Here is a 48,921-nt window from a genome sequence, read left to right as displayed (position 1 = left end):
GACGAAAAGCGGGTCGAGTTGACACCCCTGCCTGGTTGCAGCAAGTGCTGAGGCACGACTCGTGACGGGGACCCGCCCGGCACGCTGTTACAAGCCAAGGACGCCTCGGCTTCGCCATCGGGTCGCCTCGCCTGCGGCATCGGCGTGGAGGCTGGGGTGCATTGGGTTTGGTGTTGGGTGAAATACTTGGGTGAACTTGTTGTGGTGAGAGGTGGGTTCAGTGCTGCGTGGAGATGTCGGGCTTGAGCTGGGCCAGCGGGTCGCGCTTGCGTTGCGCGACGCGTTGGACGTGGACATCACCGCCGAGGAAGCGCTGATCCGACCGTCCAACCGCGACGGTGTCGACTATCAGTGCAATGTGGCGATGAGTCTTGCGAAGAAGGTTGGGAAGAACCCTCGTGAGGTTGCGTCGCTGATCGTTGAGCACCTGGATGCGGCCGATGTTGTGGAGGCATCGGAGATCGCGGGGCCTGGGTTCATCAACCTTCGGTTGAAGCGGGAGTGGCTGGAGGTCGAGGCCGCGAAGCTGCTCGGGGATGAGCGGGTCGGGGTGCCTGTTGTCGAGAAGCCTCAGCGGATCGCGATTGACTACAGCAGTCCCAACGTGGCCAAGGAGATGCATGTTGGGCATCTTCGGTCGACGATCATCGGTGACGCGTTCTGCAAGTTGCTGACGTTTGCCGGGCATGAGGTCATTCCGCACAACCATCTTGGTGACTGGGGTACGCCGTTCGGGATGCTGATCGAGCATCTGACGGATGAAGGTCACGGGGCCGAGCATCAGATCGGTGACCTCAACGCGTTCTACCAGCAGGCTCGGGCCAAGTTCGACGCTGATCCGGAGTTCGCGGACCGGGCTCGGCGGCGGGTTGTGTTGTTGCAGGGTGGGGACGAGACCACGCTCAAGTTGTGGCATGAGCTGGTGGGGGAGTCGCAGCGGCACTTCAACCAGGTGTACGAGCTGTTGGGGATCGGGCTGACGGCTGAAGACAATTACGGGGAGAGCTTTTACAACCCGTATCTGGCGGACACGATCACCGAGTTGCAGCAGAAGGGGCTGGTCGAGACCAGCGACGGCGCGCTCTGTGTGTTTCCGCCCGGGTTCACGAACCGGGAAGGGGATCGGCTGCCGCTCATCATTCGGAAGAGTGATGGTGGGTACGGGTACGCCACGACGGACTTTGCGACGGCTCGGTACTGGGTGCGGGAGCGCAAGGTCGATCGGCTGATTTATGTGGTCGGGTCGCCTCAGGCTCAGCACTTCCAGATGATTTTCGCGACGTCCAAGCAGGCCGGGTGGCTGGATGACGCGCACACGGCGGTGCACACCGGGTTCGGCACGATTCTGGGGTCTGACGGCAAGACGATTCGGACGCGGGCCGGCGGGACGATCAAGTTGATCGACCTGTTGAACGAGGCCGTGGAGAACTCGTACAAGGTGATGCCCGAAACGTCCGAAGTGGAGGGTGCGGAGAAGGACGCGCTCGCCAGGACGATCGGGCTGGGTGCGGTCAAGTACGCGGATCTTTCCAACGACCGGGAGAAGGACTACGTCTTCACCTGGGAGAAGATGCTCGCGACCACTGGTGACACGTCGGTGTACATCCAGTACGCGAATGCCCGGATCCTGTCCATCGGGCGCAAGGTGGGGCGTGAGGCTCCCGCTGACGCGCCGTTGGTGTTGCAGGAGGCGGCTGAGCGGGACCTGGCGTTGAAGCTGCTGCAGCTGCCTGTGGCCGTTCAGGCGGCCATCGACGAGCTGGCGCCGCACAAGCTCACGAACTACCTGTTCGAGACGGCCACGGCGTTCTCGACGTTCTACAACAACTGCCCGGTGGCCACGGCGGAGAGCCAGGAGTTGCAGGACTCGCGGTTGCACCTGCTCACGCTCACGTCGCGGGTGCTCACGCTGGGGTTGTCCCTGCTGGGTATTGGGGCACCCGAACGGCTCTAACAGGTTTACCCCTGGTCAGACCACGGGTACGCAGTGATCGCAACTCTTCCGCCCAGCCATAGGGAGTCGCGATGACCTGCACCACCCGTTTGCCCAGGCCGGTGACCGAGGTATGGGACTGGCAGATGGAAGGGCTGTGCCGCGGCCAGAACAGCGCGGTCTTCTTCCACCCCGACAACGAGCGCGGTTACGCGCGAGCTGCTCGGGAGGAGAAGGCCAAGGCGATCTGTGCGACCTGCCCCGTGCTGGCGCAGTGCCGCGAGCACGCCCTCGACGCTCAGGAACCGTACGGCGTGTGGGGCGGCATGGGAGAGGACGAACGGCGTCAGATCATCGCCGCCACCCGGCGCCGGGTGCGGGTCGCGTCCTAGCGGCGTGATCCCAGCAGCGTGATCAGGTTGGGCGACGTGAGTGGTTTTGGCCGCATCGGCGACGAGCGCGGCGACCAAAACCACTCACGAAATCACTCCTCCAGCACGTCTCTCAGCTGACGCAGCGTCTTCGCGAGCAGCCGCGAGACGTGCATCTGCGAGATCCCCACCTTCTGCGCGATCTGCGTCTGCGTCATGTTGCCGAAGAACCGCATGATGACGATCTTCCGCTCCCGCTCGGGGAGCTTCTGCAGCAACGGGTGGAGAGCCTCCCGCTGCTCGATCATCGCGATCTCGGGGTCTTCCTCGCCGATGGTCGAACCCAGCGAGATCGACGAGTCCTCCGACATCAGCATGTCGTCCAAAGACGCGCTCTGGTAAGCGTTTCCGGCCGCGAGTCCTTCGTGGACCTCTTCGCGCGACAGTCCCAGGTGCTCGGCCAGCTCCGACGGTGTCGGTGCTCTGCCGAGGGACTGCGACAGCCGCGAGGTGCCCGCGTTGATCGCCAGGTGCAGCTCCTTGAGCCGCCTCGGCATCCGCACCGACCAGCTCGAGTCACGGAAGTACTTCCGGACCTCGCCCATGATCGTCGGCACCGCGAACGACAGGAAGTCGGAGCCGCGGTCCGGGTCGAAGCGGTCGACCGCGTTGATCAGGCCGACCGTCGCGACCTGCACCAGGTCCTCGTGCGGTTCGCCGCGGTGGCCGAACCGGCGGGCGATGTGCTGGGCGACCGGGAGGTGCTCGGTGACGAGCCGGTCCCGCAGCGTCTCCCGCAGCGGCCCCGCCGGGGTCGCCGCGAGCTCCGCGAACAGCGGGGCCAGGTGGTCGTAGTCACCGCCGGAGCGCTTGGGGGTCTCTTCGCGTTTCGGCGTCTCCTCCGGGGAGGTTTTGGTCGCCTCCTCCGAGCTCGTCACGCATCCACCGCCCCTGCCGAAGACTTCACGAGGCCGATGTGGACCACGAACCCTTCGGACTCCTCGACACTGGTCTCCACGGAGTCCACGAGCGCGGTCAGCACGCGCCAGCCGAAGCTGCCCTCGTCGGGCCCGGCAGCGGACTTGCCCGCGGTCTTCGCTCTCACGTGCACGGCGCCCTTGCCGTCCACCGCGAAGTGGCAGCTCAGGACCGCGTCATCGGCGGCCATCGTGATCAGCGTCGAGCACGTCTCGTCCACCGCGAGCTTCAGGTCCTCGATCGAGTCGAGGTCGAAGTCCTGTCGCATCGCGATGTCCGCGGCAACCGCGCGCACGATGGACAGCTGCGTGGGATCCGCGGCCATCCGCAGTTCGACCCCTGACAATTGCGTCACACCCACCTCGTAGTCCGTTCTGCTGAAGGCCGGCACGTCATTGCCGTACCCGAATCGATTTCGTTTCACACGTGTATTGGCATCGCGCCCAGGGAAGCCACCTGAGGCAAGGACCAACGGGAGGAGAGCTGTGCTGGCGCACGAGGACTTCCTGGCTCTCCGATTTCCCGCCGAAGCGCACGAGGTGGCGCCGGTGCGGCACCAGTTGCGCGAATGGCTGGAGGACAGCGAACTGTCCGAGGACGAGGCGGTGGATCTCGTTCTCGCGGTGAGCGAAGCGGTCAACAACTCCGTCGAACACGCCTACCCGGGCCCTGCCGAGGGCACCATCGAGGTCATGGCGCACATCGACCGGTACGGCGCCGTCCACGTCGACGTCACCGACCACGGCCAGTGGCGCGTCCCGCCACCCGCGCTCACCACGCGCGGCCGGGGTCTCCTGCTCATGAGGGAGAGCGTGGACGAAGTCGAGATCGACCGCACGGCGAGCGGCACGACCGTGCGACTCACCAGAGCGCGTGCGCCCGCGCCCGTTCCACGAGCAGCTCCGCCGGAATGTGAGGTGCACGTGTACGAGACCTCCTCCGGTGTCGTGGCCGTCGTGCGCGGGAACGTGCCGGTGTCGTCTGGGCCGTCACTGCGCCGGACACTCATCACGGCCGCGCGTGGCGGCAGCGTGCCGTTGACCGTCGACCTCAGCCGGCTCGGCGAAGACACAGGCGGTGTCGAGCATGCTCTGATCGCCGTCACCGAAGCACTGGAAGCGGCGGGGAACCGCCTCGCGGTCTGCTAGCCCAAGACTCCGGCTAGCTCAGTGCGGCGTCCACGGACTCGTGGATGCTGAACACCTCACCGAGACCGGTGGCCTCCAGCGGACGCGTCACGGCACGCGCCTTGGCCACGACCTTGAGAGCCGCCTCGTGTTGCGGCGCGAGCCTCGCGGCCTCCACGAGCACCGCCAAGCCGGCGGAACCGAGGAAGGTCACTCCGGTCATGTCCACCACGAAGGTGCCGCCGTCGGCCAGGCCGTTCACCAGGGCGTCGCGCAACGTCGGCGCGGACACCATGTCGACCTCACCGGAAACGGCGAGGACCGAGACACCGGCCGCCGGCTGTCGCACCGACAGCTCGATGGTCTGCTCCGCACGCGGGTCCTGCACAGTCACCGATGTACTCCCTCTCAGAACGCGGGGAGCCGCCACTGCAGCGGCCCCGATGCGGCTGCTGGCTCAACCGCTGCGGCCCCACCGTACGGGAGTGGCCGCTCTACAGGACAGATCGAGAAGTCCTTACCCAAACCGAGACATGCTCAAACGTTTTCGGTCACATCTTGATGGCGGTCCACAGTTTGTGCGCGGTGTCGAACGCGGCCTCCGGCGGTTCGACGACCCCGACCTCTTCGGCGCCGTCCTCCAGCGTCCCGCCGACGACGAGCACCAGTGCGGCGGCCAGGTGCCGCAGCTTCACGTTGGCGTTCTGACTGGTCCGCACGAGCAGCTCGAACGCGTCGCCCGGCGCGCACTGCCGTGCTCCCATCACCAGGCCCTTCGCCTGCTCGATGTAGCGGCGGTGCTGGACCATCCGGACCATCTGGTCGGCACGCAGGACCTCGCCCGCGCAGAACTCGATCACCGCCGCCGCGGTCGCGACGAGCGGCTCGATCTCCTCGATGGCCTGCAGATCGCTGACACGTGGCGAGTGGTCGAGGTAGACGGTCAGCACCACCGGCCCGCTGTCGCCCCAGCTGCCGGGCACCGCGACGACGTCCACGCCGCCGACCTGACCGGACACCTGCCGTTCGTGGCGGGAAGCCTCGACCAGCGGTCCCTCGCCACCGTCCAGCTGCGCCTGGTCCAGTTCGCCTGCCCGGCCCGCGGCTCGCAGCAGCTTGCCGTCCGGCCACACGCTGAGGCCCACGCCCACGCAGCCCTTGAGCTGCGAGCTGAGGTGGTCCATCAACCGCGAGATGAGCTCCGCACCGAATTTCACCTGCTCCACGCTGTGAGATTAGGCCCTGCCGATAGCGGGCGGACGCCGTGCGGTCATCGGTGTACGACGAACGGTTGCGTAGGCAAGCAACCCGCCATCTGTCGAGCTTCGGGTCCGAACAGCTCGGCGCGCCGATTGATCCAGTTAACGCTAAGGACCCAAACAGGACACGTGTTCTGAACCACAGTCCGACAGAATTCGTTTCCAGGGATAACGCCGGAGCCCCGGTGCGCGACATCCCTGATGTCACGGAGGGACTGAAATGAGAACCGCCATGGAGACCCAGCCGCAGCAGGCCGCAGAGATGCAGACCGGGCTGCCCACCACGCCGTGCAGCGTGGTGTGGAGCCGGGGTCACGCCTACGTGCTCGAGGGTTTCCGCGCTCGCTGGGTGGGGCGCGACGACCGGGGCCGTCCGCACGCCATCACCGGTGCCGAGATGCAGCGCCGGGGCTGGACGCTCTTCAAGACAGCCTGAGCCCGACCCGCAAAGAAACGAACGCCCGCACCACCCGCAACCAGTCGCACCGCGTGCCGTGACGCCATCCGGCAGCCCCTGCGCAGTCACTCGTTTAGAGTGCGGGTGTGCGTGATCCGGCTGATCGCCTGCTGACGATTCCGAACCTGCTCAGCGTGTTGCGGCTGGCCGGTGTTCCGCTCTTCCTGTACCTGTTGCTCGGACCCCGCGAAGACGGCTGGGCGCTGCTCATTCTCGTGTTCGCGGGATTCTCCGACTGGCTCGACGGCAAGCTCGCCCGCTGGCTCAACCAGATGAGCAACCTGGGCGCGCTGCTCGATCCCGCAGCCGACCGCCTCTACGTGTTCTGCACGCTGCTGGCGTTCGTGATCAGGGACATCGTGCCGCTCTGGATCGCCCTCGTCCTGGTCGGGCGAGAGGTCGTCGTCGGCATCTGCCTGCTGGTGCTGCGGCAACGGGGCTGGGGCCCGTTCGAGGTCACGTACCTGGGCAAGGCCGCGACCTTCAACCTGCTGTACGCCTTCCCCCTGCTGCTGCTCGCGCAGGGCGATTCGGCGTGGGCGCAGGTCGCCCAGCCGATCGCCTACGCGTTCACCGTCTGGGGCGGAGCGCTCTACCTGTGGTCGGCGCTTCAGTACGTCTACCAGTTCTTCCTGGCCCTGCGGGTCACTCCCGACAGGGCCGCGTGAAAAGATCACCCCATACAGGTTCAGCACGAGGAGCGCAGTCAGTTGATTCCCGAGGAGCTTCGCTACACCGAGGAACACGAGTGGGTCGCCAGCACGGGCGAGAACACCGTGCGGGTCGGCATCACCGACTACGCCCAGGAACAGCTCGGTGACGTCGTCTTCGTCCAGCTGCCCGAGGTCGGTCACACGGTCGCGGCCGGCGACACGTTCGGCGAGGTCGAGTCGACCAAGAGCGTGTCCGACCTCTACTCGCCGCTCGACGGTGAGGTCGTCGCCATCAACGACGCGTTGGTGCAGACGCCGGACTCGGTCAACACCGATCCGTACGGCGAGGGCTGGATGGTGGAGATCCGTCTGAACGACGCGGACGCGCTGGAAGGCCTGCTGGACGCGGAGGGCTACAAGGCCTTGGTGGAGAAGGAGTGACGTCGATCTTTCGCCGCCTCTTCGGCCGGAAGGGGAGCCGCGCTGAGGGTGGCGACCCGAACGCGATAGGTTTTACCGGAAGTGACGGATCCAGCAGCAGGAGGAGAGCTCAGGTGAGCACGAACGACGGCCCAGGCGTTCCGCCGGAGCAGTCCCCGGAGCGGACCTCCGTCTTCCGGGCGGACTTCCTCCAGGAGATGGAGGGCGGCGCCGAGGCGCCCGCCCAGGAGCCGGCCGTTGCCGGTGTAGACGCACTTCCCGCCGGTTCCGCGCTGCTCGTGGTGAAGCGCGGCCCGAACGCCGGTTCCCGGTTCTTGCTGGACCGCGACACGACGAGCGCGGGGCGCCACCCCGACAGCGACATCTTCCTGGACGACGTGACGGTCTCGCGCCGCCACGCCGAGTTCCGCCGGGAGAGCGGCGAGTTCGTCGTCATCGACGTGGGCAGCCTCAACGGCACCTACGTCAACCGCGAGCCGGTCGACCAGGCCGTCCTCGCGAACGGTGACGAGGTCCAGATCGGCAAGTTCCGTCTCGTCTTCCTGACGGGCCCAGGCTCCGCGGGAGCCTGACGCGTGACGGCCGGGCGGCCACAACGCGGGGTGCTCAGCATCGGGGCGGTGCTCTCACAGCTTCGTCCCGAGTTCCCCGACGTCACCATCTCCAAGATCCGCTTCCTGGAAGCGGAGGGGCTGGTCCGCCCGGCACGCACGGCCTCCGGCTACCGCCAGTTCTCCGTGGCGGACGTCGAGAGGCTGCGGTTCGTGCTGTCCGCACAACGTGACAGATACCTGCCGCTCAAGGTGATCCGCGAACAGCTCGACACCGCTCCCGCGGACTCCATTTCGGTGTCGCGGATCGATCTGCTTGCCCAGGCCGGAATCAGCGCGGAACAGCTGTCCCAGCTGGAACGCGACGGCCTGCTGCGCACCGGCCCCGGTGGCCGTTTCACCGTCGACGACCTCGCGACGCTCCGCACGATCCGGACGATGACCGGACTCGGCGTCGAGCGCGAGCAACTGCGCGCGGTCCGCGCGGCAGCGGATCACGAGGTGGTTGTGCTGAAGTCCTTCTCAGATCCCGAGACGGTTCGGGAATTGGCTGACCTGTTCACCTCGTTGCACACGTTGTTGGTGAGAGCGGGCCTGCGGCAATCATCTTGATCACGTTCTGCCCGCAACAATTGAGCACACGGCCCGCTTGGCGGGTAGCGTCGAACGCATACGCCGGGGGATGCTCGGAGGCGAAACCGGGTACTCCCCAACGAGTCAGAGGGAGGCGAGACCCGATGAGTGAGATGCGCGTCGTGGGCGTCCGGGTAGAGCTGCCCCAGAACCAGCCGATCCTTCTGCTGCGCGAAACCGAGGGCGAGCGGTACCTGCCGATCTGGATCGGGTCCGTCGAAGCCACGGCCATCGCACTCGAGCAACAGGGCGTCCGCCCGGCTCGGCCTCTCACCCACGACCTGCTGAAGGACGTCATCGGGGCGCTGGGACGCAACCTCGAACAGGTGCGGATCACCGACCTGCAGGAGGGCACGTTCTTCGCGGAACTCGTGTTCGACGGCGACGTGCGGGTGTCCGCGCGCCCCTCGGACTCGGTGGCGCTGGCGTTGCGCGTGGGGGTGCCGATCCACGCGGAGGAGTCCGTGCTGGCGGAGGCCGGCCTCATCATCCCGGACGAGCAGGAGGACGAGGTCGAGAAGTTCCGCGAGTTCCTCGACTCGGTGTCTCCGGAGGACTTCAGGGGCGCGGACACATAGGCGTGTCGCTGTCCGTCTCGTTTGGAACCGGCGTAACCCACGGGTGTGTCGCTCGGCTGGGCTACTTTCCGCTGGCATTGCTCGCTAAACGATCACTAAACGTCACCTGAACGTCCCACATCGGGTGACGCTGTGACTCTCCACCTCAGGTTGAGGGTCGATCCTCCCCGCGCGTCGCGTTGACCTGCCCTCCGGCCGGTCTTACCGTCGAACTCGAGTGGACGTCACCCGGTTCGTGAGAGCTGACGTGGTGGCTTGACGGCCTCGACTTTCGTGGCCGTTGGCGAGGGGAGGCAGGCGTGGCCGAGGAAGCGCCCGTGAGGGCCGAATCCGGGCAGCAGGGTGAGCTGTTCCCGGACTCCTCGCTGCCGGACGAGCTCGTCGGCTACCGGGGTCCCGCGGCGTGTCAGATCGCGGGAATCACGTACCGGCAGCTCGACTACTGGGCCAGGACCGGACTCGTCGCTCCGACGATAAGGATGGCCCACGGTTCCGGGAGTCAACGGCTCTACTCCTTCAAGGACATCCTGGTCCTGAAGGTGGTGAAGAGACTGCTGGACACCGGCGTCTCGTTGCAGAACATCAGGGTCGCCGTGGACCACCTGCGCCGCCGTGGCGTGCAGGACCTGGCGAAGATCACCCTCTTCTCGGACGGCACGACCGTCTACGAGTGCACCTCACCGGAAGAGGTCGTCGATCTGCTGCAGGGCGGTCAGGGCGTGTTCGGCATCGCGGTGAGCGGTGCGATGCGGGAGATCTCCGGGACGATCCACGAGTTCCCGGCCGAACGTGCGGACGGCATGGAGATCGCTCCCATGACGGAGGACGAGCTGACGCGCCGCCGGCGGGAGCGCGCGACCGGCTGATCGGTGCTGATCGGTGAGACGTAGGTCGCGTCCCTGGGGACTACCTGGGCTGCCTGCGGGTATTCTTCACGGGTAGTCGCTGAACTCAGGCGGGAGAGACCGGGGTTTCGAAACCCGGCGCCGAAGGAGCAAGTCCCTCCCCGGGAACCTCTCAGGCATCCAGGACCGCGTGAGCGAGACGCCTCTGGAAAGTGGACCGCTGAAGAGTGTGCTGAAGACTTTTCTGCGGTCCCGCCGACGGTGAAAGCCCCGCCTCACAACGGGGTGAACCTCTCAGGCGCCCGTCACGGGTACGGACAGAGCGGGGAGGGCACAGGACACGTGTGCCCGCAGCCACCCCCGGAGGCGTTTGATGACGCAGGACCGCATTCCGCTCGCCGCTCTCGAGCACGGCATCCCGTTCGCCGACCGCCACGTCGGTCCGCGCCCCGCCGAACTCGCGCGCATCCTCGACGTCATCGGCGTCGGATCGCTGGAGGAGCTGGCGCAGCGCGCGGTGCCTTCGTCGATCCACGAGCGCGACCTCGTGCTCGACCTGCCGGCGCCGGCCACCGAGACCGAGGCGCTGGCCGAGCTGCGTGAGCTCGCGTCGCAGAACCGCCCGATGACGCAGATGATCGGCCTCGGCTACTACGACACCGTCACGCCGGGCGTCATCCTGCGCAACGTGCTGGAGTCGCCCGCCTGGTACACCGCGTACACGCCGTACCAGCCGGAGATCTCGCAGGGCCGGCTCGAGGCGCTGCTGAACTTCCAGACCATGGTCGGCGACCTGACCGGCCTGCCGGTCGCGAACGCGTCCATGCTGGACGAGTCGACCGCCGCCGCCGAGGCCATGACCCTGGTGCGCCGCGCGGGTCGCTCGAAGTCGAACAAGTTCGTCGTCGACGCCGACACGCTGCCGCAGACGCTGGCCGTCATCGAGACGCGCGCCGAGCCGCTGGGCATCGAGATCGTCGTCGCGGACCTGTCGCAGGGCATCGAGGGCCTCGGCCTGGGCGGCGACTTCTACGGCGTGCTGCTGTCGTACCCCGGTGCGTCCGGTGTGGTGCGCGACCAGGCCGCGCTGATCGAGGAGATCCACGCGGCGGGCGCGCAGGCCGTCGTCGTCGCCGACCTGCTGGCGCTGACGCTGCTGCGCGCGCCGGGCGAGATCGGCGCGGACGTCGTCGTCGGCACCACGCAGCGCTTCGGCGTGCCGATCGGCTTCGGTGGCCCGCACGCCGGGTACATGGCCGTCCGGTCCGGACTGGAGCGCCAGCTGCCCGGCCGTCTCGTCGGTGTCTCCGTCGACTCCGACGGGTCGCTGGCCTACCGCTTGGCGTTGCAGACGCGTGAGCAGCACATCCGCCGCGAGAAGGCCACGTCGAACATCTGCACCGCGCAGGTGCTGCTGGCCGTGATCGCCTCCATGTACGCGGTCTACCACGGTCCCGAGGGCCTGCGGTCGATCGCGACCCGCGTGCACCGCCTGGCCACCGTGCTCGCCACGGGCCTGTGCGAGGCCGGTCTCGACGTCGTGCACGGCGAGTTCTTCGACACCGTCCAGGTGCGCGTTCCCGGTGAGGCCGCCGCGGTCGTCGCCAAGGCGCGTGAGGCCGGCATCAACCTGCGTCAGGTCGACGCCGACGTCGTGGCGATCGCGTGCGACGAGAAGACCACGCGCGCGCACCTCGTCGCGGTGTGGGAAGCCTTCGGTGTCACCGGGTCCGATGTGGACGCGATCGACGCCGACACCGCGGACGGCATCCCGGCCGACCTGCGCCGCACGTCCGACTACCTGACCCACCCGGTGTTCCACGCGCACCGCTCGGAGACCGCGCTGCTGCGGTACCTGCGTGCGTTGTCGGACAAGGACGTCGCGCTCGACCGCAGCATGATCCCGCTCGGTTCCTGCACGATGAAGCTGAACGCCACCGCGGAGATGGAGTCCATCACCTGGCCGGAGTTCTCGACGCTGCACCCGTTCGCGCCCGTCGAGGACGCCAAGGGGCTGCTGCGGATCGTTTCCGACCTCGAGGCCTGGCTGGCAGAGGTCACCGGCTACGACGCGGTGTCGTTGCAGCCCAACGCCGGTTCGCAGGGCGAGTTCGCCGGTCTGCTGGCGATCCGCGCGTACCACCGCGCGAACGGCAACGCCGACCGCGACGTCTGCCTGATCCCGTCGTCCGCCCACGGCACCAACGCCGCTTCCGCTGTCATGGCGGGCATGCGCGTCGTCGTCGTGAAGTGCGACGACAAGGGCAACATCGACATGGGTCACCTGCGCGAGACCGTCGCGGAGCACGCCGACGACCTCGCCGCGATCATGATCACCTACCCGTCTACCCACGGCGTGTACGAGGACACCGTCAGCGAGGTCTGCGGCCTGGTCCACGACGCGGGCGGCCAGGTGTACGTCGACGGCGCGAACCTCAACGCGTTGATCGGCCTGGCGCGCTACGGCAAGTTCGGCTCGGACGTCTCCCACCTGAACCTGCACAAGACGTTCTGCATCCCGCACGGCGGCGGTGGCCCCGGCGTCGGCCCGATCGGTGTGAAGTCCCACCTCGCACCGTTCCTGCCGAACCACCCGCTGCAGCCCACCGCAGGCCCGGCGACCGGCGTCGGCCCGATCTCCGGCGCCCCGTGGGGTTCCGCGTCGATCCTGCCGATCTCGTGGGCGTACGTGCGCATGATGGGCGGCGACGGCCTGCGCCGCGCGACCCTGACCGCCGTGGCCGCCGCGAACTACGTGGCCCGCCGCCTCGACGAGCACTACCCGGTCCTCTACACCGGCGAGGGCGGCTTCGTGGCCCACGAGTGCATCCTCGACCTGCGCCCGATCACCAAGGCCACCGGCGTGACGGTGGACGACGTCGCCAAGCGCCTCGCCGACTACGGCCTGCACGCCCCGACGATGTCGTTCCCGGTCGCCGGCACGCTGATGGTCGAGCCGACCGAGTCCGAGGACCTGGCCGAGATCGACAGGTTCATCGACGCCATGATCGCCATCAAGCACGAGATCGACCGCGTGGCCGTCGGCGAGTGGACCGTGGAGGACAACCCGCTGCGCAACGCCCCGCACACCGCGGCCTGCGTGACCGTCGGCGAGTGGAACCACCCGTACACCCGCGAGGAGGCCGTCTACCCGGCCGGTACCGGTGCTCCGAAGATCTGGCCGCCGGTCCGCCGCATCGACGGCGCGAAGGGCGACCGCAACCTGGTCTGCTCCTGCCCGCCGCTCTCGGCGTACGGCAGCTGATCTAGGTAGAAAGGAAACGGGCGCACTCGGGGGTGCGCCCGTTTCTCATACCGCAGAAGGGCAGGCGTCGTCGCCGCAGTTCTCGTCGACGCCGATGCCCGGCTTGTTCAGGTCGTGCTCGAACGCGTAGTGGAAGCACTCGGGGTGCATCCGCTCGAACAGCTCGAAGTCTTCCTGGTCCAGCTCGACGGCCTCGCCGCACCGCTGACACGTTTGCTCTTCCGACACGGGCAAATGGTCTCACCCGCGCCGTGCGAACAGGATCGCCCCGTCCGTGCCCAGCAACCACTGGGCCTCGACGGTGAACCCCGCCTCGCTCAGCCACCCGGCCACTCGCTCCGGCCGCCGCAGGTGGACGTGCACCCGCATCGGATGCCCGCCGTACCCCTGCGTCTTCATCCGCGTCTCGTCCCCGACGTGGAAGCCGATCATCAGCAACCCGTTGGGGCGCAACGCTTCGCGGAAGTGCTCGAAGACCGTGGGCACCTCGTGGTCCAGGATGTGGATCAACGACCAGAACGCGAGGATCCCGGCCACGGTGTCGCCGAGCGGTTCCGTCATCGACCCGACCTCGAACCGCAGCCCCGGATGGTCGCGCCGGGCCAGTTCGATCATCCCCGGCGACAGGTCCACTCCGAACACGTCCGCACCGAGCGCGTGCAGGTGCGCGGTGACCAGGCCGGGACCGCAGCCGACGTCCGCCACCGGTCCGTCGACCTCTTCGGCGAACAACCTGAGCGCGGCCCGCACGTGCGGCAGCCGGTCCAGCAGTTCACGTGTGTGCTCGGTGTAGCTGACCGCGACCGTGTCGTAGGAGTCGCGCGTGTCGGTGAGCCAATCACTCACTGAACGGCTCCGGGCGGTGCCGTCCGAACAACGCCAGCGCGGCGATCCAGACGTCCGGATCGCCGTCCCAGTCCAGTGCCTTGATCTGGTCGACCGACCGCCGCCCGCCGATCGCCCGCATCAGTTCGAACGACGTGGTCCGCAACGTCCCGACCGGATCCCCGTGCCCGAGCACCCGGTCGCCGTGCTCCAGCGTGATCCGCAGCGCCGGCACCTCGTTGTCCCGCATCCGCTGATCCAGCTGCTGCAACGGTTTCGTGAGTGCCGCCCGCACCGCCACGCCGTCCCGGTCGCCGGGAACTCCCAGCGCCGCGCGGAGATCGTGCTCGTGCGCCACCACCTCGGAGATCAGCACGGACCCCATGGGGGTGTCGAACAGCGGCTCGGCGAGCTCCCGGTTCGCCTCCCACTCGGCGAAGGCGTCGGCCAGCGAGTTGTCCTTGCGGTCGCGCACCTGCCGTTCGCCCCACTCGCCGGACTCGACACCGTCGAACCGGCGGTCCACGAAGTCGCGCAGACCGCCGGCGAGGTGCGCCACCACGTCCTTGACGGACCAGCCGGGCGTCGCCGCGACCGGTGTCTGTGGATCCTGGCCCTCGACCAGCGAGGTGATCCGCTGCTTGGCCGCGTCGTAGATGGGGGCATTGGTCATGTCAGACCTCGTACTCCAGGGTGTAGGTGCCGCTGCCATCCTCCGCCCACTCGATCGTCGCCGCACCTCGCGCCCCGGCGTAGGCGCCGGTGCCGTCCAGGATCTCGATCGTGCCCTCGACGGCGGTGCGGTAGGCACCGACGTGCCGCAGCACCAGCGTGCCGTTGTCCGCGGTGATCTCCTCGAGAGCGGTCGTCCACGCCACGTCGTCGCCGTAGGACATGAGGTACCGGCAGTTCCCGATCCCGGTGACGTCACCCGCGTAGGTGAACTGGACGTGCGCCTCGGTCAGCTTGCGTCCCTCGACCTCCTTGTAGGGGCGGCCGTCCCAGGTGTTCTCGTCCCAGCTCTTCACTTCGATGGTTCCGGTTGCCTTCATGCGGACCACTCTGCTGGCAATTCCTGACAGTTCGTGTCAGGTTTGGTGGATGAAGTCCAGCCGGCTCATCCAGGTCCTCCTGCTCCTGCAGTCGCGGGGCCGGATGACGGCGGACGAACTGGCCGAGGAGCTCGAGGTCTCGCCGCGCACGATCTACCGCGACATCGAGTCGCTGGGAGCCGCGGGCATCCCCGTCTACGCCGACCGCGGCCCGACCGGCGGCTATCAGCTGATCGACGGCTACCGCACCCGGCTGACCGGCCTGACCAGCGCGGAAGCCCAGTCGTTGTTCCTGGCAGGGCTGCCAGGGCCCGCCGAGGAGCTCGGGTTGAAGGAGGTCGCCGCCGCGGCCCAGCTCAAGCTGCTGGCCGCGCTCCCGACCGAGCTGCGGACCCGAGCGGAGCAGATCCGGCAGCGGTTCCACCTCGACATCCCGACGTGGTTCCGCGGCGACGACCCCACCGAGCACCTCGCCACGATCGCCGACGCCGTCTGGGAGCAGCGCCGCGTGCGGATGACCTACCAGCGCTGGGGCAACCAGACCGTCGAACGCGAGGTCGACCCGTACGGCCTCGTGCTGAAGGCGGGCACCTGGTACTTCGTCGGCAGCGGCCGCACCTACCGCGTGTCACGCGTGCTGGCCCTCGACGCTCTTCCCGACACCTTCGAACGACCCCGCGACTTCGACCTCGCGCGGTACTGGGCCGAGTGGTCCGAGCAGTTCGAGGCCCGCATGTACGGCGAGCGCATCACCGTCCGCATGACGCGAGCAGGCCTCGACAAGACCCAGTACCTGCTCAGCGGCTACCAGGCGCGGGTCATCAGGGAGGCCGCGCCGGAGCCGGGGGAGGAGTTCGGATTTCCGACCGAATCCACCCGGCACGCTGTCGCTGACCTGCTCAAATTCGGCGCGGAGGTGGAGGTGCTCGCCCCTGCCGAACTGAGACGCGAACTGATCGGCACGATCAAGGCGATGCAGGACGTCTACAACGATGCGAAGCTACCCGCATGGTTCCGCTGATCTCTTTGAACAACGGAGTTCGGATACCGCAACTCGGCTTCGGCGTCTTCCAGGTGCCGGAGGAGCAGGTGGCCGGAGCGGTCACGACCGCGATCGAAGCCGGCTACCGCAGCATTGACACGGCCGCCGCCTACCACAACGAGTCCGGCGTCGGCGACGCGATCGCCGGCGTCCCCGACCTGTTCATCACGACCAAGCTGTGGAACGCCGACCAGGGCTACGACCCGACGCTGCGCGCGTTCGACGAGAGCATGCGGCGCCTGCGCCGGGACGTGCTCGACCTGTACCTCATCCACTGGCCCGTCCCGTCCCGCGACCAGTACGCGGACACCTGGCGCGCCCTGGAGCAGCTCTACGCCGACGGCCGCGTCCGCGCGATCGGCGTCTCCAACTTCCACACGCGACACCTGCAGCGCCTGCTCGACGAGTTCCCGACGGTCCCCGCGGTGAACCAGATCGAGCTGCATCCGTTGCTGCAGCAGGAAGAGATGCGCAAGGTCCACAGTGCACACCGCATCGTCACCGAGGCGTGGTCACCGCTGGCCCAGGGCGCACTGCTGCGTGAGCCCGACCTCACCGGCCTGGCCGACAAGTACGGCAAGACGCCGGCCCAGATCGTGCTGCGCTGGCACGTTCAGCTCGGCAACGTCGTGATCCCGAAGTCCGTCACGCCCTACCGGATCAAGGAGAACATCGACATCTTCGACTTCGAACTGGCCCAGGACGACATGACGGTGATCGCCGAACTCGACAACGGCACCCGCACCGGCCCTGACCCCGACCGCTTCAACGCTGCTTGATTCAACGCTGCTTGATTCGAGCCTGCCCGAGCCGTTCCTCGACCAAGTCCGCCGCCTTGGCCGCGCCACCGGCCGCCGTGATCTGTTTTCCCAGCTCACGGGCGCGCTCCCGGTGGCCCGGCCGGGCCAGCACCTGATCCACGGCTTCCCCGAGCCTCCTGGGCTTCCTCCGAACGATGCCGGCGCCCGCCAGCTCGACCCGGCGCGCCACCTGGGCCTTGTCGAGTTCCCCCGGCACCACGACCATCGGCACCCCGGCCTCCACCGCCGCCAGCACCCCACCCCACCCGCCGTTGGTGACCATCACGTCGGTCTGCGGCAGCAACAGGTCGTGCGGGATGAACGGCGCCGCACGCACGTTGTCCGGCAACGCTCCGAGGGTTTCCACCGGCGCACCGCCGGTCGTGGCCACCACCAGCACGTCATGCCCCCGGAGCTGCTCGATCGCGGGCTTCAACAGGTCCTCCGCGCCGGTCTCCAGCGTCCCCTGCGTCACGTGCACGACGGTCCGGCCGTCGAGATCTCCCCACCACTCGGGCAGTTCGCTCGCCCTGGGCGGCGTGATCAACCGCCCGACGAACCGCACCTGCCGCGGCACCCGCACGGTCTCCAAGTCGTGCACCCCTTGTGCCAGCACGAGTTCCGAGGAGTAAAAGGCCTCCAGCGAGCCGGACTTCGGCTCGAGACCAGCCTCGGCGCGCATCCGGTTGAACATCCCGTCGACGATCAGCCGGGACACCACTCGAGCGAGCGGGCGACTGGTGACCAGCGGCGTCACCGCGACCGTCACCCACGGCACGCCCCGGATCTCCGCGCCCATCGCGGCCCCGAACGCCAGATGATCCGTGACGACCAGATCGAACTCGGCCTCCAGCACGTCCCTCGCCTGCGCCGCCCCGGTGCCGACCAGCACGTCCCGGACGTTGGCGAAGTTCGCCCGCATGCCCTTGCCGTCGCCCACACTCGGAAACGTTCGCGCGAGCTCCGCATCGTCGAAGTCCGGCGCCTGCGTCCACGGCAACCACTCCGCACCCTCGAACTTGTGCCGGTACTTCGCCCCCGTGTGCACCACGACGTCGTGCCCGCGCCCAACCAGCTCGTTCGACACCGCCGCCAGCGCGCCGACATGCCCGGCGAACGGCAGCGACGCGACCAGGATCCGAAGTTCCCCCATGCCGGGAGCAACGCGCTCCGCTACCGCCCGGTTCCCGTCACGCCTTCGTCGACAGCGCCTGTCCCAGCGCCGCCTCGATCCCGTCCACGTTCTCCACCACGGACACCGACCCGCCGGTGGTCTGCGCGATGTCCGTCAGCGCCGCCTTGTCCACGTCGCCCCCGATCGCGATGAAGCTGACCGCCACGTCCGTCCCGTGCAGCTGCGACTTCAGCGCCGCCAGGTCGATCCCGCCGTCCGAGGTGCCGTCGGTGATCACCACGACCCGGTTGACCCGCCCGGCCACGAACCCGTCGTGCGCCGCCTCGTAGCAGGCCGCCAGCGCGCTGTAGAGCTGCGAGCCCTCGGCGGTCTTGAGCCCGTCGACGGCCTTCCGCAACGCTTCGCGCTTCTCGGCCACCGGCCCGGTCGCGACGAGCAGCTTGTGGGGCTTCTTCCCGTCGAGGTCGCGCGCGAACTCCCACAGCCCGAACGACCCCGACACCGACCGGTCGATCTGGCCGCGCAGCGCCGCCTTCACCTTGTCCAGCCGGGGTTTCATCGACGTCGAGACGTCCGCGAGCACCGTGACGACCTGCCCGCCGCGGTCCGCGGAAGTCCAGGCCGAGGAGATCTGCTGGGTGGTCGTCGCGTCGGCGGCGACCAGGTTCTCCGTGACGGGAGACCAGGAAACGCCGGGCGACGGTGACGGACGGTCCTGAGTGGACTCGACGCGCAAACCGCCGCGTGCCAGGATCTTCTGCTGCGCCGGCTCGGTCATGAACTCGCGGAACGCCTGCGCCGAACGCTGCTCCGCCTCGCCGACCTCGGAGCCGCCCAGTGCCACGTAAGGGAAGTCCGCCACCGGAGCCGGGCCCGCGGGCAGCACGCCGACGAGCGGCTTCGACGGCGCTTCCTTGCCCGTGTTGTGCTTGAACAGGTCCACTTCGGACACCGGCGTGACGGAGAAGCCCGCCGCGTTCACCGTCGCGCTGTCACCCAAGCGCCGCAACGCGTCGCGCGTCGTCGGCGGAACCTCCGGCGGCACCGCGGCGGCGAGCTTCGACAGCGACGCCTTCGACGCGTCCGAACCGAGCGACTCCGGCGTCACTGGGCCCTTGCCGCCGGCCAGCGCCGACTGGATCGCCAGCGCGGACGCCGTGTTCGCGGCCGGGTCGGGCATCGCGACGCTGAACCGTCCCCACGACTGGCCGAACTTGCTCCAGTCGGTCACCTCCGGCATGTCCGACCAGCGGAAGTCCTTCAGCACGGGCGCGGCCGCCTCGGGGGCGGCCAGCAGCACCGGCGAGGTTCCGACGGACTTGGGTGCGGCGCCGACGAGTTTGGCGTTCAGGGCGGAAAGCCGGTTCGCCCACAACGTCGAGTCGGGGAGCCACGCGTGCGGGCGCTTGCCGAGTTTGTTCTCGTCCCAGGTCGTCGTGAGGCCTTCCAGCACCGCAGAGGAGTCCGCCGAAGTCACTTCGATCGCGATGCAGTGGTCGTACACAACGGGCCGTGTGGCGGCGTACGCGCGTGCGACCTCCGCGACCGATTCCGCGACGCTCGGAGTCGCGGCGACGCGGAGCACCGAGTCGCCCTCGCTGCAGTTCTGGGCGAGGGCCTGGGAACGCCGGTCGAGCACCCCGCCCGCCCACGACAACGCGAGCCAGCCGAGGCCGATCAGCACCACGAACACGACGATGAGCACGGGCCATTTGGCGATTCCACGCTTCACCTTCGCCCGCAGGCTGCGGTGTCGAGACATCGATCCCTCACAACTACTCAGCGGCCCCCGACGACCAGCCAATCACGCTAACAGGTGAACTTGGTCAGCGAAGTGAAGTCACCGTAAGTATCGACTGGCAAACGAAAACGAGCCGTTCTCGCAACGACCGCGCCCGCTCGGCGAACTCCGCCTGCCTGCGCACGTACTCCGAACGGCCCTCAGCGGACTCGATCCGCACCGGTTCGTAACCGAGTTTCGCCAGGTCGTAGGGGGAGGCCTGCATGTCGAGCTCGCGCACGTCCGCGGCCAGTTCGAAGCAATCGGCGACCAGGTCCGAAGGCGTCGCGGGTTCCAGCTTGTACGCCCATTTGAACAGATCCATGTTCGCGTGCAAGCACCCGGGCTGCTCGTTCGCGATCTGGTCCTCACGCGTGGGCTGCAGGGTGTTGCGCGGCCGCGCGGGCTGCGTGAAGAACCGGAAGGCGTCGAAGTGCCCGCACTGGATCCGGCTCGCCTCCACCACCTGGTCGGTCCCGTCGCTGCCCAGCCGGAGCGGCCACGCGTTGTGCCGGACCTCCTCGGGCTGCTGCCGGTAGACCATCGCCCACTCGTGCAGCCCGAAACAGCCCAGCCGCGCCGGCCTGCCGAGCGTGGCCGTGAGCAGCGCCCGCACGAACTCAAGCGTCTTCTCGCGCTGTGCGACGAAGCTGTCGACGTCGAGCGTCACACCGTCCGCGGTGGCCTTGTAGTGCGGAAACTCCAGGTACTCCGCCGCGTCTTCCAGGACGACGCCCGGTCCTGGATGCCACCGTTCGAGCCGCACGGGCCGATGGCTGTAATACGTGAAGAGGAAGTCCATGACGGGGTGCTTCTCTTTGCGAAGCTTCCGCTCCTGGTGCGGACCCGTGAACCGGCGCATGCGCGCGACGTGCGAGTCGCGCAATTGGTGCCATTCGGCTCGGGCCAGGACCTCCACGAGCGATTACCGTACGCGAATGGTGAAGAGCAATGCCTCCACGGTGGACCAGTACCTCGCCGAACTGCCTGATGAGCGGCGTGCCGAGGTCGAGGCTGTGCGCGACGTCATCCTCGCGAACCTCCCCGACGGCTACGTCGAGGCCATGGACTGGGGACTGATCACCTACGCCGTGCCGCTGGAGGTGAGCGGCCCGACCTACAACAAGAAGCCGCTCATGTACGCGGCTCTCGCGGCCCAGAAGAACTACTACGCCGTCTACCTGACCACGGTGATGGAGGAGTTCGAGGAGTCGTTCCGCGCCAGGTGGGCGGAGACCGGCAAGAAGCTCGACATGGGCAAGGCTTGCGTGCGCTTCAAACGGACCTCTGACCTCGCCCTGGACGTCATCGGCGACGAGGTGGCGCGCCTGTCCGTGCCCGAGTTCCTGGACTGGCACGACCAGAACCGGGCTAAAGGGGCGGCACGAGCCCGTTGAACGTCCGCGCGCCGTTGCAGTGCGGGCACTCACGCCCGTTGTCGACGGTCCGCGGCGCACCACCGATGATCGCGAGCGTCGGCGCGGCGATGTAGCTCGCGCCGCCGCACAGGTGACACACGGTGCGCGGTTCAGGCGTGACGGCGAAGAGGTCGTCGATGTCTTCTTCGTCCTCGAACTCGTCGTCCTCGGCGAACTCGTCCTCGTCGTCCTCACTCATGGTGCACAACCTAGTGGGTCGGTCGTGACGCCCGCGCGCGCTCCGCCCACCGCGGGTCGAGCGAGCCAAGCAGCTCGTCCTGCCGGCGAAACGCCGTGAACCGCTGCTCCTCACCCTCCACCGGGTGCTGCACCGCCCAGCCGTACGCCATCGTCCACGTGACCTCGTACAGCGCCCAGTACAGGATCTCGTCGAGCTTCCGCGTCTCCTTGCTCATCAGCCGCTTGCCGCGCTCGTAGGCCACCAGCCGGTACACCGGCCCCTCGGAGACCTCGATGAACGGGTGGCCGCCGTCGAAGTTCTCGAACCCGACCATCCACGTCGCGCCGATCTGCTGCCTCAGCGCCTCCAGCCGTGCGGCGAGGCCTGTGGTGTCGAGGTCCGGGGTCATGACGCCGCGGACTCCGGCGCACGGCTCAGCGACTCCAGCGTGGCTTCCTCACCGCAGTGCGAACACACGACGCGTGGTTCCAGCACGTGTCCGCACGAGTGCTCGTACACGAGCGGGAGGGGCCCCTGCGTCACGTACGCGTCGCCCCACTCCTTGAGCATCAGCAACACGTTGTGCAGCGCACGCCCCGCGTCGGTCAGGTGGTACTCGTGCCGTGGCGGGTGGTCGGAGTACTGGTGCTTCTCCAGCACACCGGCGGCGACCAGCTTCTTCAGCCGTGCGGCGAGCACGTCGCGTGACGCGCCGGTGTTCGCGGCGATCTGGTCGAAGCGCGTGTTGCCGAAGAAGACCTCGCGCAACGCCAGCAGCGACCAGCGCTCGCCGACGACCTCCAGCGCGTTCGCCACGGAGCAGGTTCGAGGTGCCATGTGACCATCCTATCAGTGAGTTGGCAAATCCAACTTACCTCGCTATGGTCAGTTTGAAAGGCCAACTTAGGAGGTAGCGATGGACTTCAACGGTGCAGCGGTGCTGGTGACGGGAGCCAACCGCGGACTGGGTCGTGCGTTCGCCCAGGAGCTCGCCAGGCGCGGGGCGAAGGTCTACGCCGGTGCGCGCAATCCGGCGTCCGTTGTGGACGAAGGCGTCATCCCGGTCCAGCTGGACGTGACCGACGACGCGTCCGTCGAGGCCGCGGCGAAGGAGCTCGGCGACGTCTCGATCGTCATCAACAACGCCGGCGTGCTCGTCGGAGGCGCGGACGTTGACAGCATCAAGGCAGAATTCGAGGTCAACTTCTTCGGGATCGTCCGCACGACGGACGCGTTCGCGCCCATTCTGAAAGCCAATGGCGGCGGCACGATCGTGAACGTGCTGAGCATCCTGTCGTTCCTCGGCCGCGCGGGCTGGCGCGGTTACGCGGCGTCCAAGGCGGCGGGCTGGTCGCTGACCAAGTCGACGCGGGAAGCGTTGCGGGAGCAGGGAACCAACGTCATCGCCGTGCACGCCGGCTTCATCGACACCGACATGGCAGCCGCCCAGGACGGGCCCAAGATCTCGCCTGAGAGCGTGGTCTCCCAAGTGCTGCAAGCGATTCAGAATGGTGATGACGAAGTGCTCGCTGACGATCGCACTCGTGCGGTAAAGGCCGCACTGGCCTCTTGAGACGGTCGCTCTGCACATATGAGCCCGGCTCGGAACTAGGGATTCCCCCTGAGCGCCCAGCGTAGGTTTCCGCCGCATCCAACCGCCGCGGGAGCGTTCTCATGATCGCATCCGCCTGGGGCGCTTAGGGGAACAGCGATGCTCAACAGACGAGGTGTGCTCGCCGCGGGCGGACTCGCGGCCGGCGTTTTCGGTGTGCCGCAGCTGCTCGCACCGTCCGAGGGTCACGAAGACCCGACGCACGGTGAGCACAAGCCGGCCACTTTCCAGGAGTCGAAGGCGTTTTCCGGTCCCAGACCGGAAATAGTGCCGTGGACACGCCCGATGCCCGTGCCGCCCGTGCTCAAGCCACTGGTGTCCACAGCGAAACAAGAGATCTATCAGCTCTCGATCGAACGTACGACCGCCGAGATCCTGCCGGGCCTCCAGTCGCCGGTGATGGGCTTCGGCGGTCAGTTCGTCGGCCCGACCATCAAGGCGAAGACGGGCCGCAAGACCCTGATCATGTTCCAGAACAAGATGGACGAGGCCGCCAACGTCCACCTCCACGGCGGCCACGTGCCCCCGGAGCACGACGGCCACCCCAGGGACCTGATCGAGCCGGACCGCACCCGCCTCTACCTCTACCCGAACACCCAGCAGGGCGCGACCCTCTGGTACCACGACCACAGCCACGGCACCGAAGCCGCGCACGTCTACTTGGGACTGCACGGCGCCTACGTCATCGAGGACGACTCCGAGCGCGGCCTGAACCTGCCGACCGGCGCCTACGACGTCCCGATCATGCTGCGCGACATCCAGTTCGACGCCAGCGGCAACATCGTGGTGTTCGACGACCCGTCCAACCGCACGATCGTCCTGGCCAACGGCATCCCGCAGCCCTACTTCGAGGTCGCGGCCCGCAAATACCGCTTCCGCCTCATCAACACCGCCAACCAGCGCGTCTTCAAGCTCAAGCTGACCGGCGACAAGTTCACCCGCATCGGCTCCGACGGCGGCCTGCTCGCCAGCTCGCTGGAGGCGGAGGAACTCACACTCTCCTCCGCCGAACGCGCCGACGTCGTCATCGACTTCTCGAAGTACCCGGTCGGCTCGAAGATCACCCTGACCGACGCCGTCGGCGGCGAGATCCTGCGCTTCGACGTGGTCCGCCGCGCCACCGACAACAGCCGCGTGCCGGCCGCCCTGCGCCCCCTGCCGGCCCTGCCGCTGTCCACAGTGGACCGCGAGGTCGACCTGTTCTACGTCTTCAAGCCCAACGAGCGCCCCGACGGCGTGATCAACGGCAAGGTCTTCGACATGGACCGCGTCGACTTCACCATCAAACGCGGCGCCACCGAAACCTGGCTCATCAAGAGCTCAGACCCCACCGGCGTCAAACACAACTTCCACCTGCACCTCGTCCAGTTCCGCGTGCTCGAACGCAACGGCGGCCCGCCCCACCCCGGCGACGCGGGCCTCAAGGACACGATCCCGATCACGGCGGGGGAGACCGTGAAGGTGCAGGCGACCTTCACCGGCTACACGGGCCGCTACGTCTACCACTGCCACTTCCTCGAACACTCGTGGATCGGCATGATGGCGCAGCTCGAAATCGTGCCCTGACGCCGTAGCACCCTTCATTCGACAGTGGCCATGAAGTAGGGCGTGGCCACCGAGACGATGAGCGCGTACCGATGCCTGCTCGTGAGGCCGCGGAGGACCTGTTCGCGGTCGACCTCCGTGGCCTCGCGGTGCAGGAAGTCGCCTGTCGCTCGCCCGAATTCGTACGGCAGGTCGGCGCCCTCGGCCCATTGCACCTTCACCGTCCACGGTTGGTCGTTGCCGAGGTGCCCGTCGTAGATGGCCTCTGGCAGGTTCGACGCCGTGTACTGATGACCGTTCAACAGCTGGCCGTAGAACTGGCGGTAGTAGTCCATCGCCGTCATCGCGCTGGTGCTTCCCGGTGACCACCCGGCCGCGACCAGGGCGTCGTGCAACGCCTGCGTGCGGGCGGCGAAATCGCCGTCGAAGCCGTAGTAGCGCGTCGTCCGCCAGTTGCACCGCACTTCCCACCAGCGGTTGAGGCTGAACATCCCCGAGTTTCCCGGCTCGAGGTCGCAGGCGTCCTCGGTCGCGGTCGGTCCGTGCTCGAGCTCCGGCAGGGCATCGGTGACGGCGAGCGCTGACGACGCCGTGGCGGGCAGCCCTGCCCTGACCTGGCTGAGCTTCGGAGGCCGCACGAGCTCCTCGGCTTGTCCACGTGGATCGTTGACCCCGCACGCTGTCAGACCCAGCAGCAGCACCATGACCGGCCAAGCTCGCACGTCGCCCCCCAGCGATCACTCCGTCTCGTACTTCACTTTGTAGCGCAAGTGCGTGACCGAGGTGCTCTCAATGACCGAAAGCGGGCCCTCCAGCTCGTAGCCCTTGCCGGGCGCGAAGAACGGCGTGCCTCCGCCGAGGATCACCGGCACCAGGTCGAGGTAGATCTCGTCGACCAGGCCGGCGTCGATGGCCTGCCGGGCGATCTCGCCGGAGTTCAGGCCGACGACCTTGTCGCCCGCGTGCTTCTGGGCCACCGCGATCGCTTCCTCGATGCCGCCGGTGACGAACGTAAAGTGCTCGTTGTCCTCCAACGGCCTGTGGGTGAGCACGACGGTGTGCACTCCCAGTGGGTGCTGGCCGCCCCAGCCGTTGGTGAAGTCGTAGAGCTTGCGTCCCACCACGAGTGCGCCGGTCGCCTGGGTCAGTCCGCCGAAGTAAGCGGCGCTGGCCGGCGTGAGGTGGAAGGTCATCGAGCCTGTGGGAACCCTGAACGCCACGTCGCCCGCCTCGTACCAGGCGAACAGCTTGTCGAAGCCGGAGAAGTCCGGGCCCGAGACGTAGCCGTCGATCGAGGTGCTGGCGCCGGTGTAGACCTTGCCCATTTGCTGTGCCTCCCTGTGTGTGTCCGTCACCCATAGGTCGAACGAGAGACACGGATTTCGACGGGCCCCGGGAGGCGCATACCGGTTCAGCCGATGGGGGCGGGGAGCTGAGTCACCTCGTAGTCGCAGTCGATGACATCGCCGGTGACCGGGTCTCGCAACTCGACGCGCCACTTCGACGCGAACTGCTCCACGCCGTGGTGCATCGGGATGGTGCCGGACAACAGCACGGTTCCCGGCTCGAGCAGGTCGAGCTCACGCAGCCGGTCCACCCAGTACTGCGGGGTGAGGAGCTCGGCGAGGGTGCCGCGCTGGATCTCCACGCCGTCCGCCCACGCGGTCAGTTCGATGTCGTCGATCCGGTCCGCGATGTCGGACAGCCGCCACGCCTTGCGGCCGAGCACGTCCGGGCCCGCGTTCTTGCTCCACGCGACGCCGTGCACCTCCAGCGCGCGATCGGTGTGGTCGCACGCGACGGTCAGCAGGACGTCCGATTCGGTCACGACGAGCGCCCACTCCGCCTCGCCGGACGTCTTGCCGTGTTGCGCGGGAACTGTCGAAGTCTGCTGGGCGAGGTACGGCGACACGGGATAGAGGCTGGGCGTCACGGACGGCGCCGGCACGCCCAGTTCGGCGAGTTCGCGCACGTGAGCGGCTACGTCGTCCTGGCTGCGACCTGCGTATCCGCCGTTCAACAAGGTCGTCACGGAGACCTCGGCGACAGTGCCGTCGGGCAGGTCGAAGGCCAGCGTGCCGAGCTGTGCACATGAGGTAGACATGCGGTACTCCTTGCGCATACGAGTTGTATACAGGCAGTATTACGCCATGCCGCCTGATTCAGCAACGACAGCCACGTCACCTGACGTACCCAGGTCCGCCCTGGTACGCGCCTTCGTGGCCTCGCTCTCCGGTACCGCGCTCGAGTGGTACGACTTCGCGATCTACAACGTCGCCGCGGCCGTCGTGCTCGGCCCGTTGTTCTTCCCGAGCTCCGAGCCGCTGACCGCGACGCTGCTCGCGTTCTCGACGTATGCCGTCGGCTACCTGTCCCGGCCGCTCGGCGGGTTCCTGTTCGGCCGGCTCGGCGACAAGATCGGGCGCAAACGCGTGCTCGTCACGACGCTGCTGATCACCGGCATCGCGACGTTGCTCATCGGGCTGTTGCCGACGCACGCCGCGATCGGGCCCGCCGCCGGTGTGTTGCTCGTGCTGCTGCGGTTCGCGCAGGGCGTTGGGCTCGGCGGCGAGTGGGGCGGCGCCGTGTTGTTGTCCAGCGAGTACGGCAATCCGAAGCAACGCGGCTTCTGGGCGTCGGCCGCCCAGATCGGGCCGCCCGCCGGCAACCTGATGGCGAACGGTGTGCTGGCGCTGCTCGGCGTCGCGCTGTCGGACGCCGCGTTCATGTCGTGGGGCTGGCGCGTCGCGTTCCTGCTGTCCGCGGTGCTGGTGATCTTCGGCCTGTGGATCCGGGTGAAGCTGGAGGAGACTCCGGTCTTCAAGGCGATCCAGGAACGTGGCGACCGGCCGGCCGCGCCGATCAGCGAGGTGTTCCGCACGCAGACCCGGCCGTTGATCGCCGCCGTGCTGTGCCGTGTGGGGCCGGACGTGCTGTACGCGCTGCACACCGTGTTCGTGCTGACGTACCTCACGACGCAGTTGAAGCTGCCGCGCAACGTCGGCCTCACCGCCGTGCTGATCGCTTCAGGTTTCCAGCTGTTCCTGATGCCGTTCGCCGGCTGGTTGTCCGACCGGGTCAACCGGCGCGGGCTCTACGCGGCGGCCGCGGTGTGCGGTGCGGTGTGGCCGTTCGTGCTGTTCCCGTTGGTAGACACCGGGTCGTGGCCGCTGATCGTGCTCGGGGTCGTGGTGGGACTCGGGTTCCACGCGTTCATGTACGGGCCGCAGGCCGCGTTCATCGCGGAGCAGTTCACCGAACGCCTGCGCTACACCGGAAGCTCGCTCGCCTACACGCTGGCCGGCGTGATCGGCGGGGCGGTGGCGCCGTTGCTGTTCACCGCGCTGCTGGCCGGCTTCGGCACGTGGGTGATCGTCGGCCTCTACGTCAGCGTGGCGTGCGTCGTGACCCTGATCGGTCTGCGCCTCGGCCGCGATCCGCAGGAGGAGACCGAGGATCAGGCGCCCAGCAGCACCTTCAGCGTGGTGTCCAAGTGAGCGGTGATCGCCGCGGTGGCCGCGCCGACGTCTCCGGACTCGAGCGCGGCCACGATCGCGTTGTGCTCGTCGATCACGGCCTGCTGCCTGTTGTGCGCCCGGTACAACGCGACCACACCCGCGCGCACCTGCCGTGCGCGCAGCCCCTCGTAGGTCTTCGTCAACAACTCGTTGCCCGTCGCCGCAACCAACAGCGCGTGGAACTGACGGTCGACATCGATGAACTGCCGCGCGTCCTCGACCAGCCACCGCTGCTGCTCGATGAGCTCGACCATCTTCCGCAACGGAACGGTGCCCTCGGTCATCGTGCGCTCGGCGGCATACCGCTCGACGACACCACGCAGCTCCATCAGCTCCGTGATCTGCCGCGACGACAACGGCGCGACGTACGCGCCCTTCTTCGGCACGAGCTGCACGAGGTCCTCGGCCGCGAGCAGCAGCAGGGCCTCACGAATCGGCGTGCGGGAGACGCCGATCTGGTTGGCGACGTCCTGCTCGCTGATGAATCGCCCCTGCATCTCGGGGTCGGCGAGAATGGTGTCCTTGAGGAACTCGTAAGCCTTTTCCCGCCCGGACAAGCCGCCATTCTCTTTGCCCGAAACCTGCATACAACATGTATACCAGAGGAGGATCATGCGTATCGCGCTTTGCCAGATCAGCTCCACGGCTGACCCGCAGCAGAACCTCACCACCGTCCGCACCGCAGTAGCCAAGGCTGCCGCCCAAGGCGCCCGCGTCGTGCAGTTCCCGGAAGCCACTCAGTGCCGCTTCGGCGTGCCACTAGCCCCGATCGCCGAACCCCTCGACGGCCCGTGGGCCACCGCGGTCCGCGAGACCGCCGACGAGCACAACGTCGTCGTGGTGGCCGGAATGTTCACGCCAGGCCAGCAAAACCGGGTCACCAACACCACCCTCGTCACGGGCGCCGGCCTGCACCTCGGCTACGACAAGATCCACCTGTTCGACGCCTTCGGCTTCCGCGAATCCGACACCGTGACCCCCGGCGACAAACCCGTGACGTTCGACGTCGACGGCACCACGATCGGCCTCGCCACCTGCTACGACGTCAGGTTCCCCGAACTGTTCCGCACCCTCGCCGACACCGCGCCCGTCATCCTGCTCGGCGCCTCCTGGGGCGCCGGCCCCGGCAAGGCCGACCAGTGGGACCTGCTGGTCCGCGCCCGCGCCCTGGACGCGACCTCCTGGATCCTCGCCTGCGGACAGGCCGACCCCATGTCCACCTTCGGCACCGATCACGGTTCCGCCCCAACGGGAATCGGCCGCAGCGCCGTGATCGACCCGTTCGGCTCCGTGCGCGAGCGGCTCGACGGCGCCCCCGGCACCATCCTGTCCGATGTGGACGTTCCGCTCGTGGAGGAGGCCCGCGCGACGCTGCCCGTGCTGGCCAACCGGAGGCTGTGATGCGCGAGGAGCACGAGTTCTTCCCCGTCGGCGAACGCGCCTGGCACCCGGCCGAGCCCGGCGTCACCGAGCGCGTCCTCAGCCGCGACCCCGAATCTGCGACCCTGACCCGGATCGCGCGCTGGGAGCCGGGCCTCGAGACGTCCGGCGTGCTCCGCCACGACTACCACGAGGAGGTCTACCTGCTGGAAGGCGACCTGACCGACCTGACCCTCGGCCAGACCTTCCGCGCGGGCCACTTCGCCAGCCGTCGCCCCGGCATGCCGCACGGTCCTTACCGGACGGACACCGGCTGCGTCATGCTCGAGATCCGCACCGGATAGCGAAGACGCGTGACCCCGAAGTCTCCGTTCGCCGGCCCCGCGCTTCCTCGTTATGCGAGGGAACGGTAACAGCGTTTCAGGACACCTCGATCGGGTGAATCACCTGGCCCGTCTCACGGCTGATCGCATCTCCGCAGCTCAGACTAGCCAAAGCCCGGCAAGCCCGCGGAAGTTGTCCACAGGCCTGTGCGGGTCGCTCATCCGATGTCGAACACGGCCGGCGACTTCCGGCACGCGTTCTGATAGACGTGCCACGCGATCACGAGGTCCTGCATCGGCAACCCGGCCGGGCTGTACACGGTCACCTGGTCCGCGCTGGTCCGGCCGGGATGTTCCCCGCGCAGCACCGCGCCGATCGTCGTGTCCGCCGCGACGTGCGCCAGCTCCGGGTCGTCCACCACGACCAGCGCGTCCGCCAGCAGTTCCGCGCCCAGCTCGACCTTGCCCGGCTCGTCGGCGCCGAGGCTCGTGACGTGGATGCCGGGCGGAACCCGGTGCAGCACAGGCTCTCTGGACCACGTCGCCATCAGCACGATCTCGCCCTCGGAGCCCTCGGAGGAGCCCTCGGAGCCCTCGGCACCCGCGGCGGCTCCGGAAGCCCTGATCCCGAGCCCCGATGCCCACTCCACGAACGACGCGGCCGCCGCCGGATCGGTGTCCCGCACCGCCACCGACTTCACGGGACGGAGCGCGGCCAGCGCCTCCAGTTGCGCGCGGCCCTGCGCTCCGGCGCCGATCACCGTCACGGTGCGGGCCTCGGGGCGAGCGAGCAGGTGGGCTCCCAGTGCGCCGCCCAGGCCGGTGCGCAGCGCGGTGAGCGGGCCGCTGTCGATCAGGGCCAGCAGGTCGCCGGTCGTCAGGTCGTGCAGGCAGATCACGCCGGCGATCGCGGGGGAGCGGTTCGGGTTCTTGGCGTGCACCTTCACCGTGTAGGCGGGGATGCCCGGCGCCAGGCCCGGCAGCAGCACCATGGCGGTGACGTCCGGGGTCACGGCAGCACGAATCCGTCGGCCGGAACCGGAAGCGCCGGCTCGAAGCGCCTCGGTCAGCTCGGCCGCGAGGCGAGGAAGGTCGACTTCGACGTCCCCGGCGCCCAGCACGATGGTCATGACGCTGAGCTTGACACGGCGAGTAATACTTAAGTACATGCTTAACCATCAGCTCGACCGGCTGTTCCACGCACTGGCGGACCCCACCCGCCGCGCGATGGTCGAGCGGCTGTGCCGGGGGCCGGCGGCGGTGAGCGAGCTCAAGGAGCCGTTCGCGATGTCGCTGCCGGCCGTGGTGCAGCACCTGAAGGTCCTCGAAGAAGCGGGACTGGTCACGACCAGCAAGCAAGGGCGCACCAGGACCTGCCAGATCGAACCGGGCGCGCTGCGCCGGGCCGAGCAATGGCTCGCGGGTCAGCGCACCGAGTGGGAACGCAAACTCGACAGGCTCGGCACACTGCTGGAGGAGACATGAGCATCAAGCACGCGTCGTTCACCATCGAACGCACCTACGCCGCGCCCATCGACAAGGTGTGGCAGGCCTGGGCGGACCAGGCGAGCAAGGCGAAGTGGTTCGTGTCGCCTGACGCGTGGGAGTCGAACGGGCACACGCTCGACTTCCGCGAGACCGGCACCGAGAGCGTCGCCGGCACCGCTCCGGACGGAACCGTGCACACGTACAACGCGCTGTACCAGGACATCCAGCCCAACGAGCGAATCGTGTCCACGTACACGATGCACGCCAACGACAAGCGCACGAGCGTCAGCCTCGCGACCGTCGAGTTCGACCAGCAGGACGACAAGACGACGATCACGGTCACCGAGCACGGGGCGTTCTTCGACGGCCTCGACCGTCCCGAGTGGCGCGAGCAGGGCACCAACGCCCTGCTCGACGCACTCGGCAAAAGCCTGACGAACTAGACCCAGCGAACTAGACCCAGCGCACGTGGGTGCCGTCGCGCACGGTGCCCACGTACTCCTCCAACAGGTCTTCCAACGCCACGACACCCAGCACACCGCCGTCAGCCGACACCGCGCGTGCGAGGTGCGACTGCGCCCGGCGCAACGCGGCCAGGGCCTCGTCCAGACGAGCGTCGACGGGCACCTCAGGCAGCCCGCGCACCCGATCGCGAGGCACCAGGGTCTCCTCGCCCTCCAGGTCGAGCACGTCCTTGACGTGCAGATACCCGATCAACCCGGCATCGGACAGCACCGGGAACCGCGAGAACCCGGTCGCGGCGACGGCGGCCTCGATCTCGCCCACGGTCGGCGAGGAAGACACTGTCGTGAGGCGGTCCGACGGCACCAGGACATCTGCCACCGTGCGCTCGGCCGACGACAACGTCTGCGCCAGCCGCCGGTGTTCGGAGTCCTCCAGCAGGCCTTCGGAACGGGACTGGCCGATCAGCAACGCCAGCTCGTCCGGCGTGTAGGCCGACTCGAGCTCCTCCACCTGCTCCACCCCGAAGCGGCGCAACACCCACCGGCCCACAGCGGTGAACCCCGCCAGCACCGGCGCGATCATCCGCGAGAACCCGTAGTGCACCGGCACCAGCCACACCGCGGCCCGCTCGGGACCCGCGATGGCGAGGTTCTTCGGCACCATCTCGCCGAGGATCGTGTGCAGCGCGACGACGATGACCAACGCCACCGCGAACGCCACACCGTGCACCACGGCCAGAGGCAGTCCAACGGCGCTGAGGGGCCCCTCCAACACCGAAGCCAAAGCAGGTTCGGCGATCGCACCCAGCCCCAACGAGCACAGGGTGATGCCCAGCTGCGCGCCCGCGATCAGCAACGGCAGCTGCTGCGAAGCCTTGATCGCCGTGCGGGCCCGAGAGGAACCCTTGTCCGCCAGCGCTTCCAGACGGTCACGGCGCGCGGTGATCACCGCGAACTCGGCGCCGACGAAGAAGGCGTTGCCCGCCAACAACAAGACCACGATCAGAAAGTTCATGACGACACCACCCGCAGCTCGGCCACGCGGTGCTTGTCCATTCGCATGACGGTGACCCGCCAGCTGTCGACCCGGATCTCGTCGCCGACGTCGGGGATGCGGCCGAGCCGGGCCAGCACCAGGCCCGCCAACGTCTCGTAGTCGCCGTCGGGCATCCGGAAACCGGTCGCCTCGGCCACCTCGTCGTCGCGCAGCAGGCCCGACACGAGCCAGCTGTCCTTGCCCAGCGACCGCACCGGCGGCGCCTCGCCCCGGTCGTGCTCGTCGCGCACGTCACCGACGATCTCCTCGACGACGTCCTCCAGCGTCACCAGACCCGCGGTGCCGCCGTACTCGTCGACGACCAGCGAGGCCTGCAGACCCGAAGCGCGCAGCCGGTCCAGCAGGGCGTCACCCTCCAGCGTCTCCGGCACGGAGTACACCGGCCGCGTCAACGCGGACAGAGGAGTCGTCCCGCGCAGAGCAGCCGGCACGGCGAACGCCTGCTTCACGTGCACCATCCCGCGCACCTCGTCCAACGACCCGTCGTGCACCGGAAATCGGGAGAACCCGGTCTGCCGCGCCTTCATGACGAGGTCCGCGACCGTCGCGTCGGCCCGCAGCGCCTCGACCCGCACGCGCGGCGTCATCAGCTCACCGGCGGTCCGGTCGCCGAACCGCAGCGAGCGGTCCAGCAGCACCGCGGTGCCCTGATCCAGCGTGCCGTGCTCGGCGGAGGTCCTGACCAGCGCGCCGAGCTCCTCCGGCGACCGCGCGGACGCCAGCTCCTCGACCGGCTCGACGCCGAACCGGCGGACCAGCCAGTTCGCCGAGTTGTTCATCGCGGTGATCAGCCAGCGGAACACGCTGGAGAACGCCGCCTGGATGCCGACCACCAGACGTGCGGTCTCCAGCGGCTTCGCGATCGCCAGGTTCTTGGGCACGAGTTCGCCGAACACCATCGACAACGCCGTGGCGATCGCCAGCGCCAGCGCCAGCGACAACCCGCCGGCCACCGACAACGGCACGCCCAGCGCCGTCAGGCCGGGTTCGATCAACGACGCGATCGCGGGTTCCGCGATGTAACCGGTGATCAGCGTGGTCAGCGTGATGGCGAGCTGCGCGCCGGAGAGCTGGAACGAGAGAGACCTGTGCGCACGGTCGATGGTGCGCGCCTTCGCATCGCCCACCTCGGCGACGTGACGCTCAACGGTGCTTCGTTCCAGCGCGGTCAGCGAGAACTCCGCCGCCACTGCGATGAAGGTGCCCGCGGTCAGCGCCACGACGGCGACCAGACCGAGCACGCTCAACAGGATTCCGGTCACCTACGCGCTCCTGAACAGCAGGAACAAGGGACCGGGCAAATATGCCAGCCAGGGCCAGACCCCATGGGGACGGCTCAACTCCTCATGACTAAGTACGTGAACAGCCAGATGAGTCTAATTGTGGGCAGTCGAGGCCCTGAGCACCACCTCGCCCGCCACGCGGACGGTGCGGGCCTCGTCACCCCCGGCGTCCAGCACGAGACCTGCGGCGATCTCGCCCATCTCCTCGAGCGGCAGCCGCACGGTCGACAGCGCCGGAACCGTGTCGCGCAGCGTCGGGATGTCGTCGAACCCGGCGATCGACATGTCCTCCGGCACCCGCACGCCACGCTCGCGCAGCGCGGCCATCGCGCCCATCGCCATCACGTCCGTCACGGCGAACACGCAGGTAGCACGTGATTTCGAGGCCAGCAGCTCCATCGCGGCCGCGTACCCGCCGTCACGCGTGAACGCCCCGTTGAACACCACGGGCGGTGCGACACCGGCGTCCGCGAGACCCGCCTTGAACCCCGCGAGCCGGTCGCGGGCCACCACGAGTTCGGAAGGTCCACCCAATACGGCGAACTTCTTGTGCCCGAGCTCGGTCAGCGCACGGGCGAGAGCGCGCCCACCCGCGCGGTTGCCGGGCACGACCGTGTCGGTGCGGAGCTTCGCCTGCGACACGCACGCGACACGCCCACCCTGCTCGGTGAACGCGTCGATCTCCGCGGCCAGCCGGGATTGCGACGCACGGTCAGTCGTCCGCGAACCGGCCAGAACGACCGCACGTGCCCGATGCGCACGCAGAGTAGAAAGCAGCTCCACCTCGCGTTCGGGACGGCGACCCGTCGTGCCGAGAACGACGACGAGCCCCGCTTCCTCAGCCACCCGCGTCACGCCCGCGGCGATGCACGAGAAGTACGGGTCGGTGATGTCGTGGACCACCAGTCCCACGAGAGAACTCGAGTTGCGGGCCAGCGCCTGCGCGGAGGCGTTCGGCACGTAGCCGAGCTGCTCCGCGGTGCGCAGGACGCGGTCGCTCAGCTCCCCGCTCACCTGGCGCGTGCTGCCGTTGAGCACGCGAGAAGCGGTCGCCAGCGACACACCCGCCTGCTTCGCCACCTCGGCGAGCGTCACCTGTCGGGCGGACACGACCACCTCCGTCAAACGTGCATGTGAGCGCTGAGACTAACTCGCGCGGAGGTTGACGGCCGTCAAGTGCCGCGATTAGCGTGGCGGGAAAGCGCTTTCCAGCGCTGCTACCAGGGAGGTGCGATGGCGGTTCGGACCATCGGAGTGGCGGTCAACGGCGTCACCGGGCGGATGGGATATCGCCAGCACCTGGTCCGGTCGCTGCTCCCGTTGCGCGACGAGGGAGTGCGGCTGCCGGACGGGACCGTGCTGAAGGTGGAACCGGTGCTCGTGGGCCGCAACGCCGACAAGCTCAAGGAGATCGCGGAACGGCACGACCTCGCGCACTGGACGACGGACCTCGACGCGGCGCTCTCGGACCCGTCGGTGGAGATCTACTTCGACTCGCAGGTGACGTCGAAACACGTCGAATCGATCACCAAGGCGATCGACGCGGGCAAACACATCTACACCGAGAAGCCGGTCAGCGAGACGGTCGAGGAGGCGCTCCAGCTCGCGCGCCTGGCCGACGCCAAGGGCGTGAAGCACGGTGTGGTGGCGGACAAGCTGTACCTGCCGGGCATCCGCAAGCTGAAGCGGCTGATCGACGGCGGCTTCTTCGGCCGGATCCTCAGCGTGCGCGGCGAGTTCGGCTACTGGGTCTTCGAGGGCGACTGGCAGCCCGCGCAGCGCCCGAGCTGGAACTACCGCACCGAGGACGGCGGCGGAATCGTCTCGGACATGTTCTGCCACTGGAGCTACCTGCTGCACGACCTGTTCGGCCGGGTCGAGGCGGTCACGGCGAGAGCCGTCACGCACGTCCCGACGCGCTGGGACGAGCAGGGCGTGGAGTACGCCGCCACCGCCGACGACGCCGCGTACGGAATTTTTGAAATCGAGAACGGCGTCATCGCCCAGATCAACTCGTCCTGGTGCGTGCGGGTGCGCCGCGACGAGCTCGTGGAGTTCCAAGTGGACGGCACCGAGGGGAGTGCGGTCGCGGGGTTGCGCGAGTGCTTCGTGCAGCCCCGCGCCGTCACGCCGAAGCCGGTCTGGAACCCGGATCTGCCGGTCACGCACCCGTTCCGCGACCAGTGGCAGCAGGTGCCGGACAACGAGGACTTCGACAACGGCTTCAAGGTGCAGTGGGCGGAGTTCCTGCGGCACGTCTACCAGGGCACGCCGTTCCCGCACGACTTCCGCGCCGGGGCACGGGGTGTCGCGCTGGCCGCCGCCGGGCTCCAGTCCTCTTCGGAGGGTCGACGCGTGGAGATCGCGGATGTCTGACCGAGAACGGATCGTGTTCGCGGCAGCACACGTTGTCGCCAAAGATGAACGCACGGTGGACTGGGACGCGACTTTGGCGTTCCGGCACCACCTCTGGTCGCACGGCCTCGGCGTCGCGGAGGCGATGGACACCGCGCAGCGCGGCATGGGCCTGGACTGGCCGACCGCCGCCGAGCTGATCCGCCGCAGCGCCGCCGAGAAGTCCGGACGGATCTGCGCGGGCGTCGCGACCGATCACCTCACGGGCGAGGTCGGCCTGGACGACGTGCTCAAGGCGTACCTGGAGCAGCTCGACGTCGTGCAGGAGGCGGGCGCACAGCCGGTGCTGATGTGTTCACGCCAGCTCGCGGCGTCCGCGCGTGGCCCCGAGGACTACGAGAAGGTCTACGGGACTCTGCTGGACCGCGTCAGTGAACCGGTGATCCTGCACTGGCTCGGCACTGCGTTCGACCCGGCGCTGCAGGGGTACTGGGGCTCGGCCGACGTCGGCCAGGCCACCGACAACTTCCTCGCGATCATCGCCGCACGCCCGGACAAGGTCGACGGCGTGAAGGTCTCGCTGCTCGACGCCGACCACGAGATCGGGCTGCGGCGCAGGCTTCCGGCCGGCGTGCGCTGCTACACCGGCGACGACTTCAACTATCCGGACCTGATCGCGGGCGATTCACAGGGATACAGCCACGCCTTGCTCGGCATTTTCGATCCGATCGCGCCGGTGGCTGCTAAGGCGTTGCAGAAGCTCGCACTAGGTGACACCGACGAGTTCCACCGGATCATGGCGCCCACGGTTCCGTTGTCGCGCCACCTGTTCAGCGCGCCGACCTACTACTACAAGACCGGTGTGGTGTTCCTGGCGTGGCTGGCCGGGCATCAGGAACAGTTCCTGCTGCTCGACGGCCTGGAATCCGCGCGCAGCGTCGAACATCTGGCCGAGGCGAAACGGCTGGCGGAGGTCGCCGGCGTGATCGACCCCGACTTCGCGGAACGGCGGTGGCGGCAATGGCTCGCCTCTCGCTGAACCAGGCCACGATCAAGCGCGCGACCGTCGTCGAAGCCGTCGAAGGCTGTGCCCGGCACGGCATCGAGTCGATCGGCCTGTGGCGCGAACCTGTCGCCGACCACGGGCTGGAGCGCACCGCGAAACTCGTCGCGGACGCGGGACTGCGCGTGTCGTCATTGTGCCGGGGTGGGTTCCTCACAGCCGTGGACAACCGCGCTGCGTTGGACGACAACCGCCGTGCGATCGAAGAAGCCGCGGCGTTGCGCACGGACACGTTGGTCATGGTCGTCGGCGGTGTCGCGGGCGACAAGGACCTGATCGGCGCACGTCAGCGTGTTGCGGACGCCATCGCGGAACTGTCGGTGTTCGCGGCGGAAGCAGGCGTGACGCTGGCGCTCGAACCCATGCATCCGGTGTTCTGCGCGGACCGAGGCGTGCTGTCGACGTTGGCGCAGGCGCTGGACATCGCGGAGAAGCACGAGTCCGTGGGTGTCGTCGTCGACGCGCTGCACGTCTGGTGGGACCCCGACCTCGACGCGCAGATCGTGCGCGCGGGAGAGAACATCGCGTCGTACCAGGTGTGCGACTGGCTCACCCCGGTGCCGGCGGACGTGTTGCTGGGCCGCGGTTATCCGGGCGACGGAAACATCGATCTCGACCGGCTGACCAGGCATGTCGCTGCCACCGGATATTCGAGGGACGTCGAAGTGGAGATCTTCAACGCCGACATCTGGGCGGCGGACTTCGACGAGGTGATCGAGGAGGTCTCGCGCAGGTACCACTCCATTGTGGAACCGGCGCTCTAGGCAACGCGGGGAAGCCGGTCGTCGACGGCGGCGACGACCGACCCCGGCGTTGGTATGTATATATCCGAAAACCAGTGCTCTTTGGTCCAGTTTTCAGATAAATCTCAGGAATCAGCCGCCGTTGAAGAACCTGTAAACCTTTGCACTGTGTTTCGGCTTCGCGGTCGTGATCTTGATGACCGCGTCGAACATGGACCGGCCGAGCTCGGCGCGGGCCGCGACAGCCGGGTGCGTGGTGCTGAAGTTGACGTCGTTCGCGGCCTTGTCGCCGTCGAACTGGCCCGACGCGAACATCGAGTAGATCAGGATCGCGCGGTTGTCCTCGCTGAACATGATCCCGGCCTCGTTGCGGCCGTCCTCGAACCATCCGGCCTTCGTCGCGACCCGCAGCCGCTCGTTGGTCGACAGGTTGAGCCGCACGCCGTCGGTGAAGCTCGCCGTGGCACGCAGGATGTTCAGCAGGTACGCGGTGGAGGCCGGCGACAGCAACTGGCCGTCGACCAGCTTCTGCAGCAGCGTGTGCGTCTCCCGCGCCGTCGTGGTGCCGAGGAAAAACCGGTTCGGGTTCGCGACCGGGACGACCTGCGTGTGCACGAAGCCCTTGTCCCGGAGGATCTGGTTCAGTTCCAGCGCCGGCACCACCAGGCCGCACAGGCGAACCGCGGTGTTGTCCGAGACGGTGAGCAGGTTCGCCAGCGCGTGGCCGACCGTGATCTCGCTCGGGTACGCGCCGTCGAGCGCGAAGATGCCGTCGGTGTCCTGGATGACGATGGCGGCGGACACCGTGACCGTCTGGTCGAGCTTGATCAGCCCGCGGTCCACCTTGTCCAGCACGGCGACCGCGACGGCCACCTTGTTGACGCTGTAGGCCTCGACCACCTTGTCGGCGTTCTCGTCGACGGCGGACTTCGTCGTGCCGTCGAGGTCGGCGACCGTGATCAGCGACGACCAGCTGCCGCGCGCCTTCCTGGTCTGCCGGCGATACACCTGCGCCACGCGCTTGCGTGACCTCTCGGCGGTGGCCGGATAGCGTTCGATTTCGGCCTCCGCGTCTTCTTGTGCCTGCGCTGCACCGTTGGAGCCGAGCACGGCCGTCGCGGCCGCGACGGTACCCAGCCCGAACACGGACCTGCGGTTCAAAGTCATGCCGGACATCAAAACAGGCGCCCCTGACACTTCCCTGACTAGGGTTCCAGATCATGGAAAACGTCTTCGTGGTGACCGGCGCTTCCCGCGGTATCGGGGCAGCGACCGCCGCTTTGGCCGCCGACGCCGGGTATCGCGTGGTGCGGGCCTCGCGTTCGGCAGAAGAATCTGTCGGTGACCGCGGGTGGGACGCCAAATGTGACGTTTCTTCATGGGATTCCGTGCAGGACCTCATGTCGCGTGTGGAGTCGCGGTGGGGCCGGATCGACGTGGTCTTCGCGAACGCGGGCGTTTCGGTCGACACATCGTTCGTTTCCGACGCCGGTGCGAAGCCCGTCGAGTGGACCGACATGGTCGTCACGAACGTCTGTGGCCCGGCGTTCACGGCTCGTGCCGCCATGCCCGCGCTGATGCGGTCCGGCGGGCATCTGGTGCTGACCGGGTCCGCCGCCGGTCGAGGCGTCCGGCCTGGCAACCTGTACTCGGCCACCAAGTGGGCCGTCACCGGGCTGGCGCAGGCGATCCGGGCGGAGGCGGTGGAGACCGGGGTCAGGGTGACGGTGATCCAACCCGGACTCGTCGACACCGACGCGATCCCGCCGTCGCGTGTGGATGATCCGAAGCTGGAACCGGAAGACGTTGGCAGGGCGGTGCTTTACGCCGTGTCGCAGCCGTCCACTGTAGATGTGAACGAGATCTTGCTGCGGCCGACCGGACAGGCCGCACATCGCTGAGGGGGATTTTGCCGTGGAACGTGTCGTGCTCTTCGCGGTCGGTGGAGGCGGTGATCCCGTGCGCCACCAGCCGTTGCTGGACGCGTTCGAGGCTCGCGGCTGCCGGGTGATCGCGCCCGCCTTCGAACGCCTGCACCCCCAGCAGGCGACCTGGGACGACTACCTCGCGCGGCCACTCGGCCTGGTCGAGGCGCTGCGGGACGTCGATCCCGACGCCGAGGTCGCGGTGATCGGCCATTCGATCGGCGCCTGGGCGGCCCTGTGCCTCGCGGGCGCGACGCCGTGGAGCAAGGAACGCCGGCCGCTCGACGTGCCGCGCGATTCCCGCGTCAGCCGCCTCGTGCTGTACACGCCGCCCGCCGGCTGGTTCGCGGCTCCCGGCGCGCTGGACGCCGTGAAGGCGCCGATGCTCGCCTACGTCGGTGAGCTCGACGCCTTCGTGCCGGCCTCGGAGGTCGAGGTCCTGAAGTCCGCACCGGCCGAGCTCGACCTGCGGGTAGTGCCGCGGGCGGGGCACTTCAGCTTCGTGCACGTGCCGCCGCCCGGCATGGACGAGGATCCGGCGTTCGACCGCGACCGGTTCCTGGCTCAGATGGTCGACGACACCGTGGAGTTCAGCCTTCGCTGACGCGCCGCGTCAGGTGCTGACCGCGGGCTTCGCGGGCACGATGTTGTGCCAGAGGTTGAACGCGTTGCCGGGGTCGTATTCGGCCTTGATCGCGGCGAGCCGGTCGTAGTTCTCCCGGCCGTAGCCGGCGACGACGCGGTCCGCGCCCTCGTCGCCGATGAAGTTGAGGTAGACCGCGCCCGTGGTCCACGGTGCGAGCACGTCACGCAGGTGATGCGCCCAGTCCCGCGCCCGCTGGTCGTCCGCGGGGTCCTCCCACAGTCCCAGCGGATGCGCGATCCAGGGCGTGTCGCGGTTGGCCATCGGCCAGCCGTCCGCGTTGCGGGCGACCGCGCCGCCCCACGGGATCATGGCGTGCTGAGAGGGCGACGGGACGATCATCTTCCCGGCGGCGGCGCAGAACGCCTGCACCGCCTCGTCGGGCAACGACCGCAGGTACTCGGCGGACCAGTAGTTCCGGAAGCCGGGCGGATCGTCCAGCATGGACTGGAGGTCGGCGTAAGGCATGTCGGTCAGCACCAGCGCGTGCGGCTCCAGCGCCGTGAGCGGGGCGACGAGGCTTCCCAGCTCCTCGGCGTTGCCCATGTAGGTGACGAGAACCCCGCAGCAGAGCTGGCCGACGAGCTCGGCGGGCACGAACTCCTCCGGCGGCCCGGTCATGTACAGCGCGCCGCCGCCGGCCTCGTCCGGCGAGGTCTCCATGAAGTCGCGGAAAGCACGGGTCGCGGCTTCGCCCTCCTCGGCGGGCCACAGCATGAGCGCGAAGGAGAACTCCGGCATCGGGTGCAGCCGGAACGTGAACGACGTGGCCACCCCGAAGTTGCCACCACCGCCGTGTAACGCCCAGAACAGGTCGGGGTTCTCGGTCTCGCTCGCGGTCACCGTCCGGCCGTCGGCGAGCACCAGGTCGACGGCGAGCAGGTTGTCGCACGCCAGCCCGCACTTGCGCTCGATCCAGCCGGACCCGCCGCCCAGCGTCAGCCCGGCGACGCCCGTGGTGGAGACCCTGCCTCCGGTCGTGGCGGCCCCGAAGGGTTGCGCGGCCCGGTCGAACGCACCCCACGTGGCTCCGCCTCCCACCACGGCGCTGCGTCCGTCCGGTGCGATCGAGACGGCGTTCATCCGGCGCATGTCCAGCACCAGCCCGTCCTGCACGAGGCTCGCGCCCGCCACGCTGTGGCCGCCGCTGCGCACCGCCACCGGCATCCCGGCACGCTGGGCGAAAGCGAGTGCTTCTCGCACGTCGGCCGTGTTGTCGCATTGGGCGATCACCGCCGGTCTCGTCTCGATGGCGCTGTTGAACAAGGCTCGCGCGTCCTCGTACGCCTGGTCGTGCGCGGTGAGCAGGGTTCCGGAGAAGACGGCGCGCAGGCTCCCTAGGTCTGTCATGGCTGAACCTCCCTGAGTGGTGAGTTCACTCAGGTTCCGCCACCTGCGGGATTCCCGCTCGCCCAGTAAGAGTCCCCTAATAACCGGGCACGCTGCGTTTCCCGATGACTCCGTTCAGCCTTCGCTGAGCACCGCAGAACACCGCTGCAAGAGCGCGCGCAGCTGTGCGCGCTCCTCAGGCGTGAACGCGTCCGCCAGCTTCTGCTCCACCGCGACCGCGCCCTTGTCGGCCTTCCGGAACGTCGCGTAGCCCGCCTCGGTCAGCCGGTTCTCCAGGACGTTGCGCTGCCACTGGTGCGGCGTGCGCTCCACGAGCTCCATGGCGACCAGGTTCTGCAGGATCGTCGTCATCGTCTGCGGCGTCACCAGGCACAACCGGGCGAGCTCCGCCGCCGGCGCGCCGGGGTGGTCGCTGAGCGCCAGCAGCGCCGAGTACTGCGGCACCGTCAGGCCGGCCGGTCGCACCGCCGCCGCTTTCGCGGTCATCAGTTCGAGCTCGGCGCGCTTGATGTCTCCGCCGATCCGCTCACTGCTCCGCATCCGTTCATCGTATGAGTGTGGTAAGAGTATTGATAGTTATCAGGACTCTGATAGCTGTCAGGGCTCTTACTGGAGGGAAGCAATGCGCATCGCGCTTGCCGTCTTGGCGGCGTTGTTGCTGGTCACGGGTACGGCTTCGGCGGCGCCGCGGTCCATCGCGGGTTCGTCGCCGTCGCTGCACCCCGAGGGCGTGCAGTGGGATCCGTCGCGCGGCCAGTTCCTGGTCAGCTCGCTGCGCCACGGCACGGTGTCGCTGGTCAGCACGTCCGGCCGGGTCCGGCCGCTGGTCAGCGGGACCCGGATGGTGTCGACGTTCGGTGTCCAGGTGGACCGGGGCCGGTTGCTGGTCGCCTACGGGGACATCGGGCTGGGGGAACGGTCGTCGCCTGGTCAGTCGGGGCTGGGGATCTTCGACCTGCGCACCGGACGTGCGCTGAAGTTCGTCGACATTCCCAACGGTGCCAACGACGTGGCGGTCGACCCGGCCGGCAACGCCTACGTCACCGGGACTCTCGGCGACACGATCTGGAAGGTCGATCGCGCGGGCACCGTGACCGCGTTCGCCCAGGATTCACGGCTGGGTGGAGCGGCGTTCGGCAACAACGGAATCGTGTGGGATCCCAGGGGATTCCTCGTCACCGGCCACTACACGAACGGCACGTTGTTCAAGGTCACGCGTGGTCAGGTCGAGGAGCTGCCGGCGCCTCGGCTGCCGGGGGCGGACGGCCTCACGCTGACGCCGCACGGGTTGGTGGTCGTCACCAACAGCCTTAGTGCGCCTGGGAAGAACGCGGTGACCGTTTTGGACACGCGTACTTGGCAGGTGAAGTCGCAACGTGACTGGGGGACTGCACCTACTACGGCCGCACGCACGCCGTACGGGACGTACGTGTTGAGCGGCCGGGTCGACGTGTTGGTGAAGGGGGAGACGACGGACGAGTTCAGCCTCGACCGATGAACTCGACGAGCAGCCGGTTGATCTCCTCCGGCCGCTCCAGGTACCCGACGTGCCCGCAGTCGGCGACCTCGACGTAGCGGGCCGACGGGATCGCGTCCGCCACCTCGCGTGACAGGCGGGGTGGCAGGACGAGGTCGTCCGCGAAGCCGATCACCAGCGAGCGCGTGCTGATGGCGCGGTAGGCGTCCAGGCGGTGGTCGTAGTCGCTGAGGGCGAGCTGGGCCCGTTCGCCGCCGCTGAGAGCGGAGCCGGCGAACTCGTACATCTGCAGCCAGTCGCGGGCGACGATCGGGTCCGCGAGGGTCGCCTGCGAGACGTTGCGGGTCAACGAGGCCACGGCGTAGAACGACGCCGGCACTTCGACGCCCTTGTCGTGCAGGTCGCAGAGCGTGCGCGACCAGGCCTGCTGCAGCGGGTCGGCGCGGCCGGCGGTCGCCATCATCACCGCGGACCGGACCAGCGCCGGGTGCTTCAGCGCCAGTTCCTGCGTGATGCGGGCGCCCAGCGACGTGCCGATGACGTGGGCCGGGCCGCCCAGGTGCTCGATCAGCGCCGCGGTGTCGGCGACCATGTCGTCGATGGTGAAGCCGGTCGCGCACTCGGACGACGGCTTGATCCCGCGGTTGTCGAAGTACGCGACCCGGTAACCGGCCTTGACCAGCGCGGGCACCTGGTAGCTGCGCCACACGCGACCTGGGCTGCCGGTGCCCATCACCAGCACGACGAGATCGCCGGAGCCCTCGGTCTGGACGTTGAGCTCGATGCCGTTGAGCGGGACGATCGCCATGGCTGGTGATCCTAGAAGCGGCACAAAGGCCTGATCGCATCGGCGTGAGAGGGATACCGCGCGCACAGGTCGTCCGCGTGGCCGAACGACACGATGTCGTCGGTGTACGGCGGCACCACCACCGTGCCGACCAACGACCAGTCACCGTCCGGCGCGCTGCCCTGCCACACGCCCGCAGGGACGACGACCTGCGGGTTGGACGCGCTCAAGAGAGGTTGCTGCACAGTGCCGTCCGGGAAGAGCAGCAGCATCCGCAACGGCGAACCGGCGTGGAAGTTGTAGATCTCCAGGTGCTCCAGCACGTGCATGCCCGAGAAGTCGGGCTTGCGCAGCAGGTACGCGATCGAGGACACCTCGTCGGACCGGTGGGTCTGCGCGAAGTAGCCGCCCTCGACGGGAAGCTCCTGCATGTTCAACGACGAAATCAACTGCGCGGGGTCCAACTGGGCAGGGTCCAACTGTTCTGGGGTCACGTCATCTCCGGGAGCGGGGAACCGTGCACGACGACCATGCCCTTGCCGAGCCGTTTCGCCGTGTACATCGCGGCGTCGGCGGCACCGAGCACGTCGTCGGCCGTCACTGAAGGGTCGTACGAAAGCCGTTGTGCCACACCGATGCTGGCGTGCACGCGATGAACACGGCCGTGCACCTCGTGCGGGTGCGCGAGAGAGGCCAACAGCCGCGCGCCGATCTCGTCGGCGTCCCCGCCGTCGATCAGCACACCGAACTCGTCACCGCCCAACCTCGCGACGGTGTCCTCTGCCCGAACGCTGTTCTCCAGCCGTGCGGCGACATTGCGCAGAACGATGTCGCCCTCGGCGTGCCCGTGGTTGTCGTTCACGGCCTTGAAACCGTCGACGTCGATGAACAGCAGGATCAACGGCTGTGCGCGATCGCGGTCCTCCAGCGCGCGCTCCAGCCGTTCGCGGAACAACGAGCGGTTCGCGACGCTGGTCAACGGGTCGTGCGTCGCCTCGTGCCGTAGTTGTTCGCGAGAGACACGGAGCTGGTCCATCAACCTGACGTTGTCCATCATCGTGAGGAGCTGACGCACGATCACGAGACACACGACGGCGAGACCGACGTAGATCTCGACCGGGTTGAGGCGGCCGCCGGTCGCGGTGTTCCACATGATGAACAGACCGGTGATCGCGAGCGGCAGGTACGGCACGAACAGGTGCAGCAGGTCGGCCATGCGCATGCGGCCGGACGTCGGTTCGAGGTTGCGCGTCGGGGCCAGCGCGCCGAGGAAGAACAGCGCCGGGCACAGCATGAAGCCGATGTCCGCGGTCGCCGGGATCGCCGTGATGCCCTTCGAGATGTAGAACGCGAACACCCAGCCCGACGACGACTGTGCGATACCGGCCATCGCGACGAACAACATCGGCCACTGCCGCACGGACTGATGCGTCCACGACAGCACAACGATCGCCACGAGCAACACGAGGTACGCGGCGGGATGCGCGACAACTGTGGCGAAACCAGGCCCTTCAGTTGCCCACGCGCGTGTGAGCGACTCCAGTGCCGACACCCACGTCAACACGAACAGCGACCCGATCACGATCAGTCCGTCGAGGATCACGACCGTGCGGCTGCGGTAGTTCGGCAACAGGTCGTCGGCGCGGCGTTGTTGTGCCTTCACGATGACCGCGGCCAGGCACAGCACCGGTGTCATCGTGAACCCGAGCGGCGCGATCGTCGACGACGGCAGTTGCACACCCAGGATCTGCTGTCCCCAGATCCACGCCGACAGCCCGATGCTGAGGCTCGTCAACGCGGCGGTCATCCACCGGTCGCCCCGGCGCGCGTACGCGACAAGTGCAGCTACGGCAAAGAGGAGCTGCACGACCTTGTCAATCGCGAGGCCGATTTCACGCGGCGCGGCGAGGGCCGTGAGGATGGTGACCGTCATGACGGTGCCGACGCCCCCCACGACGAGCCAGAACCTCTTCACCGCATCTCCCGTGATCGAAACCCGATCACCGTAGTGAGGCGGGCCTGGACTTGTCGAACCGTGTCGGTGCGAGTCCCCTCGAGGTGCACCGGATATGGTTCGAACTGTTGTTCGTTCAGCGATGCGGGGAGCTGTTGTGCGGGTGTTCGGGGTCGACCCCGGTCTGACCAGGTGCGGCTTCGGCGTGGTCGACGGCGGGCCCGGCCGGGTCGTGCGCGCGGTCGCCGTCGATGTCCTGCGCACGCCCGTTGACGCTCCGCTGTCCGTGCGGCTGCACGAGCTGTACATCGGCGTCTGCGAGTGGCTCGACAAGTACGAGCCCGAGGTCGTGGCCATCGAACGGGTCTTCGCGCAGCACAACGTCCGCACCGCGATGGGAGTCGCGCAGGCGTCCGGAGTGGTGGCTTTGGCTGCCGCGCAACGGAACCTGCCGGTCGAGTTCCACACGCCGTCCGAGGTCAAGGCCGCCGTGACGGGGTCGGGCCGCGCGGACAAGGCGCAGGTGACGGCGATGGTGACGAAGCTGCTCGGCCTGAAGGTGGCACCGAAACCGGCGGACGCGGCCGACGCGCTGGCCATCGCGATCTGCCACCAGTGGCGCGCGCCGATGCGCTCGCGGCTGGAGGAGGCGCAGGCACGGGCGGCCGAGCTGGCCCGCGTGCACAAGGCGAAGCTGGCCGAGGCGGCCCGGCGGAGCGCAACGTGACGACCGTGGCGGCCAACGAGCCTCCGATGAGTGCGATGGCTTCAGTGCGGGCCGAAATTGTCGGTGCCGGCTGGAAGAATGAAATCAAGGGGTCCCCTTCGCGAGGGGACGCCTGCGCGAGCGTGAAGTCCGGAGGAACCAGGTGATCTCGTCACTGCGCGGCCAGGTGCAGCACGTCGGCCTCGACCACGCCGTCGTCGAGGTGGGCGGTGTCGGGTTCGCCGTCCAGATGACCCCGACCACGCTCGCCACCCTGCGCCGCGGCGAGGAGGCCAGCCTCGCCACCACCCTCATCGTGCGCGAGGACAGCCTGACGCTGTTCGGGTTCGCCGACGCCGAGGCCCGCGAGCTGTTCTCACTCCTGCAGACCGTCAGCGGCATCGGCCCGCGCATCGCCCTGGCGACGCTCGCCGTGCTGGAACCGGACAAGCTCCGGCACGCGCTCGCCGAAGGCAACATCACCGTGCTGACGCAGGTGCCGGGCATCGGCAAAAAGGGCGCGGAACGCCTCATCATCGAGCTCCGCGACAAGGTCGGCGCCCTGCCCGCACCCACCACGCCCGCGCACAGCCAGACGCGCGACCACGTCGTCGAAGCGCTGCTCGGCCTCGGCTTCCCGGCCAAGTCGGCAGAAAGCACCGTCGACAGCGTGCTCGCGGACAACCCGGACCAGTCCACGTCCGCCGTCCTGCGCAGGGCGCTCGCGACCCTGGGGCGCAAGTGACCGAGGACGAGCTCAGCCCGTACGAGGCGCCCGCCGAGCGGGACGTCGAGACCACGCTGAGGCCCCGTGACCTGCACGAGTTCGTGGGTCAGCAACGCGTGCGCGAACAGCTCGAACTGGTGCTGCACGGCGCCATGCGACGGGGGACCGCGCCGGACCACGTCCTGCTCAGCGGCCCTCCCGGCCTGGGCAAGACGTCGCTCGCCATGATCATCGCCAAGGAGCTGAACAGCGCCATCCGCATCACCAGCGGTCCCGCGCTCGAACGCGCCGGCGACCTCGCCGCGATGCTGTCCAACCTGGTCGAGGGCGATGTCCTGTTCATCGACGAGATCCACCGGATGGCCCGCCCGGCCGAGGAGATGCTGTACCTCGCGATGGAGGACTTCCGGGTCGACGTCGTGGTCGGCAAGGGCCCCGGCGCGACCAGCATCCCGCTCGACATCGCGCCATTCACGCTGGTAGGAGCCACGACGAGGTCCGGAGCGCTCACCGGGCCGCTGCGCGACCGGTTCGGCTTCACCGGCCACATGGAGTTCTACAGCGCCGACGAGCTCGATCTGATCGTGAAGCGCAGCGCGAAGATCCTCGGCGTCGACATCGACGTGGACGCCGCCATCGAGATCGCCGGCCGCTCCAGGGGCACCCCCCGGATCGCGAACAGGCTGCTGCGCCGCGTGCGGGACTTCGCCGAGGTCAGGGCCGACGGCAGAGTGACGGAAGACATCGCGAAGCAGGCCCTCGAGGTCTACGACGTCGACCAGCTCGGCCTCGACCGGCTCGACCGCGCCGTGCTGAGTGCGCTGGTCAAGAGCTTCAACGGGGGACCGGTCGGGGTGTCGACGCTCGCCGTCGCGGTCGGTGAGGAGCCGACCACGGTGGAAGAGGTGTGCGAACCGTATTTGGTGCGGGCTGGCATGCTGGCCCGGACACCGCGCGGCCGAGTGGCGACGCCGGCCGCGTGGTACCACCTGGGGCTGGAGCCGCCCGCCGGTGATCAACTGTGGTGACCTGGCACAATCGGTGAAAGCACCTGGACATATCGGACGTGCGTCGAGGCATGTCCACTTGATCGGAGAATGATGGGCAACCTTTCGTCTTTGATGTTCCCGCTGCTTCTGGTTCTGCTGGCGGTGCCGCTGTTCCTCAGCGCGCGCAAGCAGAAGCGGGCGATGGCCG

The 48,921-nt window shown here is 68.2% G+C and carries 59 protein-coding genes and 2 riboswitches (1 of these 61 only partly in view); of the genes, 31 read left to right on the top strand and 28 right to left on the bottom strand.

Annotation, left to right across the window (positions count from 1 at the left end; all coding sequences use genetic code 11):
- The first annotated feature begins 220 nt into the window (after positions 1-220).
- The gene (gene argS, locus ACWGE0_RS16130) at positions 221-1,954 is read left to right on the top strand and encodes an arginine--tRNA ligase (protein WP_452261660.1); all 1,734 of its coding nucleotides are present in this window, start codon (positions 221-223) and stop codon (positions 1,952-1,954) included.
- Positions 1,955-2,025: 71 nt separating this feature from the next.
- Positions 2,026-2,325, top strand: a complete 300-nt coding sequence (locus ACWGE0_RS16125) for a WhiB family transcriptional regulator (protein WP_452261659.1) — start codon at positions 2,026-2,028, stop codon at positions 2,323-2,325.
- 92 nt (positions 2,326-2,417) lie between these two features.
- Here ACWGE0_RS16125 and ACWGE0_RS16120 read toward each other — a convergent pair whose 3' ends face one another.
- Positions 2,418-3,149 (bottom strand): SigB/SigF/SigG family RNA polymerase sigma factor, encoded by a 732-nt coding sequence (locus tag ACWGE0_RS16120; protein ID WP_452261672.1) that lies wholly within the window; start codon positions 3,147-3,149, stop codon positions 2,418-2,420.
- Positions 3,150-3,238: 89 nt separating this feature from the next.
- Positions 3,239-3,637, bottom strand: coding sequence for an ATP-binding protein (locus ACWGE0_RS16115; RefSeq protein WP_452261658.1), 399 nt, complete (start codon positions 3,635-3,637; stop codon positions 3,239-3,241).
- Positions 3,638-3,767: 130 nt separating this feature from the next.
- Between ACWGE0_RS16115 and ACWGE0_RS16110 the strand changes: the two genes are divergently transcribed.
- Positions 3,768-4,430 (top strand): ATP-binding protein, encoded by a 663-nt coding sequence (locus ACWGE0_RS16110; RefSeq protein ID WP_452261657.1) that lies wholly within the window; start codon positions 3,768-3,770, stop codon positions 4,428-4,430.
- A 13-nt stretch (positions 4,431-4,443) separates the two neighbouring features.
- On the opposite strand, the gene ACWGE0_RS16105 is transcribed toward ACWGE0_RS16110, so the two are convergent.
- Together ACWGE0_RS16105 and ACWGE0_RS16100 are read right to left on the bottom strand one after the other, a co-directional pair.
- Positions 4,444-4,803, bottom strand: coding sequence for an STAS domain-containing protein (locus tag ACWGE0_RS16105; RefSeq protein WP_319972198.1), 360 nt, complete (start codon positions 4,801-4,803; stop codon positions 4,444-4,446).
- 157 nt (positions 4,804-4,960) lie between these two features.
- Positions 4,961-5,635: an ANTAR domain-containing protein gene (locus ACWGE0_RS16100; RefSeq protein ID WP_452261656.1), complete on the bottom strand. Its 675-nt coding sequence runs from the start codon at positions 5,633-5,635 to the stop codon at positions 4,961-4,963.
- A 253-nt stretch (positions 5,636-5,888) separates the two neighbouring features.
- On the opposite strand from ACWGE0_RS16100, the gene ACWGE0_RS16095 reads away from it, so the two are divergent.
- The 8 genes from ACWGE0_RS16095 (at position 5,889) to gcvP (ending at position 13,091) form a co-directional block, all read left to right on the top strand.
- Positions 5,889-6,104, top strand: a complete 216-nt coding sequence (locus ACWGE0_RS16095) for a hypothetical protein (RefSeq protein WP_319972196.1) — start codon at positions 5,889-5,891, stop codon at positions 6,102-6,104.
- A gap of 107 nt (positions 6,105-6,211) precedes the next feature.
- A complete protein-coding gene (locus ACWGE0_RS16090; RefSeq protein ID WP_452261655.1) occupies positions 6,212-6,793 on the top strand; it encodes a CDP-alcohol phosphatidyltransferase family protein in 582 nt (193 codons plus the stop codon).
- A 42-nt stretch (positions 6,794-6,835) separates the two neighbouring features.
- A complete protein-coding gene (gene gcvH / locus ACWGE0_RS16085) occupies positions 6,836-7,219 on the top strand; it encodes a glycine cleavage system protein GcvH (RefSeq protein ID WP_319972194.1) in 384 nt (127 codons plus the stop codon).
- A 113-nt stretch (positions 7,220-7,332) separates the two neighbouring features.
- The gene (gene garA / locus ACWGE0_RS16080; protein ID WP_030476302.1) at positions 7,333-7,791 is read left to right on the top strand and encodes a glycogen accumulation regulator GarA; all 459 of its coding nucleotides are present in this window, start codon (positions 7,333-7,335) and stop codon (positions 7,789-7,791) included.
- A 3-nt stretch (positions 7,792-7,794) separates the two neighbouring features.
- On the top strand, positions 7,795-8,382 hold the full coding sequence (locus tag ACWGE0_RS16075) for a MerR family transcriptional regulator (RefSeq protein ID WP_452261654.1): 588 nt from the start codon (positions 7,795-7,797) through the stop codon (positions 8,380-8,382).
- 125 nt (positions 8,383-8,507) lie between these two features.
- Positions 8,508-8,981 (top strand): bifunctional nuclease family protein, encoded by a 474-nt coding sequence (locus tag ACWGE0_RS16070; RefSeq protein ID WP_030468959.1) that lies wholly within the window; start codon positions 8,508-8,510, stop codon positions 8,979-8,981.
- 299 nt (positions 8,982-9,280) lie between these two features.
- Entirely contained in the window at positions 9,281-9,847 is a 567-nt protein-coding gene (locus ACWGE0_RS16065; RefSeq protein ID WP_086667674.1) for a MerR family transcriptional regulator, read from the top strand.
- Positions 9,848-9,927: 80 nt separating this feature from the next.
- A riboswitch (glycine riboswitch) is annotated at positions 9,928-10,025 on the top strand.
- 4 nt (positions 10,026-10,029) lie between these two features.
- Positions 10,030-10,149: riboswitch (glycine riboswitch) on the top strand.
- A gap of 50 nt (positions 10,150-10,199) precedes the next feature.
- Entirely contained in the window at positions 10,200-13,091 is a 2,892-nt protein-coding gene (gene gcvP, locus ACWGE0_RS16060) for an aminomethyl-transferring glycine dehydrogenase (protein ID WP_452261653.1), read from the top strand.
- A 45-nt stretch (positions 13,092-13,136) separates the two neighbouring features.
- Here the strand turns inward: gcvP and ACWGE0_RS16055 are convergent, their stop codons facing one another.
- The 4 genes from ACWGE0_RS16055 to ACWGE0_RS16040 are packed head-to-tail and all read right to left on the bottom strand — an operon-like array spanning position 13,137 to position 14,968.
- Complete coding sequence (locus tag ACWGE0_RS16055) at positions 13,137-13,319, bottom strand: hypothetical protein (protein ID WP_452261652.1); 183 nt, start codon at positions 13,317-13,319, stop codon at positions 13,137-13,139.
- A gap of 12 nt (positions 13,320-13,331) precedes the next feature.
- Complete coding sequence (locus ACWGE0_RS16050) at positions 13,332-13,937, bottom strand: class I SAM-dependent DNA methyltransferase (RefSeq protein WP_452261651.1); 606 nt, start codon at positions 13,935-13,937, stop codon at positions 13,332-13,334.
- Positions 13,930-14,589, bottom strand: coding sequence for a maleylpyruvate isomerase family mycothiol-dependent enzyme (locus ACWGE0_RS16045; protein ID WP_452261650.1), 660 nt, complete (start codon positions 14,587-14,589; stop codon positions 13,930-13,932). Before ACWGE0_RS16045 ends, ACWGE0_RS16050 begins: the two co-directional genes overlap by 8 nt.
- Before the next feature lies 1 nt (position 14,590).
- Positions 14,591-14,968: a DUF3224 domain-containing protein gene (locus ACWGE0_RS16040; protein ID WP_452261649.1), complete on the bottom strand. Its 378-nt coding sequence runs from the start codon at positions 14,966-14,968 to the stop codon at positions 14,591-14,593.
- 49 nt (positions 14,969-15,017) lie between these two features.
- On the opposite strand from ACWGE0_RS16040, the gene ACWGE0_RS16035 reads away from it, so the two are divergent.
- Together ACWGE0_RS16035 and ACWGE0_RS16030 are read left to right on the top strand one after the other, a co-directional pair.
- The gene (locus ACWGE0_RS16035) at positions 15,018-15,989 is read left to right on the top strand and encodes a helix-turn-helix transcriptional regulator (RefSeq protein WP_452261648.1); all 972 of its coding nucleotides are present in this window, start codon (positions 15,018-15,020) and stop codon (positions 15,987-15,989) included.
- Positions 15,977-16,789, top strand: coding sequence for an aldo/keto reductase (locus ACWGE0_RS16030; protein ID WP_452261647.1), 813 nt, complete (start codon positions 15,977-15,979; stop codon positions 16,787-16,789). Before ACWGE0_RS16035 ends, ACWGE0_RS16030 begins: the two co-directional genes overlap by 13 nt.
- A gap of 1 nt (position 16,790) precedes the next feature.
- Here ACWGE0_RS16030 and ACWGE0_RS16025 read toward each other — a convergent pair whose 3' ends face one another.
- The 3 genes from ACWGE0_RS16025 to ACWGE0_RS16015 form a co-directional block, all read right to left on the bottom strand.
- Entirely contained in the window at positions 16,791-17,963 is a 1,173-nt protein-coding gene (locus tag ACWGE0_RS16025) for a glycosyltransferase (RefSeq protein WP_452261646.1), read from the bottom strand.
- A gap of 37 nt (positions 17,964-18,000) precedes the next feature.
- Complete coding sequence (locus ACWGE0_RS16020; protein ID WP_452261645.1) at positions 18,001-19,707, bottom strand: substrate-binding domain-containing protein; 1,707 nt, start codon at positions 19,705-19,707, stop codon at positions 18,001-18,003.
- Positions 19,708-19,771: 64 nt separating this feature from the next.
- Positions 19,772-20,587: a 3-methyladenine DNA glycosylase gene (locus tag ACWGE0_RS16015; RefSeq protein ID WP_452261671.1), complete on the bottom strand. Its 816-nt coding sequence runs from the start codon at positions 20,585-20,587 to the stop codon at positions 19,772-19,774.
- Between the two features lie 76 nt (positions 20,588-20,663).
- On the opposite strand from ACWGE0_RS16015, the gene ACWGE0_RS16010 reads away from it, so the two are divergent.
- Entirely contained in the window at positions 20,664-21,122 is a 459-nt protein-coding gene (locus ACWGE0_RS16010) for a DUF1801 domain-containing protein (RefSeq protein WP_452261644.1), read from the top strand.
- Here ACWGE0_RS16010 and ACWGE0_RS16005 read toward each other — a convergent pair.
- Genes ACWGE0_RS16005 through ACWGE0_RS15995 form a run of 3 tightly spaced genes read right to left on the bottom strand, consistent with a single transcriptional unit; the run spans position 21,097 to position 22,161 of the window.
- The gene (locus tag ACWGE0_RS16005; RefSeq protein ID WP_452261643.1) at positions 21,097-21,342 is read right to left on the bottom strand and encodes a hypothetical protein; all 246 of its coding nucleotides are present in this window, start codon (positions 21,340-21,342) and stop codon (positions 21,097-21,099) included. The two genes, ACWGE0_RS16010 and ACWGE0_RS16005, sit on opposite strands and share 26 nt — an antisense overlap.
- A gap of 10 nt (positions 21,343-21,352) precedes the next feature.
- The gene (locus ACWGE0_RS16000; protein WP_452261642.1) at positions 21,353-21,733 is read right to left on the bottom strand and encodes an Imm63 family immunity protein; all 381 of its coding nucleotides are present in this window, start codon (positions 21,731-21,733) and stop codon (positions 21,353-21,355) included.
- A complete protein-coding gene (locus tag ACWGE0_RS15995; protein ID WP_452261641.1) occupies positions 21,730-22,161 on the bottom strand; it encodes a winged helix-turn-helix transcriptional regulator in 432 nt (143 codons plus the stop codon). Before ACWGE0_RS15995 ends, ACWGE0_RS16000 begins: the two co-directional genes overlap by 4 nt.
- Before the next feature lie 79 nt (positions 22,162-22,240).
- Here ACWGE0_RS15995 and ACWGE0_RS15990 point away from each other — a divergent pair, with 79 nt between their 5' ends.
- Entirely contained in the window at positions 22,241-22,897 is a 657-nt protein-coding gene (locus ACWGE0_RS15990) for an SDR family oxidoreductase (protein ID WP_452261640.1), read from the top strand.
- 138 nt (positions 22,898-23,035) lie between these two features.
- The gene (locus ACWGE0_RS15985) at positions 23,036-24,502 is read left to right on the top strand and encodes a multicopper oxidase family protein (protein ID WP_452261639.1); all 1,467 of its coding nucleotides are present in this window, start codon (positions 23,036-23,038) and stop codon (positions 24,500-24,502) included.
- A 14-nt stretch (positions 24,503-24,516) separates the two neighbouring features.
- On the opposite strand, the gene ACWGE0_RS15980 is transcribed toward ACWGE0_RS15985, so the two are convergent.
- From ACWGE0_RS15980 to ACWGE0_RS15970, 3 genes are all read right to left on the bottom strand, one after another.
- Positions 24,517-25,203 carry a hypothetical protein gene (locus ACWGE0_RS15980; RefSeq protein ID WP_452261638.1) on the bottom strand — a complete coding sequence of 229 codons (687 nt, stop codon included), beginning with the start codon at positions 25,201-25,203 and terminating at the stop codon, positions 24,517-24,519.
- A 15-nt stretch (positions 25,204-25,218) separates the two neighbouring features.
- Positions 25,219-25,806, bottom strand: coding sequence for a dihydrofolate reductase family protein (locus ACWGE0_RS15975; RefSeq protein ID WP_452261637.1), 588 nt, complete (start codon positions 25,804-25,806; stop codon positions 25,219-25,221).
- Between the two features lie 86 nt (positions 25,807-25,892).
- Entirely contained in the window at positions 25,893-26,585 is a 693-nt protein-coding gene (locus ACWGE0_RS15970; protein ID WP_452261636.1) for a DUF2848 domain-containing protein, read from the bottom strand.
- Positions 26,586-26,631: 46 nt separating this feature from the next.
- Between ACWGE0_RS15970 and ACWGE0_RS15965 the strand changes: the two genes are divergently transcribed.
- Positions 26,632-27,978, top strand: coding sequence for an MFS transporter (locus tag ACWGE0_RS15965; protein WP_452261635.1), 1,347 nt, complete (start codon positions 26,632-26,634; stop codon positions 27,976-27,978).
- Here ACWGE0_RS15965 and ACWGE0_RS15960 read toward each other — a convergent pair.
- Positions 27,939-28,556, bottom strand: coding sequence for a GntR family transcriptional regulator (locus ACWGE0_RS15960; protein WP_452261634.1), 618 nt, complete (start codon positions 28,554-28,556; stop codon positions 27,939-27,941). The two genes, ACWGE0_RS15965 and ACWGE0_RS15960, sit on opposite strands and share 40 nt — an antisense overlap.
- A gap of 55 nt (positions 28,557-28,611) precedes the next feature.
- Here ACWGE0_RS15960 and ACWGE0_RS15955 point away from each other — a divergent pair, with 55 nt between their 5' ends.
- Positions 28,612-29,400, top strand: a complete 789-nt coding sequence (locus tag ACWGE0_RS15955; protein WP_452261633.1) for a carbon-nitrogen hydrolase family protein — start codon at positions 28,612-28,614, stop codon at positions 29,398-29,400.
- On the top strand, positions 29,400-29,723 hold the full coding sequence (locus tag ACWGE0_RS15950; protein ID WP_452261632.1) for a cupin domain-containing protein: 324 nt from the start codon (positions 29,400-29,402) through the stop codon (positions 29,721-29,723). Before ACWGE0_RS15955 ends, ACWGE0_RS15950 begins: the two co-directional genes overlap by 1 nt.
- Positions 29,724-29,920: 197 nt before the next feature.
- On the opposite strand, the gene ACWGE0_RS15945 is transcribed toward ACWGE0_RS15950, so the two are convergent.
- A complete protein-coding gene (locus tag ACWGE0_RS15945) occupies positions 29,921-30,832 on the bottom strand; it encodes an ornithine cyclodeaminase family protein (RefSeq protein WP_452261631.1) in 912 nt (303 codons plus the stop codon).
- 37 nt (positions 30,833-30,869) lie between these two features.
- Between ACWGE0_RS15945 and ACWGE0_RS15940 the strand changes: the two genes are divergently transcribed.
- Complete coding sequence (locus ACWGE0_RS15940; protein WP_452261630.1) at positions 30,870-31,187, top strand: ArsR/SmtB family transcription factor; 318 nt, start codon at positions 30,870-30,872, stop codon at positions 31,185-31,187.
- Entirely contained in the window at positions 31,184-31,633 is a 450-nt protein-coding gene (locus ACWGE0_RS15935; protein ID WP_452261629.1) for an SRPBCC family protein, read from the top strand. Before ACWGE0_RS15940 ends, ACWGE0_RS15935 begins: the two co-directional genes overlap by 4 nt.
- A gap of 10 nt (positions 31,634-31,643) precedes the next feature.
- On the opposite strand, the gene ACWGE0_RS15930 is transcribed toward ACWGE0_RS15935, so the two are convergent.
- The 3 genes from ACWGE0_RS15930 to ACWGE0_RS15920 form a co-directional block, all read right to left on the bottom strand.
- A complete protein-coding gene (locus ACWGE0_RS15930) occupies positions 31,644-32,669 on the bottom strand; it encodes a hemolysin family protein (protein WP_452261628.1) in 1,026 nt (341 codons plus the stop codon).
- A complete protein-coding gene (locus ACWGE0_RS15925) occupies positions 32,666-33,973 on the bottom strand; it encodes a hemolysin family protein (protein ID WP_452261627.1) in 1,308 nt (435 codons plus the stop codon). Before ACWGE0_RS15925 ends, ACWGE0_RS15930 begins: the two co-directional genes overlap by 4 nt.
- 114 nt (positions 33,974-34,087) lie before the next feature.
- Complete coding sequence (locus ACWGE0_RS15920) at positions 34,088-35,104, bottom strand: LacI family DNA-binding transcriptional regulator (RefSeq protein WP_452261626.1); 1,017 nt, start codon at positions 35,102-35,104, stop codon at positions 34,088-34,090.
- Positions 35,105-35,227: 123 nt separating this feature from the next.
- Here ACWGE0_RS15920 and ACWGE0_RS15915 point away from each other — a divergent pair, with 123 nt between their 5' ends.
- The 3 genes from ACWGE0_RS15915 to ACWGE0_RS15905 are packed head-to-tail and all read left to right on the top strand — an operon-like array spanning position 35,228 to position 38,176.
- Positions 35,228-36,370, top strand: coding sequence for a Gfo/Idh/MocA family protein (locus ACWGE0_RS15915; protein ID WP_452261625.1), 1,143 nt, complete (start codon positions 35,228-35,230; stop codon positions 36,368-36,370).
- Entirely contained in the window at positions 36,363-37,388 is a 1,026-nt protein-coding gene (locus ACWGE0_RS15910; RefSeq protein WP_452261624.1) for a dihydrodipicolinate synthase family protein, read from the top strand. The genes ACWGE0_RS15915 and ACWGE0_RS15910 overlap by 8 nt, the downstream gene beginning before the upstream one ends.
- Positions 37,370-38,176 (top strand): sugar phosphate isomerase/epimerase family protein, encoded by an 807-nt coding sequence (locus ACWGE0_RS15905; RefSeq protein WP_452261623.1) that lies wholly within the window; start codon positions 37,370-37,372, stop codon positions 38,174-38,176. Before ACWGE0_RS15910 ends, ACWGE0_RS15905 begins: the two co-directional genes overlap by 19 nt.
- 111 nt (positions 38,177-38,287) lie before the next feature.
- On the opposite strand, the gene ACWGE0_RS15900 is transcribed toward ACWGE0_RS15905, so the two are convergent.
- Positions 38,288-39,322, bottom strand: a complete 1,035-nt coding sequence (locus tag ACWGE0_RS15900) for a serine hydrolase (protein WP_452261622.1) — start codon at positions 39,320-39,322, stop codon at positions 38,288-38,290.
- Between the two features lie 50 nt (positions 39,323-39,372).
- On the opposite strand from ACWGE0_RS15900, the gene ACWGE0_RS15895 reads away from it, so the two are divergent.
- Positions 39,373-40,056 carry an SDR family oxidoreductase gene (locus ACWGE0_RS15895; protein WP_452261670.1) on the top strand — a complete coding sequence of 228 codons (684 nt, stop codon included), beginning with the start codon at positions 39,373-39,375 and terminating at the stop codon, positions 40,054-40,056.
- Between the two features lie 13 nt (positions 40,057-40,069).
- Complete coding sequence (locus ACWGE0_RS15890) at positions 40,070-40,684, top strand: hypothetical protein (protein WP_452261621.1); 615 nt, start codon at positions 40,070-40,072, stop codon at positions 40,682-40,684.
- A gap of 9 nt (positions 40,685-40,693) precedes the next feature.
- Here the strand turns inward: ACWGE0_RS15890 and ACWGE0_RS15885 are convergent, their stop codons facing one another.
- Both ACWGE0_RS15885 and ACWGE0_RS15880 read right to left on the bottom strand, forming a co-directional pair.
- Positions 40,694-42,073: an FAD-binding oxidoreductase gene (locus tag ACWGE0_RS15885; RefSeq protein WP_452261620.1), complete on the bottom strand. Its 1,380-nt coding sequence runs from the start codon at positions 42,071-42,073 to the stop codon at positions 40,694-40,696.
- Between the two features lie 114 nt (positions 42,074-42,187).
- A complete protein-coding gene (locus ACWGE0_RS15880; RefSeq protein ID WP_319968157.1) occupies positions 42,188-42,613 on the bottom strand; it encodes a MarR family winged helix-turn-helix transcriptional regulator in 426 nt (141 codons plus the stop codon).
- Between the two features lie 82 nt (positions 42,614-42,695).
- Between ACWGE0_RS15880 and ACWGE0_RS15875 the strand changes: the two genes are divergently transcribed.
- Positions 42,696-43,571 carry a hypothetical protein gene (locus ACWGE0_RS15875; RefSeq protein ID WP_452261619.1) on the top strand — a complete coding sequence of 292 codons (876 nt, stop codon included), beginning with the start codon at positions 42,696-42,698 and terminating at the stop codon, positions 43,569-43,571.
- Here the strand turns inward: ACWGE0_RS15875 and ACWGE0_RS15870 are convergent.
- The 3 genes from ACWGE0_RS15870 to ACWGE0_RS15860 are packed head-to-tail and all read right to left on the bottom strand — an operon-like array spanning position 43,555 to position 46,312.
- The gene (locus ACWGE0_RS15870) at positions 43,555-44,358 is read right to left on the bottom strand and encodes an alpha/beta fold hydrolase (RefSeq protein ID WP_452261618.1); all 804 of its coding nucleotides are present in this window, start codon (positions 44,356-44,358) and stop codon (positions 43,555-43,557) included. The two genes, ACWGE0_RS15875 and ACWGE0_RS15870, sit on opposite strands and share 17 nt — an antisense overlap.
- 11 nt (positions 44,359-44,369) lie before the next feature.
- Entirely contained in the window at positions 44,370-44,831 is a 462-nt protein-coding gene (locus tag ACWGE0_RS15865) for a cupin domain-containing protein (protein WP_452261617.1), read from the bottom strand.
- Positions 44,828-46,312 carry a diguanylate cyclase domain-containing protein gene (locus ACWGE0_RS15860; RefSeq protein WP_452261616.1) on the bottom strand — a complete coding sequence of 495 codons (1,485 nt, stop codon included), beginning with the start codon at positions 46,310-46,312 and terminating at the stop codon, positions 44,828-44,830. Before ACWGE0_RS15860 ends, ACWGE0_RS15865 begins: the two co-directional genes overlap by 4 nt.
- A 136-nt stretch (positions 46,313-46,448) precedes the next feature.
- On the opposite strand from ACWGE0_RS15860, the gene ruvC reads away from it, so the two are divergent.
- From ruvC to yajC, 4 genes are all read left to right on the top strand, one after another.
- Positions 46,449-47,018: a crossover junction endodeoxyribonuclease RuvC gene (gene ruvC, locus ACWGE0_RS15855; protein WP_452261669.1), complete on the top strand. Its 570-nt coding sequence runs from the start codon at positions 46,449-46,451 to the stop codon at positions 47,016-47,018.
- 142 nt (positions 47,019-47,160) lie between these two features.
- Positions 47,161-47,742: a Holliday junction branch migration protein RuvA gene (ruvA, locus tag ACWGE0_RS15850; RefSeq protein WP_452261615.1), complete on the top strand. Its 582-nt coding sequence runs from the start codon at positions 47,161-47,163 to the stop codon at positions 47,740-47,742.
- Positions 47,739-48,752 carry a Holliday junction branch migration DNA helicase RuvB gene (gene ruvB / locus ACWGE0_RS15845; RefSeq protein WP_452261614.1) on the top strand — a complete coding sequence of 338 codons (1,014 nt, stop codon included), beginning with the start codon at positions 47,739-47,741 and terminating at the stop codon, positions 48,750-48,752. The genes ruvA and ruvB overlap by 4 nt, the downstream gene beginning before the upstream one ends.
- Positions 48,753-48,845: 93 nt before the next feature.
- Positions 48,846-48,921, top strand: the beginning of a protein-coding gene (gene yajC / locus ACWGE0_RS15840) for a preprotein translocase subunit YajC (RefSeq protein ID WP_452261613.1). Its footprint extends 275 nt past the window's final position; only the first 76 of its 351 coding nucleotides appear in the window; the start codon lies at positions 48,846-48,848; its stop codon lies beyond the right edge, outside the window.

It is taken from the genome of Lentzea sp. NPDC054927, from assembly GCF_053610285.1.
This window is presented reverse-complemented; position numbering and strand designations above follow the sequence as displayed.

Excerpts from the sequence above, each read along its gene's own strand:
- ACWGE0_RS15945 (WP_452261631.1), bottom strand. The coding sequence starts at position 30,832 with ATGACCATCGTGCTGGGCGCCGGGGACGTCGAAGTCGACCTTCCTCGC.
- ACWGE0_RS16035 (WP_452261648.1), top strand. The coding sequence starts at position 15,018 with ATGAAGTCCAGCCGGCTCATCCAGGTCCTCCTGCTCCTGCAGTCGCGG.
- ACWGE0_RS15940 (WP_452261630.1), top strand. The coding sequence starts at position 30,870 with ATGCTTAACCATCAGCTCGACCGGCTGTTCCACGCACTGGCGGACCCC.
- ACWGE0_RS16030 (WP_452261647.1), top strand. The coding sequence starts at position 15,977 with ATGGTTCCGCTGATCTCTTTGAACAACGGAGTTCGGATACCGCAACTC.
- ACWGE0_RS15910 (WP_452261624.1), top strand. The coding sequence starts at position 36,363 with ATGTCTGACCGAGAACGGATCGTGTTCGCGGCAGCACACGTTGTCGCC.
- ACWGE0_RS15870 (WP_452261618.1), bottom strand. The coding sequence starts at position 44,358 with ATGGCGATCGTCCCGCTCAACGGCATCGAGCTCAACGTCCAGACCGAG.
- ACWGE0_RS16095 (WP_319972196.1), top strand. The coding sequence starts at position 5,889 with ATGAGAACCGCCATGGAGACCCAGCCGCAGCAGGCCGCAGAGATGCAG.
- ACWGE0_RS15905 (WP_452261623.1), top strand. The coding sequence starts at position 37,370 with ATGGCTCGCCTCTCGCTGAACCAGGCCACGATCAAGCGCGCGACCGTC.
- ACWGE0_RS15970 (WP_452261636.1), bottom strand. The coding sequence starts at position 26,585 with ATGTCTACCTCATGTGCACAGCTCGGCACGCTGGCCTTCGACCTGCCC.
- ACWGE0_RS16070 (WP_030468959.1), top strand. The coding sequence starts at position 8,508 with ATGAGTGAGATGCGCGTCGTGGGCGTCCGGGTAGAGCTGCCCCAGAAC.
- ACWGE0_RS15965 (WP_452261635.1), top strand. The coding sequence starts at position 26,632 with ATGCCGCCTGATTCAGCAACGACAGCCACGTCACCTGACGTACCCAGG.
- ACWGE0_RS15930 (WP_452261628.1), bottom strand. The coding sequence starts at position 32,669 with ATGAACTTTCTGATCGTGGTCTTGTTGTTGGCGGGCAACGCCTTCTTC.
- ACWGE0_RS16010 (WP_452261644.1), top strand. The coding sequence starts at position 20,664 with ATGGTGAAGAGCAATGCCTCCACGGTGGACCAGTACCTCGCCGAACTG.
- ACWGE0_RS15880 (WP_319968157.1), bottom strand. The coding sequence starts at position 42,613 with ATGCGGAGCAGTGAGCGGATCGGCGGAGACATCAAGCGCGCCGAGCTC.
- ACWGE0_RS16020 (WP_452261645.1), bottom strand. The coding sequence starts at position 19,707 with ATGTCTCGACACCGCAGCCTGCGGGCGAAGGTGAAGCGTGGAATCGCC.
- ACWGE0_RS15995 (WP_452261641.1), bottom strand. The coding sequence starts at position 22,161 with ATGGCACCTCGAACCTGCTCCGTGGCGAACGCGCTGGAGGTCGTCGGC.
- ACWGE0_RS16015 (WP_452261671.1), bottom strand. The coding sequence starts at position 20,587 with ATGCGCCGGTTCACGGGTCCGCACCAGGAGCGGAAGCTTCGCAAAGAG.
- ACWGE0_RS15885 (WP_452261620.1), bottom strand. The coding sequence starts at position 42,073 with ATGACAGACCTAGGGAGCCTGCGCGCCGTCTTCTCCGGAACCCTGCTC.
- ACWGE0_RS16040 (WP_452261649.1), bottom strand. The coding sequence starts at position 14,968 with ATGAAGGCAACCGGAACCATCGAAGTGAAGAGCTGGGACGAGAACACC.
- ACWGE0_RS15935 (WP_452261629.1), top strand. The coding sequence starts at position 31,184 with ATGAGCATCAAGCACGCGTCGTTCACCATCGAACGCACCTACGCCGCG.
- ACWGE0_RS15900 (WP_452261622.1), bottom strand. The coding sequence starts at position 39,322 with ATGACTTTGAACCGCAGGTCCGTGTTCGGGCTGGGTACCGTCGCGGCC.
- ACWGE0_RS16000 (WP_452261642.1), bottom strand. The coding sequence starts at position 21,733 with ATGACCCCGGACCTCGACACCACAGGCCTCGCCGCACGGCTGGAGGCG.
- ACWGE0_RS16005 (WP_452261643.1), bottom strand. The coding sequence starts at position 21,342 with ATGAGTGAGGACGACGAGGACGAGTTCGCCGAGGACGACGAGTTCGAG.
- ACWGE0_RS16025 (WP_452261646.1), bottom strand. The coding sequence starts at position 17,963 with ATGGGGGAACTTCGGATCCTGGTCGCGTCGCTGCCGTTCGCCGGGCAT.
- ACWGE0_RS15975 (WP_452261637.1), bottom strand. The coding sequence starts at position 25,806 with ATGGGCAAGGTCTACACCGGCGCCAGCACCTCGATCGACGGCTACGTC.
- ACWGE0_RS15950 (WP_452261632.1), top strand. The coding sequence starts at position 29,400 with ATGCGCGAGGAGCACGAGTTCTTCCCCGTCGGCGAACGCGCCTGGCAC.
- ACWGE0_RS15915 (WP_452261625.1), top strand. The coding sequence starts at position 35,228 with ATGGCGGTTCGGACCATCGGAGTGGCGGTCAACGGCGTCACCGGGCGG.
- ACWGE0_RS15985 (WP_452261639.1), top strand. The coding sequence starts at position 23,036 with ATGCTCAACAGACGAGGTGTGCTCGCCGCGGGCGGACTCGCGGCCGGC.
- ACWGE0_RS15955 (WP_452261633.1), top strand. The coding sequence starts at position 28,612 with ATGCGTATCGCGCTTTGCCAGATCAGCTCCACGGCTGACCCGCAGCAG.
- gcvP (WP_452261653.1), top strand. The coding sequence starts at position 10,200 with ATGACGCAGGACCGCATTCCGCTCGCCGCTCTCGAGCACGGCATCCCG.
- ACWGE0_RS15990 (WP_452261640.1), top strand. The coding sequence starts at position 22,241 with ATGGACTTCAACGGTGCAGCGGTGCTGGTGACGGGAGCCAACCGCGGA.
- ACWGE0_RS16045 (WP_452261650.1), bottom strand. The coding sequence starts at position 14,589 with ATGACCAATGCCCCCATCTACGACGCGGCCAAGCAGCGGATCACCTCG.
- ACWGE0_RS16125 (WP_452261659.1), top strand. The coding sequence starts at position 2,026 with ATGACCTGCACCACCCGTTTGCCCAGGCCGGTGACCGAGGTATGGGAC.
- ACWGE0_RS15875 (WP_452261619.1), top strand. The coding sequence starts at position 42,696 with ATGCGCATCGCGCTTGCCGTCTTGGCGGCGTTGTTGCTGGTCACGGGT.